54 protein-coding genes are annotated in these 54899 nt (G+C 67.7%); 23 read left to right on the plus strand and 31 right to left on the minus strand.

Annotation, left to right across the window (positions count from 1 at the left end; genetic code table 11):
* Positions 1-311: 311 nt before the first annotated feature.
* The 3 genes from I6N89_RS09650 to I6N89_RS09660 form a co-directional block, all read right to left on the minus strand.
* Entirely contained in the window at positions 312-1688 is a 1377-nt protein-coding gene (locus I6N89_RS09650; protein ID WP_207018213.1) for a TRAP transporter large permease, read from the minus strand.
* 4 nt (positions 1689-1692) lie between these two features.
* Positions 1693-2382, minus strand: coding sequence for a TRAP transporter small permease (locus I6N89_RS09655; protein ID WP_207018214.1), 690 nt, complete (start codon positions 2380-2382; stop codon positions 1693-1695).
* Between the two features lie 141 nt (positions 2383-2523).
* Positions 2524-3537 (minus strand): DctP family TRAP transporter solute-binding subunit, encoded by a 1014-nt coding sequence (locus I6N89_RS09660; protein ID WP_207018215.1) that lies wholly within the window; start codon positions 3535-3537, stop codon positions 2524-2526.
* A gap of 285 nt (positions 3538-3822) precedes the next feature.
* On the opposite strand from I6N89_RS09660, the gene I6N89_RS09665 reads away from it, so the two are divergent.
* Positions 3823-4383, plus strand: a complete 561-nt coding sequence (locus tag I6N89_RS09665; protein ID WP_207018216.1) for an HD domain-containing protein — start codon at positions 3823-3825, stop codon at positions 4381-4383.
* Between the two features lie 260 nt (positions 4384-4643).
* Here I6N89_RS09665 and I6N89_RS09670 read toward each other — a convergent pair whose 3' ends face one another.
* Together I6N89_RS09670 and I6N89_RS09675 are read right to left on the minus strand one after the other, a co-directional pair.
* Positions 4644-5870, minus strand: coding sequence for a sigma-54-dependent transcriptional regulator (locus tag I6N89_RS09670; protein ID WP_207018217.1), 1227 nt, complete (start codon positions 5868-5870; stop codon positions 4644-4646).
* The gene (locus I6N89_RS09675) at positions 5867-7618 is read right to left on the minus strand and encodes a sensor histidine kinase (RefSeq protein ID WP_207018218.1); all 1752 of its coding nucleotides are present in this window, start codon (positions 7616-7618) and stop codon (positions 5867-5869) included. Before I6N89_RS09675 ends, I6N89_RS09670 begins: the two co-directional genes overlap by 4 nt.
* Positions 7619-7678: 60 nt before the next feature.
* On the opposite strand from I6N89_RS09675, the gene I6N89_RS09680 reads away from it, so the two are divergent.
* Positions 7679-8851, plus strand: a complete 1173-nt coding sequence (locus I6N89_RS09680; protein WP_207018219.1) for a cytochrome P450 — start codon at positions 7679-7681, stop codon at positions 8849-8851.
* A gap of 6 nt (positions 8852-8857) precedes the next feature.
* Here the strand turns inward: I6N89_RS09680 and I6N89_RS09685 are convergent, their stop codons facing one another.
* The 5 genes from I6N89_RS09685 to I6N89_RS09705 all read right to left on the minus strand — a co-directional run bounded on the left by I6N89_RS09685 (position 8858) and on the right by I6N89_RS09705 (position 16631).
* On the minus strand, positions 8858-9145 hold the full coding sequence (locus I6N89_RS09685; protein WP_207018220.1) for a SelT/SelW/SelH family protein: 288 nt from the start codon (positions 9143-9145) through the stop codon (positions 8858-8860).
* A 48-nt stretch (positions 9146-9193) separates the two neighbouring features.
* Positions 9194-10876: a hydantoinase B/oxoprolinase family protein gene (locus tag I6N89_RS09690; RefSeq protein WP_207018222.1), complete on the minus strand. Its 1683-nt coding sequence runs from the start codon at positions 10874-10876 to the stop codon at positions 9194-9196.
* Positions 10877-11033: 157 nt separating this feature from the next.
* Positions 11034-13091 (minus strand): hydantoinase/oxoprolinase family protein, encoded by a 2058-nt coding sequence (locus I6N89_RS09695; RefSeq protein WP_207018225.1) that lies wholly within the window; start codon positions 13089-13091, stop codon positions 11034-11036.
* The gene (locus I6N89_RS09700; RefSeq protein WP_207018226.1) at positions 13088-15799 is read right to left on the minus strand and encodes a molybdopterin-dependent oxidoreductase; all 2712 of its coding nucleotides are present in this window, start codon (positions 15797-15799) and stop codon (positions 13088-13090) included. Before I6N89_RS09700 ends, I6N89_RS09695 begins: the two co-directional genes overlap by 4 nt.
* Complete coding sequence (locus I6N89_RS09705; protein WP_207018227.1) at positions 15789-16631, minus strand: FAD binding domain-containing protein; 843 nt, start codon at positions 16629-16631, stop codon at positions 15789-15791. The genes I6N89_RS09700 and I6N89_RS09705 overlap by 11 nt, the downstream gene beginning before the upstream one ends.
* A 338-nt stretch (positions 16632-16969) precedes the next feature.
* Here I6N89_RS09705 and I6N89_RS09710 point away from each other — a divergent pair, with 338 nt between their 5' ends.
* The 9 genes from I6N89_RS09710 to I6N89_RS09750 all read left to right on the plus strand — a co-directional run bounded on the left by I6N89_RS09710 (position 16970) and on the right by I6N89_RS09750 (position 25856).
* Positions 16970-18403: a 6-hydroxynicotinate reductase gene (locus tag I6N89_RS09710; RefSeq protein ID WP_236016552.1), complete on the plus strand. Its 1434-nt coding sequence runs from the start codon at positions 16970-16972 to the stop codon at positions 18401-18403.
* Positions 18400-19263 (plus strand): UPF0280 family protein, encoded by an 864-nt coding sequence (locus I6N89_RS09715; RefSeq protein WP_207018229.1) that lies wholly within the window; start codon positions 18400-18402, stop codon positions 19261-19263. Before I6N89_RS09710 ends, I6N89_RS09715 begins: the two co-directional genes overlap by 4 nt.
* Complete coding sequence (locus I6N89_RS09720) at positions 19256-19840, plus strand: amino acid synthesis family protein (RefSeq protein ID WP_207018230.1); 585 nt, start codon at positions 19256-19258, stop codon at positions 19838-19840. The genes I6N89_RS09715 and I6N89_RS09720 overlap by 8 nt, the downstream gene beginning before the upstream one ends.
* Positions 19837-20415, plus strand: a complete 579-nt coding sequence (locus I6N89_RS09725; RefSeq protein ID WP_207018231.1) for an amino acid synthesis family protein — start codon at positions 19837-19839, stop codon at positions 20413-20415. Before I6N89_RS09720 ends, I6N89_RS09725 begins: the two co-directional genes overlap by 4 nt.
* A 223-nt stretch (positions 20416-20638) precedes the next feature.
* On the plus strand, positions 20639-21847 hold the full coding sequence (locus I6N89_RS09730; protein ID WP_207018232.1) for an ABC transporter substrate-binding protein: 1209 nt from the start codon (positions 20639-20641) through the stop codon (positions 21845-21847).
* A gap of 156 nt (positions 21848-22003) precedes the next feature.
* Positions 22004-23860: an ABC transporter permease gene (locus I6N89_RS09735; protein WP_207018233.1), complete on the plus strand. Its 1857-nt coding sequence runs from the start codon at positions 22004-22006 to the stop codon at positions 23858-23860.
* Positions 23860-24630, plus strand: a complete 771-nt coding sequence (locus I6N89_RS09740; RefSeq protein WP_207018234.1) for an ABC transporter ATP-binding protein — start codon at positions 23860-23862, stop codon at positions 24628-24630. Before I6N89_RS09735 ends, I6N89_RS09740 begins: the two co-directional genes overlap by 1 nt.
* Positions 24623-25324 carry an ABC transporter ATP-binding protein gene (locus I6N89_RS09745; protein WP_207018235.1) on the plus strand — a complete coding sequence of 234 codons (702 nt, stop codon included), beginning with the start codon at positions 24623-24625 and terminating at the stop codon, positions 25322-25324. Before I6N89_RS09740 ends, I6N89_RS09745 begins: the two co-directional genes overlap by 8 nt.
* Before the next feature lie 85 nt (positions 25325-25409).
* The gene (locus tag I6N89_RS09750; RefSeq protein ID WP_207018236.1) at positions 25410-25856 is read left to right on the plus strand and encodes a MarR family winged helix-turn-helix transcriptional regulator; all 447 of its coding nucleotides are present in this window, start codon (positions 25410-25412) and stop codon (positions 25854-25856) included.
* Positions 25857-25970: 114 nt separating this feature from the next.
* Here I6N89_RS09750 and I6N89_RS09755 read toward each other — a convergent pair whose 3' ends face one another.
* Together I6N89_RS09755 and fabG are read right to left on the minus strand one after the other, a co-directional pair.
* Positions 25971-26639: a cysteine hydrolase family protein gene (locus I6N89_RS09755; RefSeq protein WP_207018238.1), complete on the minus strand. Its 669-nt coding sequence runs from the start codon at positions 26637-26639 to the stop codon at positions 25971-25973.
* Between the two features lie 77 nt (positions 26640-26716).
* On the minus strand, positions 26717-27496 hold the full coding sequence (gene fabG / locus I6N89_RS09760) for a 3-oxoacyl-ACP reductase FabG (protein WP_207018240.1): 780 nt from the start codon (positions 27494-27496) through the stop codon (positions 26717-26719).
* A 178-nt stretch (positions 27497-27674) separates the two neighbouring features.
* Here fabG and I6N89_RS09765 point away from each other — a divergent pair, with 178 nt between their 5' ends.
* Together I6N89_RS09765 and I6N89_RS09770 are read left to right on the plus strand one after the other, a co-directional pair.
* Positions 27675-28676: a phosphotransferase enzyme family protein gene (locus I6N89_RS09765; protein WP_207018242.1), complete on the plus strand. Its 1002-nt coding sequence runs from the start codon at positions 27675-27677 to the stop codon at positions 28674-28676.
* A complete protein-coding gene (locus tag I6N89_RS09770) occupies positions 28673-29983 on the plus strand; it encodes an aspartate aminotransferase family protein (RefSeq protein WP_207018243.1) in 1311 nt (436 codons plus the stop codon). Before I6N89_RS09765 ends, I6N89_RS09770 begins: the two co-directional genes overlap by 4 nt.
* A gap of 6 nt (positions 29984-29989) precedes the next feature.
* On the opposite strand, the gene I6N89_RS09775 is transcribed toward I6N89_RS09770, so the two are convergent.
* A complete protein-coding gene (locus I6N89_RS09775) occupies positions 29990-30757 on the minus strand; it encodes a DeoR/GlpR family DNA-binding transcription regulator (RefSeq protein ID WP_207018244.1) in 768 nt (255 codons plus the stop codon).
* A 104-nt stretch (positions 30758-30861) separates the two neighbouring features.
* Positions 30862-31014: a hypothetical protein gene (locus I6N89_RS09780; protein WP_207018245.1), complete on the minus strand. Its 153-nt coding sequence runs from the start codon at positions 31012-31014 to the stop codon at positions 30862-30864.
* 47 nt (positions 31015-31061) lie between these two features.
* On the opposite strand from I6N89_RS09780, the gene I6N89_RS09785 reads away from it, so the two are divergent.
* A complete protein-coding gene (locus tag I6N89_RS09785) occupies positions 31062-31931 on the plus strand; it encodes a GNAT family N-acetyltransferase (protein ID WP_207018246.1) in 870 nt (289 codons plus the stop codon).
* A gap of 155 nt (positions 31932-32086) precedes the next feature.
* Here the strand turns inward: I6N89_RS09785 and I6N89_RS09790 are convergent, their stop codons facing one another.
* Positions 32087-32638, minus strand: coding sequence for a peptidylprolyl isomerase (locus I6N89_RS09790; RefSeq protein WP_207018247.1), 552 nt, complete (start codon positions 32636-32638; stop codon positions 32087-32089).
* Entirely contained in the window at positions 32631-33137 is a 507-nt protein-coding gene (locus tag I6N89_RS09795) for a peptidylprolyl isomerase (RefSeq protein WP_207018248.1), read from the minus strand. The genes I6N89_RS09790 and I6N89_RS09795 overlap by 8 nt, the downstream gene beginning before the upstream one ends.
* Positions 33138-33272: 135 nt before the next feature.
* Here I6N89_RS09795 and I6N89_RS09800 point away from each other — a divergent pair, with 135 nt between their 5' ends.
* From I6N89_RS09800 to I6N89_RS09810, 3 genes are all read left to right on the plus strand, one after another.
* Positions 33273-34451, plus strand: a complete 1179-nt coding sequence (locus I6N89_RS09800; RefSeq protein ID WP_207018250.1) for a phosphoglycerate kinase — start codon at positions 33273-33275, stop codon at positions 34449-34451.
* A gap of 520 nt (positions 34452-34971) precedes the next feature.
* Positions 34972-35271 (plus strand): FtsB family cell division protein, encoded by a 300-nt coding sequence (locus tag I6N89_RS09805; protein WP_207018251.1) that lies wholly within the window; start codon positions 34972-34974, stop codon positions 35269-35271.
* A gap of 190 nt (positions 35272-35461) precedes the next feature.
* Positions 35462-35602, plus strand: coding sequence for a hypothetical protein (locus tag I6N89_RS09810; protein ID WP_207018252.1), 141 nt, complete (start codon positions 35462-35464; stop codon positions 35600-35602).
* A gap of 27 nt (positions 35603-35629) precedes the next feature.
* On the opposite strand, the gene I6N89_RS09815 is transcribed toward I6N89_RS09810, so the two are convergent.
* The 12 genes from I6N89_RS09815 to yajC all read right to left on the minus strand — a co-directional run bounded on the left by I6N89_RS09815 (position 35630) and on the right by yajC (position 45638).
* Positions 35630-36193 carry a DsbE family thiol:disulfide interchange protein gene (locus I6N89_RS09815; RefSeq protein WP_236016538.1) on the minus strand — a complete coding sequence of 188 codons (564 nt, stop codon included), beginning with the start codon at positions 36191-36193 and terminating at the stop codon, positions 35630-35632.
* Positions 36186-36344, minus strand: coding sequence for a heme exporter protein CcmD (gene ccmD, locus I6N89_RS09820; RefSeq protein WP_207018254.1), 159 nt, complete (start codon positions 36342-36344; stop codon positions 36186-36188). Before ccmD ends, I6N89_RS09815 begins: the two co-directional genes overlap by 8 nt.
* On the minus strand, positions 36341-37069 hold the full coding sequence (locus tag I6N89_RS09825; protein ID WP_207018255.1) for a heme ABC transporter permease: 729 nt from the start codon (positions 37067-37069) through the stop codon (positions 36341-36343). The genes ccmD and I6N89_RS09825 overlap by 4 nt, the downstream gene beginning before the upstream one ends.
* Positions 37070-37164: 95 nt before the next feature.
* Positions 37165-38679, minus strand: a complete 1515-nt coding sequence (locus tag I6N89_RS09830; protein WP_207018256.1) for a TrkH family potassium uptake protein — start codon at positions 38677-38679, stop codon at positions 37165-37167.
* Positions 38680-38682: 3 nt separating this feature from the next.
* On the minus strand, positions 38683-40059 hold the full coding sequence (gene trkA, locus I6N89_RS09835; RefSeq protein ID WP_076703535.1) for a Trk system potassium transporter TrkA: 1377 nt from the start codon (positions 40057-40059) through the stop codon (positions 38683-38685).
* A gap of 93 nt (positions 40060-40152) precedes the next feature.
* Positions 40153-40809 (minus strand): heme exporter protein CcmB, encoded by a 657-nt coding sequence (gene ccmB / locus I6N89_RS09840; RefSeq protein ID WP_207018257.1) that lies wholly within the window; start codon positions 40807-40809, stop codon positions 40153-40155.
* On the minus strand, positions 40806-41420 hold the full coding sequence (gene ccmA, locus I6N89_RS09845) for a heme ABC exporter ATP-binding protein CcmA (RefSeq protein WP_207018258.1): 615 nt from the start codon (positions 41418-41420) through the stop codon (positions 40806-40808). The genes ccmB and ccmA overlap by 4 nt, the downstream gene beginning before the upstream one ends.
* Before the next feature lie 159 nt (positions 41421-41579).
* Entirely contained in the window at positions 41580-41933 is a 354-nt protein-coding gene (locus I6N89_RS09850; protein WP_207018259.1) for an Mth938-like domain-containing protein, read from the minus strand.
* Between the two features lie 9 nt (positions 41934-41942).
* Positions 41943-42695, minus strand: a complete 753-nt coding sequence (locus tag I6N89_RS09855) for a sulfite exporter TauE/SafE family protein (RefSeq protein ID WP_328805868.1) — start codon at positions 42693-42695, stop codon at positions 41943-41945.
* Positions 42688-43659, minus strand: a complete 972-nt coding sequence (secF, locus tag I6N89_RS09860; RefSeq protein ID WP_207018260.1) for a protein translocase subunit SecF — start codon at positions 43657-43659, stop codon at positions 42688-42690. Before secF ends, I6N89_RS09855 begins: the two co-directional genes overlap by 8 nt.
* A 1-nt stretch (position 43660) precedes the next feature.
* Positions 43661-45322 carry a protein translocase subunit SecD gene (gene secD / locus I6N89_RS09865; protein ID WP_207018261.1) on the minus strand — a complete coding sequence of 554 codons (1662 nt, stop codon included), beginning with the start codon at positions 45320-45322 and terminating at the stop codon, positions 43661-43663.
* Between the two features lie 28 nt (positions 45323-45350).
* The gene (gene yajC, locus I6N89_RS09870; protein WP_076703520.1) at positions 45351-45638 is read right to left on the minus strand and encodes a preprotein translocase subunit YajC; all 288 of its coding nucleotides are present in this window, start codon (positions 45636-45638) and stop codon (positions 45351-45353) included.
* A gap of 297 nt (positions 45639-45935) precedes the next feature.
* Between yajC and I6N89_RS09875 the strand changes: the two genes are divergently transcribed.
* The 5 genes from I6N89_RS09875 (at position 45936) to I6N89_RS09895 (ending at position 50217) form a co-directional block, all read left to right on the plus strand.
* A complete protein-coding gene (locus I6N89_RS09875; RefSeq protein ID WP_207018263.1) occupies positions 45936-46385 on the plus strand; it encodes a hypothetical protein in 450 nt (149 codons plus the stop codon).
* 15 nt (positions 46386-46400) lie between these two features.
* The gene (locus I6N89_RS09880; protein ID WP_207018265.1) at positions 46401-47084 is read left to right on the plus strand and encodes a trypsin-like serine peptidase; all 684 of its coding nucleotides are present in this window, start codon (positions 46401-46403) and stop codon (positions 47082-47084) included.
* Positions 47085-47133: 49 nt separating this feature from the next.
* Complete coding sequence (gene serS, locus I6N89_RS09885; protein ID WP_207018267.1) at positions 47134-48426, plus strand: serine--tRNA ligase; 1293 nt, start codon at positions 47134-47136, stop codon at positions 48424-48426.
* Positions 48427-48428: 2 nt separating this feature from the next.
* The gene (locus I6N89_RS09890; RefSeq protein WP_207018270.1) at positions 48429-49130 is read left to right on the plus strand and encodes a hypothetical protein; all 702 of its coding nucleotides are present in this window, start codon (positions 48429-48431) and stop codon (positions 49128-49130) included.
* 130 nt (positions 49131-49260) lie between these two features.
* Complete coding sequence (locus I6N89_RS09895) at positions 49261-50217, plus strand: zinc-binding metallopeptidase family protein (RefSeq protein ID WP_207018272.1); 957 nt, start codon at positions 49261-49263, stop codon at positions 50215-50217.
* A 186-nt stretch (positions 50218-50403) separates the two neighbouring features.
* Here the strand turns inward: I6N89_RS09895 and trpB are convergent, their stop codons facing one another.
* Positions 50404-51630, minus strand: a complete 1227-nt coding sequence (gene trpB, locus I6N89_RS09900; protein WP_207018274.1) for a tryptophan synthase subunit beta — start codon at positions 51628-51630, stop codon at positions 50404-50406.
* Between the two features lie 182 nt (positions 51631-51812).
* On the opposite strand from trpB, the gene I6N89_RS09905 reads away from it, so the two are divergent.
* A complete protein-coding gene (locus tag I6N89_RS09905; RefSeq protein ID WP_207018277.1) occupies positions 51813-52901 on the plus strand; it encodes a transglutaminase-like domain-containing protein in 1089 nt (362 codons plus the stop codon).
* A gap of 26 nt (positions 52902-52927) precedes the next feature.
* Here I6N89_RS09905 and I6N89_RS09910 read toward each other — a convergent pair whose 3' ends face one another.
* Together I6N89_RS09910 and I6N89_RS09915 are read right to left on the minus strand one after the other, a co-directional pair.
* Positions 52928-53479 carry an NADPH-dependent FMN reductase gene (locus tag I6N89_RS09910; RefSeq protein ID WP_207018504.1) on the minus strand — a complete coding sequence of 184 codons (552 nt, stop codon included), beginning with the start codon at positions 53477-53479 and terminating at the stop codon, positions 52928-52930.
* 82 nt (positions 53480-53561) lie between these two features.
* Positions 53562-54899, minus strand: a complete 1338-nt coding sequence (locus tag I6N89_RS09915; RefSeq protein WP_207018278.1) for an MATE family efflux transporter — start codon at positions 54897-54899, stop codon at positions 53562-53564.

Consider the following 54899-nt stretch of genomic DNA (forward strand, 5'->3'; position numbering starts at 1 on the left):
GAAAATCGCGGCGGCTGATTTGTGGTTAAGGCCGGTCAGTGAGGCGGCGCGATCAGCGGTGATATCGGTTGCGAAGAGGCGCAGAAGATCCCGGAACTTTCTCTCCGAAATTCTCCCCCGAAATAGATACCGGTTTTTCTGAGACATGAGAGCACCTTAGCATACTCTCAGAACACCTCAGCTGGAATAGACCCTTCGCAAAATACTCCCACCGGAGGCATGCCTCCCAACACCGCAACGCGGCGCCCCGTCTCCGCAGCGCCGCCTCACCCACCGCGTAGGGTGGGCAATCTGCCCACCGCACGCACTGCTTAATTCGTGATGATCTCCGGCCCCATGAAGGTGGTCGGCAGCCAGGTCGAGATGACCGGGATATAGGTCACCATGATCAGGAACACGAAGAGCACCGCGAGGAAGGGCAGCGCCGCGCGCACCACGTTCATCATCGGCATCCCCGCCACCCCGGAGGTCACGAAGAGGTTCAGGCCCACCGGCGGGGTGATCATGCCGATCTCCATGTTCACCACCATGATGATGCCGAGATGGATCGGGTCGATGCCAAGCTCGATGGCGATGGGGAAGACCAGCGGCGCGACAATCACGATCAGGCCCGAGGGCTCCATGAACTGCCCGCCGATCAGCAGGATCACGTTGACGATCACCAGGAACATCACCGGCCCGAAGCCCGCGTTCAGCATCGCCGCGGCGATCTGCTGCGGGATCTGCTCGTCGGTCAGCACATGCTTGAGGATCAGCGCGTTGGCGATGATGAACATCAGCGTGATCGTCAGCTTGCCCGCATCGAAGAGCGTATCGCGGGTGTCGCGGTGGAAGAACGCGGTCACCAGCGCAATGGGCTTGCGGATGAGCGGCAGGTTCGGCTCCCCGTCCCGGCCCGCCAGCGGCCCCATGTCGCAATAGACGAAATTGGCGATCAGGAAGGCATAGACGGCGGCGACGGCGGCGGCTTCGGTCGGGGTGAAGATCCCGCCATAGATCCCGCCGAGGATGATCACGATCAGGAACAGCCCCCAGAGCGCCTCGCGCCCGGAACGGAACACCTCGCCCCAGCCCAGCCAGTCGCCTTTCGGCAGACCGCGGAAGCGCGCGATGAGATAGATGGTGATCATCAGCATGGTGCCCGCCATGAGCCCCGGGATAACCCCCGCGAGGAACATCCGGCCCACCGAGACATCGGTCGCCGAGGCATAGACCACCATCACGATCGACGGCGGGATGAGGATGCCCAGCGTGCCCGCATTGGCGATGACGCCGGCGGCGAAATCCTTGCTGTACCCCACCTGCCGCATGCCGGCGATGACGATGGAGCCGATGGCGACCACGGTGGCCGGCGACGACCCCGAGAGCGCCGCGAAAAGCATGCAGGCAAAGACCCCCGCGATGGCCAGACCGCCGTGGAAATGCCCCACCAGCGCGATGGAGAAGCGGATGATCCGCCGCGCCACGCCGCCCGTCGACATGAAGGACGAGGCCAGGATGAAGAACGGGATCGCCAGCAGCGTGTAATGCCCCGCCATCGCCTGGAAAAAGCTCTGCGCCACCGAGGCCAGCGAGGTATCCGACAGCACCAGCAGGAAAAAGATCGACGACAGGCCCAGCGACACCGCGATGGGCACGCCGATCAGCATCAGCCCCACGACCGAGGCAAAGAGAAGAACGACATCCATGGTCTCAGTCCTCGCGGTTCAGATGGGCCACGTCTTCGACGGCGTCTTCCGCCTCGTGGCTGACGATCAGGCCGGTTTTCTCACCGGTCCAGATCTGCCAGCCTGCCTGAATGAAGCGGAACAGCAGAAGCGCGGCGCCGATCGGCAGGATGGCATAGGGGATGAAGCGCGGCAGTTTCTCGTAATGCTCGCCTTCGTTGATCCAGGGCTCGATAAAGCGCAGCCAGTCGGGCATCGGAATATCCACGACCTCGTACCAGCTGCGGTAGGAAGTGCGTTTCATCTCCTCCAGCCCGGTCGGGAACCAGCGCCCGTTGGTCTGCGGCAGGTTGGCGAAATTCGCCCAGTAATCCCAGGCGCCCTTGAGCAGCAGCACCGCATAGAAGATGCAGGCCGCTGCCGCGATCAGCGCCAGCGCGCGGCGCACCACCGGCGGCACCAGGTTGATCACCGCATCCACCCCCAGATGCGAGGTGGTCTTGACCGCGTAGCTGATTCCGAACAGCACCAGCCAGGCAAAGAGGATCGTCACCGCCTCCAGCCCCCAGATCAGCCCGGTATTGAAGCCGTAGCGCAGCACGACATTGACGAAGGTGATAAGCGTCATCAGCCCGAGGATCACCGCGATGGCGGTTTCCTCGAACTCGTTGACGAAACGGCCGAGCGCGCTCTGGCCTTGGCTGTGACTGGACATGCGGTTCCCCCTCGAGCCCTCCGGTCCCGTCTCCGGCGGCCTGTCCTCTGTGATGTCTCGGTGCAAAAAGGGGACGGCGGGACCGTCCCCCAGACCCCGGCCGGCCCCTGTCCCCGGGGGCCGGACCGAAGACGCGGGCGCTTAGCCCTGCACCTCGGCGTTGATCGCCTGTGCCGCGTCGATGTTCTCCTGGCCCACATCGCCCTCGAACTTCTCCCAGACCGGCTTGAGCGCATCGACCCATTCCTGGCGCTGCTCAGGCGTCAGCTCGCGGATGGTGCCGCCGGCATCGAGGATCGCCTGACGGTTGGCGGCATCCACTTCGGCGATGGCCGCATTGCGCTCGGCGGTCACCTCGTGGATGATGGTTTCGAGCTGGGTCCGCACGTCCCCGTCGAGACTGTCCCACCAGTCGGCGGAGGTCACGACCATATAGTCGAGCAGCCCGTGATTGGTCTCGGTGATGCCGTCCTGCACCTCAAAGAACTTCTGGCCGTAGATGTTCGACCAGGTGTTGTCCTGACCGTCGACAACGCCGGTCTGGAGGGCGCCGTAAACCTCCGAGAAGGCCATGGGCTGCGGGCTGGCGCCGAGCTGCTCCATATTGGCCTTCAGCACTTCCGACGGCTGCACCCGGAACTTGAGGCCCTTGGCGTCCTCCGGCGAGATCAGCGGCTTGTTGGCCGAGAACTGGGTCAGGCCGTTATGCCAGAAATCGAGGCCCAGAAGGCCGCGGCGCAGCATCGATTCCTTCATCGCCTGGCCGGTTTCGCTGTTCTGGAACTTGTCCACCGCGTCCATGTTCACGAACATGAACGGCAGGTCGAAAATGCGGAACACCTTGGTGAACTGCTCGAATTTCGACAGCGAGGGCGCGGCCAGCTGCACGTCGCCGTTCAGCATCGCCTCAAGCACCTGATCGTCATTGTAGAGCGTCGAGTTGGGGTAGACCTCCATGCAGGCGGTGCCGTCCATCTCGTTGTTGACGCGCTCCTGGAGCAGCGTCGCGGCGATGCCCTTGGGGTGCTTGTCGGTATTGGTGACATGGCTGAACTTGATCACGATCTCGCCATCGTCGCAGGCTGCCATGGCACCCGTCGCGCCGGCGGTGAGCAAAGCGGCGGTGGCGCAGGCGGTCATCAGAAACGTCTTCATCGGTATCCTCCCGAATATGTACCTGTCAGGGCCCGCTCCCCTGCGAGCCCTTCGCCGCACACAAGACCGCCCTGCGCAAAACGCATCAAGTGTGCGTGATCGCCGCGCAAGCCCCCTAAGTTTTTTTATTATATGCCAAATGCTTACAAAGATATTATCGCATCTCCTCCGGCCACGCAGGTCAAATGCGTGCGAGATCCCGCACATGGAATTCCCCGTGATGTGCGGATTTCCGCACATCACCATGGCTGGCGAATCTCCCGGCCCGCGCGCAGGATGCACGCCATGGAACCCGACCGTCACGACCGCATCGTCGCCTTCATGGCCGAGGCCGAGCGCCTCAAGGCCACGTTCCGCTCGTCGCAGACCAGCGCCGGGCGACCCGAAAGCGTGGCCGAGCACAGCTGGAGCCTCTGCCTGCTCGCCCTGCTCACCGAACCCGAAAGCGGCGTCGATTTCGCCCATCTGCTGCGGCTCTGCATCGTGCACGATCTCGGTGAGGCGATCTCCGGCGACGTGCCGGCGATCCATCAGAGCCCCGATGACGACAAGACCGCCCGCGAACGCGCCGATCTCGCCACGCTGACAGAGGGGCTGCCCGAGGATCTGCGCGCCCGCATCCGCGCGCTCTGGGAGGAATACGAGGCGGGCGAAAGCGCCGAGGCACGCATGGCGAAGGGGCTCGACAAGCTGGAAACCATGATGCAGCACCTCACCGGCCCGCAGCACGCGGCGTTCGATTACGGCTGGAATCTCGGCTACGGCACGAAATGGACCGCCGGCACCGAGATGCTGCGCAGCCTGCGCGCCAAGGTCGATGCGCTCACGAAGGATGCCGCAGGCTAGCGTCCTGCGCCGCGACGCCTCCAACCGAAATAAGGCTGTCTGGCAATCCCCTCACCACTGGCCCGGACTCAAGGCGAAGCCACCGAGCCCAGCGGCGGGCCGTCCCTGCGGGCTGCCGCTTTGGTGACGCAAACGCATGGCCTTGAGGTCTCTCGGATGTGGCCAGGATAAAGTAAGGGATTCCAAGATCAGTGCGGCCCCCCACGATCCGCCGCCGGGCCCGGCTACCGTTGCGCCTCTTACACATTTCGATCCGACCGCTAACGGAACGCCTCCGGCTTCAGCCCGTATTTCGCCAGCTTGTCGTAAAAGGTCTTGCGCGGCAGCTTCAGCGTCTCCGCCGCCGCACTCGCCTGCCCGCCGGTGCGCTTCAGCGCATCCGCCAGCAGCGAGCGCTCGACCTGCGCCAGCCGTTCCGCCAGCCCCAGCCCCTCGCCGCCGGCCTCGCCCTCGCCGAGCCCCAGCACAAAGCGCATCGCTGCCGACATCAGCGAGCGCGCATTGCCCGGCCAGTCGCGCGCCATCAGCCCGGCGATCACCTCCTCGCCGATCTCCGGCTCGGGCAGACCCGCCTGCTCCGCCGCCTGCGCCACATAATGGCGGAACAGCACCGGAATGTCCTGCGGCCGCTCCGCCAGCGCCGGGATGCGCAGCTGCATCACCTCCAGCCGATAGAACAGCTCCGCCGAGAACCGTCCCTGCGCCACCGCGTGCGACAGATCCTCCACCGTGCCCGCGATGAGCCGCGCGCCGCCTGCCTCCAGCGCGTCCAGAAGCGCGAGCTGCGTGTCCACCGGCAATTGCCCGATCTCGTCGAGAAACAGCGTGCCGCCCGCACAGCTCTGCCAGTGCCGCGCCAGATCCTCGCGCCCCAGCCCCGCCGCCGAGCGCTTCTCGAACGGCCCCTTGGCGCGGGACGAACACAGATGCACCACCTCCGCCACTTTCGACACGCCCGAGCCCGGCGCGCCGCGCACCAGCACATCCGTCCCCGCCCGCGCCGCGGCGCGTACCTTCCGCCGCATCGCCTCGGACAGCTCGGACGTGCCGAAGATCATCCGCGCCGCCGGATCTCCGGTCTCCAGCTGCGCCTTGAGGCGGCGGTTTTCCAGCACCAGCCCGCGGGTGCGCAGCGCCCGCTCGATCACCGAGATCAGATCCGCCGGCGCGCAGGGCTTTTCCAGAAAATCGAACGCCCCCGCCGACATCGCCCGCACCGCCATGGGAATGTCGCCCTCGCCGGTCAACAGGATCACCGGCAGTTCGGCGTCCTGCTCATGCGCATAATCCAGCAGGTAGAACCCGTCGCGCCCCGGCATGCGGATATCCGAAACGATCACCCCCTCGAAATGCCGCCCGATCAGATCCTTGGCCTCGACGAAACTGCCCGCCGTCACCGCGTCGAACTCCGCCAGCTCCAGTGTCTGGCCAAGCGCCTCGCGCACCGCCGCGTCGTCATCGACCAGAAGCACCCTGCGCACGCTCATGCGATTTCCCTCGCCTGTTGCAGCTCGATGGTGAAGAGCGCGCCGCCCTCGACATTCTCGCCGCGCAGCTTTCCGCCAAATCCCTCGACGATGCCATAGGAGATCGACAGGCCCAGCCCCATGCCCTCCTCGGCGCCCACCTCCTTGGTGGAGTAGAACGGATCGAAGATGCGCGACAGATCGGCGATGCCCGGCCCGGTGTCGCGCACGGTGAGCCGCACGAGACCCGCCGCATCGTCGGGCACGATCCGAATGGTGATGCGGCGCGTCTCGCACCCGGCCATCGCCTCCATCGCGTTCGAAAGCAGGTTCACCACCACCTGCCCCAGCCGCACCTCGCCGCCCATCACCACCGTGGCGCGCTCAGGGCGCTGCCAGTCGATCGCCGTGCCGGTCTCTTCGATGCGCCGCGCCAGCACTTCCAGCGCGCTTTCCACCACGGCAGCGAGCCCGATGCGGCGCGCGGGCTCGGGCTCGGCCTTGGCGAAGGCGCGCAGGTTCTTGATGATCCGCCCCATGCGGTTCGCCATGTCCGAGATCCGCCCGAGATTCTCCGCCGCGCGCTCCGCCCGCCCGCGTTCGAGAAACGCCGCGCCGTTCTCGGCAAAGCTGCGGATCGCCATCAACGGCTGGTTCAGCTCATGGCTGATGCCGGCGCTCATCTTGCCCAGAGCCGAGAGCTTGGAGGCCTGCACCAGCTCCGCCTGCGCCCGTTTCAACGCCGCCTCCGCCTCCTGCCGCTCGGCGATCTCGCGGCGCAGCGCCACGTTGCTCTGTTCTAGCGCCCTCGTGCGCGCCGAGACCCGCGCCTCCAGCACCTGATTGGCCTCCGCCAGCGCTCGGCGCCGCTCCAGCGCCAGCCAGAGCAGCATGCCGAAAAACAGAAGCCCCGCCGCAACCACCGCCGCCTGAAGCGCCGCCAGCCGCGCCGCTGGCGCCACATCCACCAGCAGCACACCGGTCATGCCGATCACCGGCAGATCCGCCTCGAGCCGCAGCGCCCGCGCCGGGATATAGGGGGAAAACCGTTGCGCCCAGACAGTGTAGCCGCCCGGGCGGCGCACCTGCACCGCGCGTGGCTCGCCCTCCGCCGAGACCAGCGCCGCCGCCGCCTCGCGGCGCCAGCCCAGCAGTTCGGAGCGGTTGGTGGCAAAGACCTCGCCGCCACGATCCACGAACAGCACCGCCGGCAGCGAGCCGCGCCAGTCGCGTTCGAGCCGCGCCACATCGACCACCACCACCAGCGCGCCGCGCACCTGCCCGTCATCGGAAAAGCTGGGGGCTGCGAAATAGAACGCCCGCGCCACCCCGGCAGGCCCCGGCCCGTGGGCCACCCCAAGCGCCCCGTCGAAGGCACGGCGCAGCGGCTCGCCGGCGCGCACCCAGTCGGGCAGCCCGGCCTCGGAGGCCGCCAGCACCTGGCCGTCGCGGTCGAGATAGGCCGCCAGCACCGCGCCGGAACGGTCGGCGGCGCGCAGCAGCATCGTCCCCGCCTCGGCCCGCGAACCGCCGTCATGCAGCGCCACCAGCGCCGGGTGATCCGCCGAGAGCACCGCGAATTCGCGAAACCGCTGCAACTGGGTGACCAGCCGGTCCGAGGCAAGCTCCAGATCGCTCTGCCCGCGCGCCGCCACCGGCCCCAGTGCCTGAACATAGGCCGAGCGCCCCACGACGCCGGCCAAAGCGGCGGTGGCAGCGAGCGCCAGTATCACGAGCGCCGCGCGGCTCTGGAGAAATCCCCGTCTCATGGCAAAGACATAGCAACCCCGCTCTTGTCAGGAAAGCGTCCCGGGGGCAGGGTCGCACGCATGCGGCGCTTTTCCCAATCCCCCACCGATCCGGGCTTTGTGCAAGATCCCTACCCGTTCTACCACCGGATGCGCGCCGGCGGCGATCTGGGCTATTGGGACGAGTATGGCATGGTCTGCGCGGTCTCGCACCGGGCGGTGCAGGCGCTGCTGCGCGACCGCCGCTTCGGGCGCGAGATCCCCGCCGAGCAGGCCCGACCCATCCCCGAGCATCTCGCCCCCTTCTACGCCATCGAGGCGCATTCCATGCTGGAGCTGGAGGCGCCGCGCCACACGCGGCTGCGCGGTCTGGTGCTGCGCGCCTTCACCAGCCGCCGCATCGCCGCGCTGGGGCCGGAAATCGCAGCGCTGGCGCATGGGCTCATCGACGCCTTTCCGGACGGCCTCGTCGATCTGCTGCCGGCCTTCTGCCAGCCAATCCCGGTGATCGTGATCGCGCGCCTGCTGGGCGTGCCCGACACCATGGCGCCGCAGCTCCTTTCATGGTCCAACGCCATGGTGGCGATGTATCAGGCCCGCCGCAGCCGCGCCATCGAGGACGCCGCCGCCGAGGCCGCCGCCGATTTCGCGACCTTCCTCAGCGACTATATCGCAGAGCGCCGCAGATCCCCGCGCGACGACCTGCTCTCGCAACTGATCGCGGCGGAAGAGCAAGGCGACCGGCTCTCGACCGAGGAGCTGATCGCCACCTGCGTGCTGCTCCTGAATGCCGGGCACGAGGCCACTGTCCACACCATGGGCAACGGCATCAAGACGCTGCTGGAAGCCGGACATCCGATCACGACCGAGAGCGCCGCGCCGGTCTGCGAAGAGATCCTGCGCCACGATTCCCCGCTGCATCTCTTCACCCGCTATGCCTATGAGACGGCAGAGCTTTTCGGCCACAGGTTCACGCGCGGCGACCAGGTGGCGCTGCTGTTGGGGGCCGCCAACCGCGATCCGGCGGTCTATGCCGAGCCCGACCGCTTCGACCTCAAGCGCGAGGCCCAGCCCCATCACGGCTTTGGCGGCGGGCCGCATTTCTGCGTCGGTGCGCCGCTGGCGCGTCTGGAATTGCAGACCGCGCTGCCGATCCTCTTCGCGCGCCTGCCCGGGCTGCGCCTGAGCGAACCGCCGCGCTATGCCGATCTCTACCATTTCCACGGGCTGGAACGGCTCCTCGCCGAGAGCTGAGCCGCCTCAGCGGTCGGAATGGCCGAGATCTTTCTCCGGCGCGATGGCGTCGCGCAGCCGGCGCTTGATCTCCTTGGGCTCGGGAAAGCCGCCGTCGCGCTTGCGCTCCCAGAGCAGCGTGCCGTCGACCGAGATCTCATAGACCCCGCCATAACCCGGCACCAGCGTCACCCCGCCCAGCTCCTCGCCAAAGGTCTGGAGCAGCTCCTGCGCCATCCAGCCGGCGCGCAACAGCCAGTTGCAGCCGGTACAATAGGTGATGCTCACGCGGGGTTTTTCTGTAGTCTCCGTCATGCCGCCACCCTGCGCCGGCTGGCGGGGCGGTGCAAGCGCCCCGCGCGCCTAGCCGTTCCCGAAGAGCCGCGTCGCCTCTTCCGCCGTGTAGCGGCCCAGACGCACGTCCTCCTCCACCAGCGCCCGGTCCCGCGCCGCCGGATCGCCGTATCCGCCCCCGCCCGGCGTCTTGACCCGCACCCGGTCGCCGGCGGAAAGCGCGATGTCCTGCGCTTTCGAAAGATGCTCCGGTGTGAAGGTCTCGCCGCTCCGCGTCACCGCGACCTCGTTCACCGCGCCATCGCCGCCGCCCAGCACCCCCTGCGGGCCAAAGCGCCCGTGATCCATCACGAAACTCGCCCGCGCCGTGCCCCTGAGGATCTCCACCTCGTAATCCAGCCCGAACCCGCCGCGATGCGCCCCCGCGCCGCCCGAGCCCTCGCGCAGCGCGTAGCGGTGATAGAGCACCGGGAATTGCTGCTCCATGATCTCCACCGGCGGCGCCTTGGAAATGCCGATGGTCGAGCATCCGTTGGAGATCCCGTCGCCCCCCGCATAGCCGCCATAGCCGCCGCCCGAGATCTGGTACATCACATAGCTCTGCCCGGTCTCGGCCACCTCGCCCCCCAGTGCGAAATTGCCCGATGAGCCCGCCGGCGCCGCGCTCACCCGGTCGGGCAGCGCCGTAACCAGCGCGGCAAACACCGCCTCGGCGATGCGCTGGCTGACCTCTGCCGCGCAGCCCGAGACCGGGCGCGGGTATTGCGCATCGAGGAATGTGCCCTCGGGGCGGAGGATCTCCAGCGGCTCGAAGGCCCCGGCGCTGATCGGCACATCGGGAAAGATGTGGCGCATGGCGAGATAGACAGAGCTGTGCGTGGTCGCCAGAACCGAATTCATCGGCCCGGCGCAGGGCGCGCTGGAGCCGGCGAAATCGAAGGTCAGCTTTTCGCCATCGGCGGTGATCGCCAGCTTGATCTCCAGCGGCTCGTTCACCACCCCGTCGCTGTCGATATAGGCAATCGAGCGATAGACACCGGGCGCAATCGCCGCGATCTGCGCCCGCATCTGCTCGGCGGCGCGGCGGCGCAGCTCGGCAATCGCCTCGCGCACGATGTCGTCGCCATAGCGGTCGAGCAGCCGCGTCAGCCGCGCCTGCCCCACATAGAGCGCCGCCGCCTGCGCCTTCACATCGCCGATGCGCTGATCGGCGACGCGGATATTGGAGCAGATGATGGCATAGATCTCGGGATCGAGCTCGCCCCGCTTGAAAAGCCGCACCGGCGGCAGCCGCAGCCCCTCCTGTTCCACCGCCGTGGCGCTGGCCGAGAACCCGCCGGGCACCGCGCCGCCGGTATCGGGCCAGTGGCCGGTATTGCTGAGCCAGCAGAAAATCTCGCCCCCGCGCCAGACCGGCATGGCAAAGCGCACATCCATCAGATGCGTGCCGCCGAGATAGGGGTCGTTGACGATATAGATGTCCCCCGGCCGCGGCGCCGCCACGCGCCCCTCGGCGATCATCTCGATGATCTTGCGGGTGGAATGCTGCATGACCCCGACAAAGACCGGCAAGCCTTGCGAGCCCTGCGCGATCAGGCTTCCATCCTCGGCGGCATAGATCCCGTCCGAGCGGTCATTGGCCTCGGCGATCACCGGAGAGAACGCCGCGCGGGAAAAGCTCAGATCCATCTCGTCGCAGACCTGTTGCAGCCCGGACTGAATGACGGTGAGGGTGATGGGATCGAGACTCATGGCCGTCCTCCAAAGGATCGCCCGGCCACAAGGGCGCGCCGTGCGTATTTGGAAAGAGAAGAAGACAGGGGCGCCTCCCTGCCCCTTCTTCTCTTTGGCAAATACGCATGCGGCATCGGCCATAGCAGGGCAAAGTGTCCGGTCGTGGGCACGCCGCTCATGACCCGGCCCCCAGCGTGACAATCAGATTGCCGTCGCCATCCTGGGCGGCGCGGTCGCCCGGTTCCAGCACCAGCGTGCAATCCATCTGCTCGACAATCGCCGGGCCGGTGAGCGTGGCCTCGGGCGGCAGGTGATCGCGCCAATAGACCGGCGTGTCGGTCCAGCTCTCGAAATAGACCTTGCGCGTGCCGCTCCGGGCCTCTTCCAGCGTGGCTTTGCGACCCGACGCGTCGATCAGCGCCGAGAGGTCGATCTCCGGGCGGCGGCCGATCACCGAGGTGTTGAGATTGACCAGCGCCGGGCGGATCTCGGGCAGGCGCACCTGGAAGCGGCGGAAATAGGCCTCCTCGAAGAGCGCTTGCAGGTCTTCGCGCGACGGCGTGGCGGAGGCGAGCGGCACGCGCAGCAGATGCGTCTGGCCGATGAAGCGCATCTCGACCGAATGGGTCACCCGCAGCTCGGCGATTTCCACCCGTTCGCGGGCGATGGCGGCGCGGCCCTCCTCGGTCTGGCGGGCGAAGATCGCATGCACCTCTCCCATGTCGCAGGCATCGAGCGGCCTGTTCACCGTGGCGACGTAATCGTGGCGCAGATCGGCGACGATGCAGCCCAGAGCGTTGGTGATGCCCGGACGCGCGGGCACCAGCACGCGCGGCACGCCCAGCTCGCGGGCAATGGCGCAGGCATGCAGCGGGCCGGCGCCGCCGAAGGCGAAGAGCGCGAAATCGCGCGGGTCTTCGCCGAGTGAAACAGAGACCATGCGCACCGCATCGGCCATCTTCGCCGTGGCAATGCGCAGCACCGCCGCCGCCGCCTCTGTCGCATCGAGCCCCAGCCGCGCGCCCAGCTTTTCGGCAAAGGCGGCGCGGATCGTCTCCAGCGACACGCCGCCGGCGCCGGTGTTCAGCCGCTCCGGGTTCATCCGTCCCAGCAACATATTGGCATCGGAAATCGTCGGCTCCGTGCCGCCCTTGCCGTAGCAGATCGGCCCCGGCACCGAGCCGGCGCTCTCCGGCCCGACCTGCAACAGCCCCGCCGCATCGACCCGCGCTATGGAGCCGCCGCCGGCACCCACGGTGCGCACATCGACCATGGGCACATGGATCGGCATGGCGTATTCGATCTCGATCTCATGGCTCACCGCCGGGTCGGCGCCCCGGATCATCGCCACATCGGTGGAGGTGCCGCCCATATCGTAGGTCAGCAGGTCCGGGATGCCCGCGCGGCGCCCGGTATAGGCCGCCGCCATCACACCCGAGGCCGGGCCGGACATCACCGTCTTGGCGGCCTCCTCGGCCACCACCCGGGCCGAGACCATGCCGCCATTGCCGTTCATCACCAGAAGGTCGCGCCCGTAACCGCGCTCCGACAGCCGGTCGGCCAGCCGCTCCACATAGCGGCGCAGCAGCGGCTGCACCGAGGCGTTGACCGCCGCCGTCACCCCGCGCTCGTATTCGCGACTCTCGGATATCAGCGCGTGCCCGAGGGTGATATTGCCGTTGGGCCAGATCTCGCGGGCGATCTCGCCGGCGCGGATCTCATGCGCGGGGTTGGCATAGGCGTGCAGGAAATGGATCACCAGCGCCTCGCAGCCCTTTTTCACCAGTGCGGACAGCGCGACGCGCAGGGCGTCTTCGTCGAGCGGCAGATAGACGCTGCCATCGGCCAGCAGCCGCTCGGGGATCTCCAGCCGCAGGTCGCGCGGGATGATCGGACGGAACTGGCCGGTCATGCCATAGGCATGCGGCCGCGTGCGGCGACCGAGCTCCAGCACGTCGCGGAAGCCTCGCGTGGTGATCAGCCCGGTCTTGCAGAGCCGCCGCTCCAGCACCGCGTTGGTGGTGGTGGTGGTGCCGTGCACGATGAGATCCAGCGCGGCGGCATCGACCGAGGCCGCATCCAGCGCCGCCAGCACCCCCGTCGCCTGATTGTCCAGCGTGGTCGGCACCTTGGCGAGTTTCACCGCCGCGGCGCGGCTGTCATAGAACACCAGATCGGTGAAGGTGCCGCCCACGTCGATCCCGGCGAAGGCGCCGGTCAGCTCGTCTGTCATGTTGTCCCCGAGAGGATGGCCGCGCGGATCTTGTCCGGGGTCGCGGGCAGATGGTGGATGCGCGCGCCCGTGGCATGGGCGATGGCGTTCAGCACGGCGGGCGCGGTGGGGATCAGGCAATGCTCGCCCAGCCCCTTGGCGCCGTAAGGCCCGTGCGCGTCGCCGCTCTCGACGAGCAGCGTGTCGATGGGGGGCACGTCGCCGATGGTGGGTATGAGGTAATCGTGCAGGTTCTCGGTGCGGCCCGGCAGGAATTCCTCCATCAGCGCCATGCCGATGCCCTGCGCCACGCCGCCCTCGATCTGGCCCTCGACCAGCAGCGGGTTGATCGCCTTGCCCACGTCATGCGCCGCCACGATGCGCCGCAGCTTGACCGTGCCGAGCGCCAGATCGACCTCCAGTTCGCAGATCTGTGCGGCGGTGCCGAAGACGGCGTAGGGGTCGCCCTGCCCGTTCGGGTCGAGCGGCGTGGTCGGCGGGTCGTAGCTCTCGATAGCCTCCAGCGCATAAGGCGCGCCCGGCGGCAGCTCGACCCGCACGGTGGTGCCTCCGTCGGTGAGCAGGATGCCCTCTTCGGTGAACGCAATCTCGGCGGCGTCCGAGACATTGCCCAGCCGCAGGATCTGTGCCCGGAGCGCCGCGCCGCAAAGCCGGGCGGCGTTGCCGGAGATATAGGTCTGGCGGCTGGCAGAGGTCTTGCCCGCATCGGGCGTGATGTCGGTATCCGGCCCCACCCGCGTCACGGCGGAGACCGGCACGCCCAGGGCCTCGGCAAAGATCTGCGTGATCACGGTGTTGGAGCCCTGCCCGATATCCACCGCGCCCTGATGCAGCATCAGCGTGCCCTTGGGGGTGACGCCCGCGCGGATCGTCGAGGGGTTCGACATCGAGGTGTTGCCGCAGCCGTACCAGCCCGCCGCCACGCCGATGCCGCGCTTGCGGTCCTCGTGGCTGGCGTTGAACGCCGCCACCTCGGCTTGCGCCCTGTCCCAATGCGGTTTCAGCGCGTCGAGACAGGCGTCGATGCCCATGCCGGTCTCGAACACCTGCCCGGTCACGGTCGGATCGCCGTTCGTCAGGCAATTGCGGCGACGGAACTCCAGCCGGTCGAGGCCCAGCCTTTCGGCCAGCATGTCGTAGAGCTGTTCCTGCGCCACCGCCGATTGCGGCACGCCGAAGCCGCGAAAGGCCCCGGCGGGGGAGGTATTGGTATGAATCCCCGCGCTTTTCGCCTGATAGTTCGGCGTCCGGTACGGCCCGCTGGCGTGGATCGGCACGCGGTTCGCCACGGTCGGCCCCCAGCTCGCATAGGCGCCGGTGTTGAACACGCCGTCAAAGCGCGCGCCCACGATACGGCCATCGGCATCCGCGCCGATCTCCATCACCATGTCCGAAGGGTGGCGCTTGGTCGAGGTCGAGATCGACTCGGTGCGGGTGTAGGTGATGCGCGCCGGGCGGTTCAGATGCCAGGCGGCCAGCGCCACATAGGGCTGCGCGGTAAGGTCCAGCTTGGAGCCGAAGCCGCCGCCGACCGCCGTGGGCAGGATGCGCACCGCCTCTGGCGCCAGCCCCATGATCGTCGCGAGGCCGTCGCGGTTCATATAGGGCGCCTGGGTGCAGCAGGAGATCTCGATCCGGTCGCCGACCCGGTGGGCCGAGGCCGCCTCGGGCTCGATATAGCCATGCTCGATAAAGCCGGTGGAGAAGCGGCCCGAGACCACATGCGCGGCGCCCTTCAGCGCGGCATCGGCATCGCCGCGCGCCACATAGCCCCGGCACATGACGTTTTCGGCGCGGCTCTGGTGCAGTTGCGCGGCACTCTCGGCCCCCTCCGGGGTGAGGATCGCGGGCCGTTCCTCCCACACAACCGGAAACGCGGCCATGGCGTCGAGCGCCTCCTGTGTGCCGACCACCGCCGCCACCGCCTCGCCCTTGAATCGCGTCTCGCCCTCGGCAAAGACCGGCTGGTCTTCGAAACCGGGGATGACGCCGAAACGGTTCTCACCGGGGATGTCGGCGGCAGTGAGGATCAGGTCGAGCCCGTTGGCCTCGCGAAACGCCTCCAGTTCACCGAAGCGGAACCCCGCCCGGTGATAGGGCGAGCGGATCACCCGGACCGTCAACGCATCAGCGGGCGCCACATCGTCGCCGAAGCGTTCCTCGCCCGAGAGTTTCGGCCCGCCGTCGAGCCGGGCGATGGGCGCACCGACCCCGCCCTCGGTCAGCGGTTCGGTGCCGGACGCATCCAGCACCGCGGCAACGATCTTGCGATACCCCGTGCAGCGGCAGAGCACGCCGCCAAGCGCATCCGCGACGCTCTCCTCGCTTAGCGCCGTGCCCGAGCGCAGCAGCGCCACCGCCGAAACCATCATGCCCGGCGTGCAGATGCCGCATTGCGCCGCCTGATGACGCTGAAAGCTGCGCACGAGACGGCGCGCATGCGGATCCTCCGCCGCGAGCCCGGATTGCGTTTCCACGATATGGCCCTGCACCTGCCCGGCGGCCATCAGGCAGGCACAGACCGGCGCGCCGTCAACCAGAACCGTGCAGGCGCCGCAATCACCGGCGTTGCAACCGATCTTGACATCCTTCGCCCCGGCCACCTCGCGCAGCACTTCCGAGAGCCGGGCCGTGCTGTCTGCGGGCACGGTGATCTCGGCGCCGTTGAGGGTGAAGCCGATATGACCCTGCGGCGCATCAAGCGACATGAGCGGCCTCCTGTTCCATGGCGGTGGTAATGGCGCGCGCGACGAGCGTGCGCACGGCGTCGTCACGATACGCCGCAGGCGCCCGGACATCGCCGATGGGAGCCAGCTCCGGGAATGGGTAGTCACGCAGGATCTCAGAGAGTTCCGCCACGCTCTTGCCACGAAGGCCCGCCTCCAGATCGGGCAGTCGTCGCGCCACCGGCGCGCAGGCACCCACGGCAATGCGGGCGCGGGCGATGCGGCCCGCCTCAACCTCGATCACCGCCGCGACCATGGCGATGGAGATCACCAGATATTTCCGCGCCCCGAGCTTGAGAAATGCACCGCAACCTTTTGCGCCTGGTATATAAATCTCCGTCAGGATTTCCCCCGGCACGAGCAGAGTTGCGCGCGGGCCGGTGATGAATTCGGCAAGCGGCAGGCGCCGTGTGCCCGCCGCAGAGGCCAGCCCGACCTCGGCATCGAGCGCCAGCAGCGCCGGCACCCCATCCGCCGCCGGAGAGGCGTTGCAGAGATTGCCCGCCACCGTGCCCGCGTTCTGGATCTGCACCGATCCGACCTCGCGCGCGGCGGCTTTCAGCCCGTCGAAAAGCGGCGGCAGATCGGCGCGCAGCAACGCGCTCCACGTGGTCGCCCCGCCGATGCGCCAGCCCTCCGCCTCGCGCGTCATCCCGCGCAGCTCCGCCACCCCGGTCAGGTCGACCAGCTCGGCCGGCGGCACCCCGTCGCGCAGCGCCGGATAGAGATCCGTCCCCCCGCCCAGCGCCTGCGCGCCGCCCCTGCCCATCAGCGCCAGAGCGGCGTCGAGCGTGTCGGGTCGGTGCAGGGGCATGGCGTCTCTCCTGAGGTCGCTGGCTCTGATGATTTCATTCGCACACAAACGAAGATGCAGGCAGCCTAGGGCGGCTTTGCGATTTCTGTCAATCCGCATCCGGGGGCTGCCAGACCACACGTAACGGATTGCTGAAAAACTCATCACAGGTCTCGATACACCCCATCTGCCATATCGCGCCGCTTGACAGAAGAGCGGATGACATGCGTTCGTATACAAACGAACTTGCCGCAGATCAGCCAGCAGCCGGAGCCCGCGACTTGAGCACACCGACGTCCCCCGCGAAACGCAGCCCCTCGGACCGCCCCGACAAGATCCGCTGCGATGCCTGCCCGGTGATGTGCTATATCGCCGAGGGCCGCGCCGGCGCCTGCGACCGCTACGCCAACGAGGGCGGCGAACTGGTGCGGCTCGACCCGCTGACCATTCTGGAAAACCGCGAGGACGTGGCGCTGGTGCCCTTTCTCGACCGCGAATGGGACGGCGATATCGTTTCGGGCGACGAGGCCTTCATCACTGCCGTGGGCTCCGGCACGACCTATCCCGATTACAAGCCCGCGCCGTTCATCGTCGCCTCCAAAGCGGCGGATGCCGACATGATCACCGTGGTGACCGAGGGGATCTTTTCCTATTGCGGCGCCAAGGTGAAGATCGACACCGACCGGCATCTGGGCAGCGAATGCGCCTGGGTGCGCGCCGGGGACGAGGTGATCGGCCATGTCACCACCTCGGAATATGGCTCGCAAATGCTCAGCCTCGGCGGGGTCAACCACCTGACCGGCGGCTCCAAGAAGGAGGGCCGCGCGACCTGCTCGGCCCTGCTGGCGCTGTGCAATGGCGAGAGTGTCGCGCTCAGCATCGACAATGGCGCCGAGCTGGAGATCGCCGCCGGACAGGCGCCGGTAGTCAATGGCCAGCGCGAGGAGCGTATGCGCGTCGGCTGCGGCTCGGCCACGGTGGGCATGTTCGCGGCGCAGTGGCAGGGGCTGGTGGACGAGGTTGTCGTGGTCGACGACCATATCACCGGCGTGATGTCCGAGCATCAGGCGGGCAAGGTCATCGGCTGGCCCGCCACGGGGATCAAGATCAACGGGCGGCGCTCGACGCCGGGGCGCTATTTCCAGGTGGCCGAGCCCGGCACCGGCTGGGGCGGCACCGATCTCTCCGATCCGCTGGAGATTCTCGGCGCGTGGAAACCCGGCATCGCCTGGCCCGGACTGTCGCTGCTCATGGTCTCGACCACCGGCGAACACGCCGCCTATTTCGAGCTGAACGAGGATCTCGTGCCGGTCGAGAAAGAGATGCCCGAGCGGCTGCTGCCCTCGGTCCGGCGGATCGAGGAGAATTGCGAGCCTTCGCTCGCCTCGGTGCTGTTCATGGCCGGCGCTGGCGGCTCGCTGCGCTCGGGCGTGACCGAGAACCCGGTGAGCCTGACGCGCTCTGTGCAGTCGCGGCTGACCCGGGTGACCTGCGGCGGCGCGCCGGTGATGATGTGGCCGGGCGGCGGCATCACCTTCATGTCGGACGTGACGCAGATGCCGAAGAACGCCTTTGGCTACGTACCGACCCCGGCGCTTGTGGCGCCCATCGAGTTCACCATGCGGCGCGAGGATTATCAGGCGCTTGGCGGGCATATGGATTATGTGATGCCGCTGGAGGAGGCGCTGAAAGGCGTCACCGGGCGGCAGAGCGATCACCGGCTCTCGGGCCGCCGCGCCGAGACTCGCAAATCCGGCAGCCCCTGGCCTGTCAGCCGGGAGCCCGCGAAATGAGCTTTCGCGAGGCGCCCATCGTGCAGATGGCCCGCGACGGGCGGATGCGGCTGACCCACGGCCCCATCGACCTGATCGTGACGGCGGAGGGCCCGGAAAGCGCGGCCAAAGCCGCCCTGCGGCGCGCGCATGAGGTCTTTGAGCCGGTGCTCCACGATCTCTGCGCCGAGCTGCCCCGGCTGCGCGCGGCACATGGTCCCGCGCCGCGCGGTGCCGTGGCGCTACGGATGCAGAGCGCGACCGATCTCTTTGCGCCCGCCTTCGTGACACCGATGGCGGCCGTGGCGGGATCGGTGGCCGATCATATCCTGGCGGCGATGCTGGTGCCCGGCCACGGGCTCGCCCGCGCGCATGTGAACAATGGTGGCGATATCGCGCTCTGGACGAGCGCCGCGCCGCTGCGGCTGGCGATCTGCGAAGACCCGCAGAGCCGCGCGCCCGGCGCCCGCGCCAGTATCGCCGCCGGCGATGGCATCGGCGGCGTGGCGACCAGCGGCTGGCGCGGGCGCTCGCACTCGCTGGGCATCGCCGATGCGGTCACCGTGCTGGCGCGCGACGCGGCGCGGGCCGATGCCGCCGCCACGCTGATCGCCAACGCGGTGGACCTGCCCGGCCATCCCGCCATCGCCCGCCAGCCCGCAAGCGCCCTCGCCCCCGACAGCGATCTGGGCGACCGGCCTGTGACCACCGGCGTGGGCGCGCTCACCGCCCGCGAGGCGCGGCGCGCGCTGGACGCGGGCCGCGTGCTGGCCGAAGACTATATCCGCCGGGGCCTGATCCGCGCCGCCTGCCTTGCGCTGGCGGGCGAGCGGACGGCCCTCGGCACCGCCATTGCCAAGGAGGAGCCCGCCCATGCCTGAGGTCAAGATCCGCAAGACGCTGGTCCAGGTCGAAACCGTCTTTCACGAGGGCGGCCCTGCCCCCGAAACGCCGCAAAAACGCGCCGCCGCGCTGGCGGTGATCGAGAACCCTTATGCCGGGCGCTATGTGGACGACATCGCCCCCTTCATGAAAGATCTCGAACCGCTGGGGGCGCAGATGGCGCAACAGCTCATCGACGCGCTCGGCGGCGATGCGGCGGCGGTCGAGGGCTATGGCAAGGGCGCCATTGTCGGCGTGAACGGCGAGGTCGAACATGGCGCGCTCTGGCATGTGCCGGGCGGCTACGCGATGCGCGACGCCATCGAGAAGAGCAAGGCCATCGTGCCCTCGGCCAAGAAGGTCGGCGCGGCGGGCACGCGGCTCGACGTGCCGGTGACCCATACCAACGCCTCTTACGTGCGCTCGCATTACGATGCGGTGGAGGTCGGCATTCCCGACGCGCCGCGCCCGGACGAGATCGTGCTGGTGCTGGTGATGACCACCGGCGGGCGCATCCACGCCCGCATGGGTGGTCTGACGAAAGAAGACGTCAAGGGCGAGGACGGGTTGCGGTGAAGCTGCGCAAGATCATCACGCAGGTCGAGGAGACCCGCTCGGAGATGGGCCGGGCGGTCACGCCGCCCGCCCGCCGGGCGCTCGCGGCGGCGGTGATCGAGAACCCGTTCGCCGGGCGCTACGAGGACGACCTGTCGGAGCTGATCGAGACCGGCGCCGCGCTGGGAGATCTGCTGGGCCGCGAGGCGCTGGCGGCGCTCGGCTGCGGCGCGCAGGCGGTCGAGGGCTATGGCAAGGCCGCGCTGGTGGGCGAGCTGGGCGAACTGGAACACGCCGCCGCCCTGCTGCACCCCAGGCTCGGCGCGCCGCTGCGCGCGGTGATCGGCGGCGGCAAGGCGCTGGTGCCCTCCTCCAAGGCCATCGGGCGCGCGGGCGAGTTCCTGGACATTCCGCTGGGCCACAAGGATGCCGCCTATGTGCGCAGCCATTTCGACGGCATGCGCCTGCGCATCGCCGACGCCCCGCGCCCGCGCGAGATCGTCGTGGCGGTGACGTTGCAGCAGACCGGTCGACCACTGTCCCGCGTCGGCGGCTTGCAACATGACGAGGTGACGGGCGAGGATGGGCTGCGATGACCCGGACCGCGCCCCATAGCGCTCCGCGACAGGCCGGAGGGGCGCCTTCGGGTCCGGCCCGTCTTGCCTGTCCGGTAACAATCCCCCAATCTCGGGCCGTGAGACCGTTCCCGGCCCGCATCGCCGCCCGCCCGGCGGCGATTGCAGATCCAGACACCCGGCACAAAGACCGGATCACATCGGGGGCCGGAAAGACCCCCAGCCAACAGGAGATTGAACCGCGATGAACCTGATGAGACGCACCGTGCTGGCCACGGCCGCCGCCCTTGCCCTGACCCCTGCCACAGCTTTTGCGCAGGAGACGATCAAGGTCGGCGAGATCAACCATTACAAGCGCCTCGCCGCCTTTGCCGAGCCCTACAGGAAGGGCATCGAACTGGCGCTGAGCGAGATCAACGCCGATGGCGGCGTGCTGGGCAAGGATCTGGAATTCATCTTCCGCGACGATCAGGGCGACCCGGCCGAGGCGGTGAAGATCGCCGAAGAGCTGATGACCCGCGACGGCGCGGTGATGTTCACCGGCTCGATCCTGTCGAATGTCGGGCTGGCGCTGTCGAGCTTCGCCAACGAGAAGAAATATCTCTACCTCGCCTCCGAGCCGCTGGCCGACACGTTGGTGTGGAAATCCGGCAACCCCTACACCTTCCGCCTGCGGGTCTCGACCTGGGTGCAGGCCGCCATGCTGGCCGAGGAGGCCGCCAAGACCGACGCAATCAAATACGCCACCATCGCGCCGAACTACGCCTATGGCACCGATGCGGTCGAGGCCTTCAAGACCAACCTCAAGATGCTGAAGCCCGAGGTGGAATTCGTCGCAGAGCAATGGCCGGCGCTGTTCAAGATCGACGCCGGCGCCGAGGTGCAGGCCATCGAACGCGCCAAGCCCGATGCGATCTATAACGTCACCTTCGGCACCGACCTCGCCAAATTCGTGCGTCAGGGCACCGACCGGGGCCTCTTTGACGGGCGCCCCGTCTATGGGCTGCTGACCGGCGAGCCGGAATATCTCGAACCGCTGGAGGACGAGGCGCCCGAAGGCTGGTTCGTCACCGGCTTCCCCTGGTACGGGTTCGAGGACGGCACGCCGGGCAAGACCTTTGTCGATGCCTATGAGGCGTTTACCGGCGAGACGCCCAAGATCGGCTCGCTGGTGGGCTACATGACGGCGCAGAGCATCGCCGCCGCCATCACCAAGGCTGGCGCCACTGATACCGAGGCGCTGCGGATGGCCTTCGAAGGGCTTGAGGTCGAGAACACGCCCATCGGCACGCTGCATTACCGCGAGATCGACAACCAGTCGACACTGGGCGCCTGGACCGGCACCACGGCGGTGGAGGACGGCAAGGGCGTGATGGTCGACTGGACCTATAACGACCCCGCGCCCTACATGCCCTCCGACGAGGAGATCCTGGAGATGCGCCCGGCGGACTAAGCCCGGCACAGCCATGAGGCCCCGGACCACGTCCGGGGCGGGTTGGGACGGCTCTAGCCGATGCCCCCCGCCCCGGGCCTGACCCGGGGCCTCCACCGGAGCCGCCCGCGCGGCGGCCCCGCAAGCCTCTCTCCCGATACCAGCCAGAGGACCGTCATGGCCTTCTTCTTCGCCCAGTTCCTCACCGGGCTCGCCAATGCCGCCGCGCTGTTCCTCGTGGCCTCCGGCCTGTCGCTGATCTTCGGCGTCACCCGGATCGTGAATTTTGCGCATGGCTCTTTCTACATGCTCGGCGCCTTCATCGGCGTCGTCCTGATGGATCTGCTGCCCGGCCATGTCGGGTTCTGGGGCGCCATCCTGCTCACCGGGCTTGCGGTGGGGCTCATCGGCGCCCTGGTCGAGATGGTGGTGCTGCGCCCGATCTACCGCGCGCCGGAGCTGTTCCAGCTTGTCGCCACCTTCGGGGTGATCCTCGTCATCCAGGATCTGGCGCTGATGATCTGGGGCGCCGAAGACCGGCTCGGCCCGCGCGCCCCCGGCCTGCGCGGCGTCTGGCGGATCTTTGGCGAGCCGGTGCCGAAATACGATATCGTGCTGATCGCCATCACCCCGGTCATCCTCTTCGCGCTCTGGTATCTCATCGCCCGCACAAGGCTCGGCGTGCTGGTGCGCGCCGCCACGCAGGACCGCGAGATGGTCGGCGCGCTCGGCGTCAACCAAGCCTGGCTCTTCACCGGGGTCTTTGCGCTCGGCTCGGCGCTGGCCGGGCTTGGCGGCGCGCTGCAACTGCCCAAGGGCGGCGCCGATCTGCTGATGGATTTCAATATCATCGGCGCGGTCTTTGTCGTGGTCGTCATCGGCGGCATGGGCTCCCTGCCCGGCGCCTTCATCGCCTCGGTGCTGATCTCGGTGCTGAACGTCTTTGGTGTCACCTACCTGCCGCAATCGACGCTGGTGCTGATGTATGTGGTCATGGCGGTGGTGCTGATCGTGCGCCCCTACGGCCTTCTGGGCCGCGAGGAGGTGGCCGGAGAACATGGTCAGGTCGGCGCGCCGGAAACCCCGATCCGCCCCTATGGCCCCAAGGGCATGGCACTGGTCGCCGTCCTGCTCGCCCTGCTGGCGCTGCTGCCGGTCTTTGCCGAGCCCTTCGTGCTGACGCTGGTGGTCGATATGGTGGTCTTTGCGCTTTTCGCCGCCAGCCTGCATTTCATCCTCGGCTCCGGCGGGCTGGTCAGCTTTGGCCATGCGGCGTTTTTCGGCGGCGGCGCCTATGCGGCGGCGCTGCTGGTCTATCACACCGGCACGCCGATGGAGCTCGCCTTTCTCTTCGCGCCGCTCGCCGCCGGGCTGCTGGCGCTGGGGATCGGCTGGTTCTGCATCCGCCTCACCGGCGTCTATTTCGCCATGCTGACGCTGGCCTTTTCGCAGCTTGTCTGGAGCCTCGCCTTCCAGTGGCGCTCGGTCACCCGTGGCGATGACGGGCTGGTCAATATCTGGCCCGCCGAGTGGCTCTCGGGCGACATAACCTACTACTATTTCGCGCTGGCCTTCGGCATCGGCGGCATCCTCGTCCTGCGCCATGTCATCCACGCGCCCTTCGGCTATGCGCTGCGCGCCGGGCGCGACAGCCCGCGCCAGGCCGAAGCCACCGGCATCGACGTCAAGCGCGTGCAATTCGCGGCCTTCGCGCTGGCCGGCGCCATGGCGGGACTTGCGGGCGGGATCTTCGTCTTTTCCAAGGGCTCGGTCTTTCCGACGGAGCTGGAGATCGCCAAGAGCTTCGATGCGCTGATCGTGGTGTTTCTCGGCGGGGTGAAGACGCTGGCGGGGGGCGTCGTGGGCGCCGGCTTCATGACCGTGGTCGAGGACTGGCTGGTGCGGCTGGAATACTGGCGGCTGCTGCTGGGGCTGGTGATCATCGCGGTGGTGATCCTGATGCCCGAGGGCATCGTCGGCACCCTGCGCACGCTCTGGCGGCGCATCCGCCACAGCGATGAGGAGGCGGTCTGATGTCCGAGATCCTGCGTGTCGAAAACCTCAGGAAGAGCTATGACGGCTTTCTCGCTGTCAATGGCGTCTCCTTCGCGGTGGCCAAGGGCGAGCTGAAGGCGCTGATCGGCCCCAACGGGGCGGGCAAGTCCACCTGCTTCAACATGCTCATGGGGCAGCTCAAACCCAGTGCCGGAGAGGTTTATCTCGATGGCCAGCGCATCACCGGCAAGCGCCCGCGCGAGATCTGGCGGCGCGGCGTCGGGCGTACCTTCCAGATCACCGGCACCTATCAGTCGATGAGCGTGATCGAGAATGTGCAGATGGCGCTGATGAGCCACCACAAACGGATCTTTTCCATCGCGCCGCGCGCCTGGAAGCTCTACCGCGATGAGGCCATGGGCTTTCTCGACACCGTGTCGATGGCGGATCAGGCCGACCGGCCCTGTTCGGTGCTGGCCTATGGCGATCTCAAGCGGCTGGAGCTGGCGATTGCGCTCTGCCACCGCCCGCGCCTCTTGCTGATGGACGAGCCCACGGCGGGCATGGCGCCCTCGGCGCGGATCGAACTCATGCAGCTGGTGGCCGATATCGTGCGGGATCAGGGCGTTTCGGTGCTCTTTACCGAGCATGACATGGACGTGGTCTTTGCCCATGCCCATCACATCATGGTGCTGAACCGGGGCGAGCTGATCGCGGACGGCTCTGCGACCGAGGTGCGCAACAACCCGCAGGTGCAAGAGGTCTATCTGGGCGGCGGCACGCTCTTCAAGGAGGACGCAAATGCTTAGCGTCGAGCGCATCCACAGCTATTACGGCAAGGCGCATATCCTCAACGATCTCAGCTTCGAGGTGCGGCGCGGCGAGGTGGTGGCGCTTTTGGGCCGCAACGGCGCGGGCAAATCCACCACGATGAAATCGGTGATGCAGCTTTTGCGCCCGCGTCAGGGACAGGTGACGTTTCAGGGCCGCGATCTGGTGGGCGAGCCCGCCTTCCGCGTCGCCAAATGCGGCATCGGTTACGTGCCCGAGGACCGGCGCATCTTCACCGATCTCACGGTGCTGGAAAACCTGGAGGTCGGCCGCCAGCCCCGCCGCGAGGACGCGCCGTTCTGGACCCAGGAACAGCTTTTCGAGATCTTCCCCAACCTCTACGAGCGACGCGCCAACCGGGGCAAGCACATGTCGGGCGGCGAGCAGCAGATGCTGACCATCGCGCGCACGCTGATGGGCAACCCGGCGCTGCTGCTGCTCGACGAGCCTTCGGAGGGCATCGCGCCGGTGATCGTCGAGCAGATGGCCGAGACCATCAAGACGCTGAAGGAAGAGGGGCTGACGGTGATGATCTCCGAACAGAACCTGCATTTCGCCCGCGCCGTGGCGGATCGCGCGATCATCATCGAGGGCGGGGAGAAGAAGTTCGACGGCAGCTTCGCCGAGCTTGAGGCGCATCCGGAGATCCGCGATGCCTATCTGTCGGTCTGAGGCTTTGCCGCTAACAGCGTCATGCGGGATTGCCCTTGCGTCACTTCCCCGCTAGGGCAGTGCGCCAGAGAGGAGACACGCGCCCTTGGACGATTTTCGCAAAGCCCGCACCAGCGCCGAACACGGCTATCTGCTGGACGAACAGATCGGATTTCTCTTGCGCAAGGCCTATCAGCGCAACTCCACCATCTTTGCCGAGACGGTGCCGGGCAAGCTGACGCCAACGCAGTTCTCGGTGATGCACCGGCTGGCCGAGGACGGGCCGATGTCGCAGAACCGGCTGGGCCGCTCGGTCGCGATGGACGGGGCGACGACGAAAGGCGTGGTCGACCGGCTGATCGCGCGTGGGCTGCTCAGCACCGCCCCCGACCCCGACGACCGGCGGCGGCATCTGGTGTCGCTGACGGCAGAAGGCGTGGCGCTGATCGACGAGGCGGTGGAGGCGGCCATCGAGGTCAGCGCCGAGACGTTGGCGCCACTGCGCGAACGTGAGCGGGAGACGCTGCTGCGGCTGTTGAAGAAGCTCGGGTAACGGCGTCCGCTTGCGCGTGACGAGGCCGGTGCGGTGGGCAGATTGCCCACCCTGCAACTCCGCCCGTAGGGTGGGCAATCTGCCCACCGCACCGCAACGATCGTGCGGTCCCTCTCACCCCAGAAACCCCATCACCTCCGCGCTGCTCACCACATGGCAGTAGATCATGTTGATGATCCGCAGCTCCGCCTCGTGCAGCTCGCGCGTGGCCGCCGCGCAGCAATCCTCCACGACCACCACGCCGAAACTCTCATCGGCCAGCGACCGCACCGAAGACGAAATACACTGATCGGTGAAGATCCCCGCCACGATCACGTCGCGAATGCCCATATTGTGCAGGATCATCCGCAGGTTGGTGCCGGTCAGCGCCGAATCCGTGGTCTTGGTCACCACGATCTCGTCCCCCGCCGGGCCGACCGCGTCGACGATCTGGCTGTCGGGGCGATCCTTGGGCAGCAGCAGATAGTTGAATCCGGGCTTTTTCTGCGACAGCGAGCGGTCGCGCCCGTCCTCCTTGAGACAGGCGATGCGGGCATGGATGACCTCGATCCCGTTCGCCCGCGCCCAGGATTGAAGCGCGCTCGTGTTGGGGATCACCACCTCGCGCATGCGGGTGAAAAACGGCGCCCAGCGCGCGGCCTCCGCCGGGTCGTCGGGCAGCTCCAGATAGGTGTTCTGGATGTCGATCACCAGAAGCGCCGTCTTCGCCGCCTCCAACACGATATCCTCGGGCTCGGCGGCGGTCTCGTAATAGAACGAGCGCCAGGCGGTTTTCCAGCTCATGGGAATCCTTTCACAACCCGCCCCGGACGCCGATCCGGGGCCTCGGCAATCCCCCGGGCAGGAGGCACGGGGCACGCTCAGATTTCCTCAATCGCCTCTAGGCTCTCCGGCAGGATCTGCCCGCCATCCACGACGATCTGCTGGCCGGTGATGTAACCCGCCTCGTCGCTGGCAAAGAACAGCGCCGCGTTGCCGATATCCTCCACCGCGCCCAGCCGTTTCAGCGGAATCGAGGCGGCCATGGTCCTGAGATAATCCTCGCCCAGATCCTGGAGCCCCTCGGTATAGATATTGCCCGGCATCACCGCGTTGATCGTGGTGCCATAGCGCGCCAGCTCCATCGCGGCGGTCTTGAGAAAGCCGAGCTGGCCGGATTTCGACGCGCCGTAATGCGCCCAGCCCGGAAAGCCCGTCACCGGCCCGGTGATCGACGAGGTCAGCACCACCCGGCCCTTGCCGGCCTTTTCGAAATACGGGATGCAGGCCTTCACGCAGAGAAAGCTGCTCTTGAGATTGGTGGACAGGACGTTGTCCCACTCCTCCGGGTCCATATCCACCAGCTTCACCTGCGGAAAGATCCCGGCATTGGCGCAGAGGATATCGACCCCGCCGAACGCCTCCGCCGTGGCCGCCACCATCGCCTGCACGCTGTTCCAGTCCGCCACGTCGCAGGGCGTGTAGGCCGCCGTGCCGCCCGCCGCCGCGATCTCGGCCACCGTGGCCTCGGCCGCAGCCTGCCCGCGCGCCGCGATCATCACCTTGGCGCCCTGCCGGGCAAAGACCGTGGCGATGCCCTTGCCGATCCCCTTTGACCCGCCGGTCACGATCACCGATTTTCCCTCAATGGATGTCAGCATATCCGTGCTCCCTGTTCGAGGTTCCCGCGCCTGCCGCGCATCCGCCAGCGGCGCGGGCGTTTTTTGCGCATCTAAAGCGGATGATTTGCACGAATGTGGAGGTGAGCAAGCAAAATGTTGCAAGACACAAATTCTCTAGTTACCCCGATGGGAGGATGCGGAAGAAAAGGGCAGGCAGATGTCGGGACTGTATGAGGACGGCTTTGTCGAGCGCCTGCGGCGCGGCGCCGAAGCGCTCGCGCCGGAATGGGGGCTTGGCCCTGACACGACGATCCGGCTGCTGACGCTGTCGGAGAACGCCACCTTCCTTGCCGAGGATCCCGCCCGCGACGCGCCGCTGATCCTGCGCGTGCACCGCCCCGAGTATCACAGCCGCGCCGAGATCGAGTCCGAGCTGGCCTGGATCTCGGCCCTGCGCGAGAGCGGCACGGTGCTGACGCCCGAGCCGCTGCGCCTGCGCGACAGCGGCCATATCGCCAGTTTCGAGGAGAGCGGCCAGACCCGCCATGTGGTGGGCTTCACCTTCATGCCCGGGCGCGAGCCCGATGCGGATGCCAGTCTCGTGCCCGGGTTCGAGACGCTGGGCGCGATCTCCGCCCGGCTGCACGGGCACAGCCGCGACTGGACACCGCCCGGGCATTTCCTGCGCAAGACCTGGAATTTCGAGACCGCCTTTGGCACCGCCCCGCTCTGGGGCGACTGGCGCGCGGCGTTGGGGCTGACGGTGGCGCAGCGCGCGCTGCTGGAGCGACTCTGCGACGTGCTGGAGCAGAAACTCGCCGCCTACGGTGCCGGGCCGGAGCGCTTCGGGCTGGTGCATGCGGATCTGCGGCTCGCCAACCTGCTCGCCGATGGCGACAATCTTGCGGTGATCGACTTCGACGATTGCGGGTTTTCCTGGTTCATCTACGATTTCGCCGCGGCGATATCCTTTCTCGAAACCGACCCGATCGTGCCGGCGCTGCAAGAGGCCTGGGTGCGCGGCTACCGCTCGGTCGCGCCGCTCTCCGACGAGGATGTGGCGATGATCCCAACCTTCATCATGTTCCGCCGCCTGCTGCTCACCGCCTGGATCGCCAGCCATGCAGAGACCGAAACCGCCGCCATGGCCGGGCACGCCGCCTATACCAAGGGCACGGTGGCGCTGGCCGAGGCTTATCTGGCGGAGCAGGAGAGATGAGCGAACCGCGCCGGATTCTCGAGATGAACGCCTTCGACAACCGTCAGGGCGGTGCCGGACCGGTGGCGCGGCGGCTCGGCAATCTCGGCGCGGCCTCGGTGCTTTTCTATCGCGCCCCCATCGAGATGGTGTCGGCACAGGGCGCCTGGATGGTGGCGGCGGACGGCACCCGCTATCTGGATTTCTACAACAACGTGCCCTCGGTCGGTCACTCCCACCCGGAGGTGGTCGATGCGGTGTCGCGGCAGATCGCGACGCTCAACACCAATACCCGCTATCTGGTGGCCGGGGTCGACACCTATCTCGAAGCGCTGAAGGCGCGGCTGCCTTCGGCGCTGTCGAACGTGGTGCTGACCTGCTCGGGCAGCGAGGCCAACGATCTCGCGATGCGGGTGGCGCGGCGGGCGAGTGGCGCCGGCGGGTTCATCGTCACCGAGACCGCCTATCACGGCAACACCGCGCTGGTGACCGAAGCCTCGCCCTCGGCGCTGAAACGCACCGCCCCGCCGGCGCATGTGGTCACCGTCCCGGCGCCGGGCGCGGCCGCCTATGGCGACGACATCGCCGGCGGCTTCGCCCGCGCCGTGCGCGCCGCCATGGCCGAGCTCGACGCGCACGGCATCGGCACGGCGGCGCTTCTGGCGGATTCGATCTTTTCCTCCGACGGCATCTTTGCCGACCCTCCAGGCTTTCTGCGCCCCGCCGTCGAGGCGGTGCAGGCGGCGGGCGCGCTCTATATCGCCGACGAGGTGCAGCCCGGTTTCGCCCGCACCGGCAGCGCCTTCTGGGGGTACGCGCGCCACGGCGTGACCCCCGACATCGTCACCATGGGCAAACCCATGGGCAACGGCTTTCCCATGGCCGGCATGGCGGCGCGGCCCGAACGTCTCGCCGCCTTTTGCGACGACACCGGCTATTTCAACACTTTCGGCGGCAATCCCGTGGCCTGCGCCGCCGGGCTGGCGGTGTTGCGGGTGATCGAGGAGGAAGGGCTTCAGGAAAACGCGCAGCGTGTCGGCGCGCGGCTGAAATCCGATCTCGAAGAGATCGCGGCGCGCGCTCCGAGAGTGGCAGCGGTGCGCGGCGCGGGGCTGTTTCTCGGCGTCGATCTCTGCGCGCCCGACGCGCCCGGCACGCCCGATGCGGATTTCACCGTGCAGGTCATCGACGCGATGCGCGATGCGGGCGTGCTGATCGGCGCCGCCGGGCGCCATGGCGCGACGCTGAAGCTGCGCCCGCCGCTCTGTCTCAGCCAGCCGGAGGCCGACCGCTTCGCCGAGGCTTTCGCCGGCGCGGTCCTGCCCTGAGCCCGCTCAGCCCCGCGCCAGCCGCAGATCCACGCCGCCCGTCTTCAGCGCGCGCTGCAACGGCCCCTGCGGACGTGCATCGCTGACCAGAACGTCAATCTCGCCCCAGTCGGCGTAACGCGCCGTGGCCATGCGGTCGAATTTCGAATGATCCGCCAGCACCATGTGCCGCGCGCTCTGCCGCAGCATCGTGGCATAGACATCGCCCGCCTCCATCAGCGCATCCGACGGGCCCAGCGGCGAGATCGCGCTGGCGCCGGTCACCGACCAGTCGGCGGAGTAATCCGAGAGGAAGCGCACGGTCTGCGCGCCGTGCAGCGCCCCCTCGCCCGGGTGATAAACCCCCGGCGCCATCACCACCTGGATCGTGGGGTTCATCGCCAGCGCCGCCGCCACGCTGACCGAATGCGCAATCACCGTGAGATCGCCCATCTCGAAGGCGATGCGCTTGGCGAGCTGCGTCGTGGTGGCGCCCGAGCCCAACATGAGCACCCGCGCGCCGCTCAGCAGCGGCGCCGCCGCCCGCCCAATCGCGGCGCGCTCCTCCACCAGCTCGGTATGGCGCTGCGAGAGCGTCGGCTCCGCCGGCTGACGCAGCATGGCACCGCCATAAGTCCGGCTGATGAGCCCCTGCGCCGCCAGTTCCTCGAGATCCCGGCGGATGGTTTCGGTGGTCACCTCCAAAAGGTCCGACAGCCGCCCGACACGCAGGGTCGGGTTGATCGACAGCTGATCGAGGATCGCCTTCTGGCGTTTGTCCTTCTTGCGCGACATGCCCTGCCCTGTTCCGGAGACAGCGCGCCGCCGCGCGCCTCTGCCGCAGGACTCAAGCAGAGCCCGGCGGTGCGTTCAAGCCCCGGGCGCGCCCCACGCAAAGCTCAGAACAGCGCCTGCACCAGCGCCAGCGCGACAAAGGGCAGCGACAGGCCCGCAGCCAGCAACAGCGCTGCGGCGGCGGTGGGTTTCGGACGGGGTGCCACGGCGGCGATCGAACGGGGCGCCGCACGGCGCTTGGAGGGAATCTGTGCCATGGCTGGAATTAACCACGGATTTACTTTCCAGTTCCTTAATCCAGATCATGGAATCGCTTCGCCTGCCGCTGCCGCAATCGCCCGAATACGCCCGCACCCTGGGCTCGCTCGGCATCGCCCTGCGCAGCGGCTCGGAAACCGGGCTGGCCTGGCAGATCCAGTCGCGCCGCCTGCCGGTGCTGGGCCCGGTCGATCTGCTGTCGCGCGGCCCGGTGGCGCGCGATCCCGCCGATCTTTACCCGGCTCTTGCGCGCTGCCGCCGCCCCGGCGTGCCGCTGTTGCTCAATGCCGACGGCATCGGCGCGGAGGCGCTGCGCGCAGGCGGATTCTGGCCGCTGATGACCCCGGCGACGCTGGCGCTGCTGCCGCTCGGGCCCGAGGACACGATGCGCGCGGCGATGCATCAGAAATGGCGCAACACCCTCAACCGCTCCGCGCGACAGGGGCTGACGCTCTCCCGCCAGTCCCTTTCGGGCACCCATTGGCTGCTGGAAGCCGAAGCGCGCCAGGCAAGCGCCCGCCGCTACCGCGCCCTGCCCCCCGGGCTCATTGCCGCCTTCGCCCGCGCCAATCCCGGCAAGGCGCTGATCTGGGAGGCGCGCCATCGAGGCAGCCCGGTCGCCGCCATCGCGGTGCTGCGCCATGGCCGCATGGCGAGCTGGCAGATCGGCGTCACGCTGGACGAAGGCCGCCGGCGCGGCGCCATGAATGCCCTGCTCTGGGAGGCGATGCGCTGGCTTGCCGGCCATGGCCACGACCAGCTCGATCTCGGCATGCTGAATTCCGACGACGCCCCCGGCCTCACCCGGTTCAAGCTGCGCAGCGGCGCCTCTGCGCACCGGCTGGGCGGCACCTGGCTGCATATGGGCGCGCTGGCGCCCCTCGCCCGCCATCTGCCCGCAGGCCTCGCCGCCTGAGCGCGCCAGGCCCTTCCATTGGCCCAAAATATCCCGGGTGGTGAATTGGCCCCCTCGGGGGCCAAGAGGAGGGCAGCGCCCTCCTCCAACGGCGCCCGGCCGCCACAGGCGGCGGGGCGCAATCCCTGCGCGCGCCCGGCACGGGCGCGCCCCGCTCAGTCGGTCGCCTTGACCGAGACCATCACGTCGGGCGCTCCGACCACGGCGCCATTGCGGCCGGTGCCGCGCTTGATCGCGTCGATCACATCCATGCCCGAGGTCACCTCGCCGACGACGGTATATTGCCCGTTCAGATGCGGCGCCGGGGCGAACATGATAAAGAACTGCGAATTCGCCGAATTCGGGTTCTGCGAGCGCGCCATGCCCACCGCGCCCCGGGTGAAGGGGCGGTCGGAGAACTCCGCCGGGAGGTCCGGCATGTCCGAGCCACCGGTGCCCGCCAGCCGCATGTCGCCGCCGCGCTTGCCGTATTGCACGTCGCCGGTCTGCGCCATGAAGCCCTCGATCACGCGGTGGAACACCACCCCGTCATAAGCGCCCTGCTCGGCCAGCGTCGTGATCCGCTCTGCATGCTGCGGCGCCACATCGTCGAAAAGCTCGATATGGAAGCTGCCATTCGCCCCCTCGCCCTCGACGGTCACGTCCAGCCCCGCCGCCGAAAGCGGCGCGGCCAGAACGCAGAAGAGGCCGGTGACGAGACTACGCATCGGAGGCCACTTTCACGCTGACCATGCGGTCGGGCTCCGCCGGCGGCTCGCCGCGGGTGATCGCATCCACATGCGCCATGCCGTCGACCACCCGTCCATAAACGGTGTACTGACCGTTCAGGAAGTGGTTGTCCTTGAAATTGATGAAGAACTGCGAATTCGCCGAGTTCGGGTTCATCGAGCGCGCCGCGCCCAGCGTGCCCCGGTCATGCGGCAGTTTCGAGAACTCCGCCGGCAGGTCGGGCAGATCCGAACCGCCGGTGCCGGCGCGGCTCAGGTTGAAATCCTTTTCCATATTGCCGTGGGCCACGTCGCCGGTCTGCGCCATGAACCCGTCGATCACCCGGTGAAAGGCGACATTGTCATAGGCACCGGCGCGCGCAAGCTCCTTCATCCGCTCCGCATGTTTCGGCGCCACGTCGGGCAGCAGCTCGATCGTCACGGTGCCGCCCTTCAGCTCCATGAGGATCGTGTTCTCGGGGTCCTTGATCTCGGCCATGTCGCGTCTCTCCTATGCGCCTAAAGCTTGTCTCCGACTTAATCCGCCACCGCGCGATTGCCAAGGGACGCGCGTGCATTGACGCCGCCGGCCCTTCGGGGCAGACCTTTGGCAATGAATGTGCAGGAGGACAGTATGGCCTGGAAGACCCTCGACGACATGGACCTGGACGGCAAACGCGTGCTGACCCGTGTCGATATCAACGTTCCGGTGGAAAACGGCGAAGTGACGGATGCCACCCGCATCGAGCGCGTCGGCCCCACCGTGCAGGACATCCTGTCGCGCGGCGGCAAGCCGGTGCTGCTGGCGCATTTCGGCCGGCCCAAGGGTAAGGTCGTGCCCGAGATGTCGCTGAAGATGCTGGTGCCCGCGATCGAGGCGGCGTTCGGCACCAAGGTGCATTTCGCCACGCTGGACGAGGCCGAGGTGGTGATCGACGCTTGCGATGCCGGCCAGGTGGTGCTGCTGGAGAACACCCGTTTCGAGCCGGGCGAGGAAAAGAACGACGCGGAGCTGGCGAAACGCTATGCCGCGCTCGGCGATATCTATTGTAACGACGCCTTCTCGGCGGCGCACCGCGCCCATGCCTCCACCGAGGCGCTGGCGCATCTGCTGCCGGCCTGCGCCGGCCGGCTGATGCAGGCCGAGCTGGAAGCGCTCGACGCGGCGCTCGGCACGCCGAAGCGTCCGGTGCTGGCGGTCGTGGGCGGCGCCAAGGTCTCCACCAAGCTGGAACTGCTGGGAAATCTGGTGGAAAAGGTCGATCTTCTGGTGATCGGCGGCGGCATGGCCAACACCTTCCTCGCCGCCAAGGGAATCGATGTCGGCAAATCGCTTTGCGAGCATGAGATGGCCGGCACCGCCAAGGAGATCATCGCCAAGGCGGCAACCGCCGGCTGCGAGATCCTGCTGCCGAGCGATGTGGTCGTGGCGCGCGAATTCCGCGAGAACGCCCCCTCCGAGACCGTGCCCGCCGATGCCTGCCCCGCCGATGCAATGATCCTCGATGCCGGCCCCGACAGCGTCGAGGCGGTCAAGGCTGCCATCGACAAGGCCGAGACGCTGATCTGGAACGGCCCGCTCGGCGCCTTCGAGATCGCGCCCTTCGATGCGGCCACCAATGCCGCAGCCGCCCACGCGGCGGCTGCCACGGCGCATGGTCAGCTGGTCTCGGTCGCCGGTGGCGGCGACACGGTCGCGGCGCTCAACAAGGCCGGTGCGGCGGAGGATTTCACCTATATCTCCACCGCCGGCGGCGCCTTCCTGGAATGGATGGAAGGCAAGGTCCTGCCCGGCGTCGCCGCCCTGGGCTGAGCCAAAACACACGGTCGCCAGCGATTCCTAAAACCGGTAAACGGTGGGCAGATCTGCCCACCGTCGCTTCCCTCGGGAAACACCGGTCCTGTTTCCGCAACTTTTTGAGCGTTGCCCCGGCGCGGAACAAGGCGAAGCCGCCGCGCCATCGACGGGCCGCCCCCCCGGGCCGGCGATTTGCCGACGTCCGCGTATCGTTGCGAGGTCCTTCGGATTTGGCCGGGATAAATCGAGAGGATCTATCTGTCGGGCCGCCAGCCCGCGGCCCGTCGATGACGCGGCTTGTGTCTCACGTTTTCCAAAGTGAACCTCCGGGGCGATGTCGCGCTAGCGGGCACCCAATCCCTGCCCATCCCCTCCTGGCCAGTCCCACGCCCGCGGTTTTTCCACCGCCACGGTCACGAAGTTTTTCACCGCAAGCGCTGCCAGGAGGGATTCCCTTTGCGAATCACCTGTGGCATAGTCGCTGTCACGCATCCGCCAGAGATGCGGCTGACAAGGCAGAGCAAGAGCGCACCCCATGAGCGCAAGGCGCAAACCCGCATTCGGAGTCGTGATCTACGCGGCCATCACCCTGAGTCTTTCGGGGTATTTCGTCTTTGCCGCCGTGCAGGGCGATTTCGGGCTGTTCCGCCGCGCCGAGATCGAGGTCGAGGGCGACCGGCTCGCCGCCGAGCTCGACACGCTCGAAACCGAGGTGGCGCGCATGGAGAATCTGACGCGGCGCCTGTCGGACGATTATCTCGATCTCGATCTGCTCGATCAGCAGGCCCGCGATGTGCTGGGCCTGATGCGCGCCGACGAGATCGTGGTGCGCTGAGCCCCCTTTTTCGCAATTCGCCGCTCCGACGCGCGGAAATCCGCCCCGCCGCCGCTTTGCTGCGCAACTCTCCGCCAGACGCGGCGCCACCGCGCGCCCGCCACATTTCTCAGGCTTGAAAAAGCCCGGGCGCGGCGCACATTTCTGTCACGAGACGACCAAAAACAACAAAAATTCCCGAGGCAGCAGAATGAAAACCCTCACCATCCTCCAGGCCGCCGCACTTGCCGTTCTGGCCGTGTTCGGTGCCTATGCCGCGCATGGCCAGCCACCGAGCTGCGACACCGGCAACGCCAGCAACACCGAGATCAGCACGCCCTGCGATCTCTGAGGAGATTTCTGCGGCACCCCGACCGGTTCAGCGCCCGAGCGCCTCATGCAGCTTGGGCAGGAACACATCCGTATAGAGCGTGCCGGCCAGCGGGCCGGTATGCTTGTGCAGGATCGTGCCGTCGCCCGCGACGATGAAGGTCTCGGGCGGGCCGGTCACCCCCCATTCGATCGCCGTGCGCCCCTGCGGATCGTAGGGCACGCCCATAAAGGGCGACTCCGCCTCCGCCAGATAGCCCGATGCGGCGCCGGCCTTGTCCTTGAAGTTCACGCCGACGACGCGCACGCCCTCGTCCTGAAGCTCCAGCAGCCGGGGATGCTCGGCGCGGCAGGGCGGGCACCAGGAGGCCCAGAAATTCACCACCGTCACCTCACCGCTGCGCAGATCGGCATCGGCGACAGAGGGGAAGCCTTCGAGCGTCTCCTCCGGCAGCGCCGGGGCCTGACGGCCGATGAAGGTCGAGGGCAGAATGCTGGTGTCGCCGCGCTGCATGCCGAGATAGGCCATCACCGCGAAAGCGGCGAAGATCAGCGGCGGCAGGATCATCAGCAGCGAGATCTTCTTCCTGGGTCCGGTCTGCGTGTCAGCCATTGGATTTGATCCGTTTCTCGATTTTCGCAAGCTCGGCCCGCACCTTGCGGGCGCGCGCGATGCTCAGCCCGACCAGCACGACGAGCAGCCCCAGGCTGACCCCGTAGGAGGCCAGCACCGCAAAGGCGTATTTCCCCAGATCCGGCATCATGCCCGGCGCTCCCGTGCCAGCAGCGCGCGCGAGCGGCGGGCGCGGATTTCGGTTTGCGTGCGCAGAAAGACCAGCGCGACGAACAGCAGCACAAAGCCCGCGATGCAGACCAGCGCCGGATACCAGTAGACGTCCGAGACGTTCTCCTCGGCGTCCAGCGACAGCGAGGCGCCCTGATGCAGCCCCTGGTTCCAGAACAGCACCGCATAGCGCGACAGGATCGCAAAGACCGAGCCCACGAGGCAGAGGATCGAGGTCAGGTCGGCGGCGGTGTCGTCATTCTCGATCGCCGACCACAGCGCCATATAGCCGAGATAGAACAGGAACAGCACCAGGAACGAGGTCAGGCGCGGATCCCAGGCCCACCAGGTGCCCCACATGGGCTGTCCCCAGAGCGCGCCGGTGGCCAGCGCGATCACCGTGAAGGTGGCGCCCACCGGGGCGGCGGCGCGGGCCGCCAGCGCCGAGACATGGTGGCGCCGGATGATCCAGACCAGCGAGGCCACCAGCATCATCGCCCAGGCGTTGATCGCCATCATCGCGGCGGGCACATGGATGTAGAAGATCTTGACCGTCGAGCCCTGACGGTAATCGTCGGGGGTGAAGAAGAACCCCCAGACCAGCCCGGTCACGAGGCACAGCACCGCCGCCGCCGAGATCCACGGCAGCACGATATCCGTGGTCCGGATGAATTTGACGGGGTTGGCATATTCCCAGATCGACATGGCCCTGCCTCTATCGCAAACATCGCCCGGTTTCACCTGAAATTTCCGTCATGTGCAATGGCGCCTCCTGCCGCAGGGGGCGCGATGCGCCGGGTTCAGTCGCGCCAGATATCCGGCGTCAGCAGCACCACGATGGCCAGCAGCTCCAGCCGACCCAGCACCATCGCCGCGCAAACCGTAAGCTTGGCGCCGGCGCTGAGCCCCGCCAGATCCACCGGCAGTTCGGCTGCCGCCGGGATCAGCGGGCCGCAATTGGTCAGCGCCGCGATGGTCAGCACCATGGCGTTCTCGAAGTCGATGCCGAAGAGGCCGAAGATCAGCGAGAACACCGCGATGGACATGGCGAACATCATGAAGAAGACCCAGGCGATGAACGCCCCCTGCCGCCGGATCCGCCGCGCCATCACGCCCGAGCGGCCGATGGAGCTGGGATGCACCAGCCGCTCCAGCTCGCGCTTGCCGGCGAGATAGAGCGCGTAGATCCTCAGCAGCTTCACCCCGCCCGCCGTGGTCGCCACGCCGCCGCCGACAATCGCCAGCCCCAGCAGGATCAGCCCAGGCGTCGACAGGCCCGACCAGCCCTGCGCCTCGGCCCAGTCGGCGCTGACGAAACCGGTGGTCGACAGGAAGGAGAGCGCGGTGAACACTCCGCCCCAGAGCGCCCGCAGCGCCAGTTGGAGATTCTGCTCGCCGCCCACGTCGAAGGCCGCGATCCAGTGCCGCAGGAACAGCACCGCCGGCACCAGCGCGGCAATGGACAGCCCCATGCGGAACTCGGGGTCTTCGCGCAGCCCGGGGCGGTAGGAGGCGCCGGTGTCGCCGGAAAAGGTCAGCCGCGACAGCGCGAAGAACAGGAAACAGAAGATGATCATCTCGCCCGCAAGCCCGCTCGGCGCGTTGATCGGTCCGCCCACCGGCGAGATGCCCGAGGTCGCCATGGTCGACATCGCATGGCTGAGCGCCACCAGCGGCGGGTCGCCCGCCAGCAGCAGCATCATCCAAAGCGCCAGCGTCAGCCCGGCATAGACCGGCACCAGCATGCGCGAGGATGCCCCCAGCCGCTGCGCCGGATCCGACATGTCGCGCCGCCCGGCCAGCGCATCGACGCTCTGCCCAGGCTCGCCGCGCGCGGTGATCTCGAACCCGCCCAGCGTCAGCGGCGCCAGGATCGCCGCCGCCGCCACCCACATCAACAGCCCGCCGAGCCAGCCGACCTGCGCGCGCCAGAGATGCTCTGCCGAGGACAGGCGCGACGGCTCAAAGAGCGTGGCGCCGGTGGTGGTCAGGCTCGAAACCATCTCGAAGAAAGCGTTCAGAAAGGAGGTCGTGCGCAGCGCCTCGTGAAACGGCACCGCCAGCACCGCCGGCAGCAGCACAAAGGCTCCCATCAGCGCGAAGAGCTGCCGCGAGGCAGAGCGGTTGTGCCGCCGCGTCGCCTGCGCGATGGCGACGAGCGTGGTCAGCACCATGCCCACCAGCGCCGAATAGAAAAAGCTGCGCGCGTCGTGAAACTCCTCCTCCGCCAGCGCGACCGCCGCCGGCAGGATCATAGACGCGCTCGCGAGCCCGGTGAGCAGCAGAAAGAGCGGCAGGCGGTAAAGGGCTCCCATGGCTCAGAAAAAGTCGATCGAGACCTGGAGCAGCCGCTCCACCTGCGCGACATCCTTGGCCATGGCAAAGATCACGATGCGGTCGCCGTCGTCGATGCGCAGCCCGCCGGTGATCTTGACCACCTTGTCGCCCTTGCGCACCGCGCCGACCAGCACACCCTCGGGAAAGTCGATCTCACGGATGGTCTTGCCGGCCATGGAGGAGGTCGAGAGCACCTCGGCCTCGATCACCTCCGCCTCGGCATCGCCGATGGAATAGACCGAGCGCACCCGTCCGTGGCGGATATGGCGCAGGATCGAGCTGACCGTGGTGGCGCGCGGGTTGATATAGGCGTCGACCCCGAGCGGCTCCATCAGCGGCACCATGGTCGGGTCGTTGACCAGCGCGATGGCAAAGGGACAGCCCGCCGCCTTGGCGCGCACCGCCGCCAGCATATTGGTCTTGTCGTCGTCGGTAACACACAGCACCGCATCGGCGCGGTCGATCCCGGCCTCGGCCAGAAGCCCCGCATCCAGCCCGTCGCCATGCAGCACGATGGTGCGCTCCAGAGCATCCGCCGCCCGCTCGGCGCGCTTGCGGTCGCGCTCGATCACCTTGGCGCGGATGCGCTCGGTGCGGGCCTCCAAGGCGCTTGCCACCGCGAGCCCGACATTGCCGCCACCGATCACCACCACGCGCTCCTGCTTGCGCTGCGACTTGCCAAAGATCTCCAGTGTGCGGCGGATATCGTCCTTGTGCACGATCACATAACAGGAATCGCCGGGGAAAAGCTGGTCGCCCGGCTCCGGCGCAAACAATGTCCCCTCGCGCCGCACCCCCACCACGACCGAGCGCAGGGTCGAGAACAGATCCGAGAGCTGCCGCAGCGGCGTGTTCACGATGGGGCAGCCATCCTCGATGGTGAGGCCGAGGAGCTGCGCGCCGCCGTTCAGGAACCGCTCTGTGTCAAAGGCGGCGGGGGCCGAGAGCCGCTGCTGCGCCGCCTCGGCCACCTCTTTCTCGGGGCTGATCACCACGTCGATGGGCATGTGATCGCGGCGGTAGAGGTCGGAATAGATCGCCGTCAGATAGGATTGCGAGCGCAGCCGCGCGACCTTGCGCGGAATGGCAAAGATCGAATGCGCCACCTGACAGGTCACCATATTGACCTCGTCGGAATAGGTGGCGGCGATGATCATGTCGGCGTCGCGCGCGCCCGCCTTGTCGAGCACATCCGGGTAGGAGGCAAAGCCCGCGATCCCCTGCACGTCGAGCGTGTCGGTGGCGCGGCGCACCAGATCGGGGTTGTTGTCGACGACGGTGACGTCGTTGCGCTCGCCCGAGAGGTGCCGGGCGATCTGCCAGCCGACCTGCCCCGCACCGCAAATGATGACCTTCATGCGCTTCTCATCCCTGGACCGCTATTCCCGTGGCATGACACGCGGACACCGGGCGGTCAACGCCCCGCCGCGCACCGCGCGGGCCGCCCCGGCTCAGCGCAGGTTGATGCGCAACACGGCGGCACTGGCAAAGGGCAGAAGCGCGATCGCCCCGGCGCTGATGCCCGCCAGCATCAAAAGCGGTGTCTGCACCGCCAGCCCCTCGGCCCCGCGCCGCGCCGCCTCGGCGCCAAAGATCAGCGTCGGCACGTAGAGCGGCAGCACCAGCAGCGACAGCAGCAGCCCGCCGCGCTTCAGCCCCACCGTGAGCGCCGCGCCGAAGGTGCCGATCACCGAGAGCGCCGGCGTGCCGAGCGCCAGCGAGACCAGCAGCCAGAGATAGCCCTCCTGCGGCAGGCTCAGCAGCACCCCCAGCAGCGGCGCCGCCAGCACCAGCGGCAGCCCGGTGGTGAGCCAGTGCGCCAGCGCCTTGACCGAGACGATACCCTCCATCGGCAGCGGCGCAGTGGCCAGCAGATCGAGCGAGCCGTCCTCCCAGTCGAGCGCAAGGATCCGGTCCAGCGACAGCAGGCAGGCGAGCAGCGCGCCGATCCACAGCACGCCGGGCGCGATCCGCGCCAGCAGGCCGGTCTCCGGGCCGACCCCGAAGGGCACCAGCACGGTGACGATCAGGAAAAACGCCAGCCCCAGGCCAAAGCCCCCGCCGGCGCGCACCGCCAGCCGCAGATCCCGTGTCAAAAGCGCGATCACAGAAAGGCCTCGTCCTGTTTCGCCGCGCGCGGCGCCGCCTTGAAGGGGGTGACGTCGAAGATCTCGGCCTCTTCCAGCCCCAGCTCGATATGGGTCGCCATCAGCGCCGAGCCGCCCGTCTCCAGATGCCGCCGCACGGCAGCGGCGAAAAGCGCCACCGAGGCCGCGTCGAGCGATACGGTCGGCTCGTCCAGCACCCAGACCGGGCGCCCGGTGACCATCAGCCGCGCCAGCCCCAGCCGGCGTTTCTGCCCGGCCGAGAGCGTGCCCGCCGGACGGTCGCTCAGCGCCTCCAGGTCGAAATCGCGCAGCGCGTCGGAAATCTCTTTGGTGCCAAAGACCTGCGCCCAGAACCTCAGATTCTCGGTGACGCTCAGCATGGCCTTGAGCCCGTCGGAATGGCCGGCATAGGCGATGCGCTCGCCGGCGCCCTCGATGCGGCCCTCATGCGCCGGTTGCAGCCCGGCCACGGTGCGCAAGAGCGTGGTCTTGCCCGAACCGTTGGGCCCGCGCAGCACCAGCGCCCGGCCGGCGGCGAGATCGAAGCTCACCCCTTCCAGCACCGGCACCCCGCCCCGGGAGACCGCAAGATCGCGCACGCTCAGCATCATGGCCGAGCCATTACCGCAGCAAAGCCCGTGGGGAAAGCGCCAAAACCGCGCATCCCCCGCGCCCGCCCGCGGCTTTCATCTTTCTGCAAATACTCAAAAACCGCAGCCGGGAGAGATGCGCCAAATCGGCCTGCCAGAGCAGCCCCCGCCACGCGCCTCTCAGACCGGCACCACCGCAAGCGCCACCCGGCGCCCCTCGCCCAGCAGCACGTTATAGGTCCGGCAGGCCGAGGGCGTGTTCATCACCTCGACCCCGAGCCCGGCGTCCTCGAGCCGCTCGCGGAGCGCGGTCGGCAGCGGCGCGATCTCGGCGCCGGTGCCGACGAAGAGCACGTCGACATCACCCGCCAGCGCCAGCAGCGCCTCGGCATCGTCCAGCCCGCCCCAGGAGCGGCAGCCGTCGCTCGACAGGCACAGCGCGCCGCCCAGAGGACGTCCGCCGACCCGGAAGAATCCCGGGCCGTAACCGTCGACCGGCTGAGCGCCGCCAAAGCTGATTTCATTCATCTGCATGGTTGTCCCCTAGTCCCACACAGGCAATCCCAGCACGATTGCCGTCGCGATGATCAGGTAGGCCACGACACGGTATTCCCCCTCCCGTGCCGGGTTAAACAGCGCCTGGCCCACTTTCGTGCCCAGACCATAAGGCAAAAGCATGAGAAGACCAAGGGGGATGGCCGAAAGCGTTAACACGCCCTGCATCGCCATGAGGGGCAAAAGCAACACCGAAGTGACGGTGAGAAAGACCAGGATCGTCGCACGCGAACGCGCCACGCTGTCCTGCCCCGCAAGTTGAAAAAGGATCAGCACCGGCCCCAGCAGCCCGGTGGCACCGCCGACGAAGCCGGTGGCGCCGGCCACCGCCGCGCGCATCCCCGGCCCCGGCACGCCGCGATAGCGCCAGCCGGTCACCAGCGCCGCCAGCGTCACTGCCGCGACGCCCACCACCGCCCAGCGAAGCACCGTCACATCCGCGAGCTTCAGCACCCGGATCCCCAGCGCCACCATCGGCAGCGCCGCCAGCACCATGAGCCCGGTCGCTTTGCGGTTCACCTCGCCCAATGCGCGCGGCAGCACCGTGACGACCGAGACCATGGCCGCGATATTGAAGGACGCAATGGCCGCCTCGACGGGCAGAAAGATCGCCCCCACCGGCATAAAGACCAGCGCCGCGCCAAAGCCGGCAAAGCCATAGACCAGCCCCGCGACAAAGCAGGTGCCAAGCATCGCCCAGAGCCCCGGCGCCGCCAGAGCCTGGGCGAAGGCCTCAGACACTCGTGCCCGCCGCCTTGGCCTCGGCCTCCGCCTCGGGCTTCGACCAGTCGCGCTTGACGCCCAGCCAGAGCAGGATCGCCGAAGCCACGAAGATCGAGGAATAGGTGCCCACGAACACGCCCCAGATCATCGCAAAGACAAAGCCCCGGATCACGTCGCCACCGAGCGCAAACAGCGCGAACAGCGCCAGAAGCGTGGTCAGCGAGGTCATGATCGTGCGGCTCAGCGTCTCGTTGATCGACAGGTTCAGCACCTCTTTCAGCGGGCGTTTCTTGTACTTGACCAGGTTCTCGCGCACCCGGTCGAACACCACCACCGTGTCGTTGAGCGAATAGCCCACGATGGTCAGCAGCGCCGCGATGATCGCCAGATCGAACTTGATCCCCACTTCCGAGAACACGCCGATGGTCAGCAGCACGTCATGCACCAGCGCCAGCACCGCGCCGAGCGCGAACTGCCATTCGAAGCGCAGCCAGATATAGATAAGCACCGCCGCGATCGCGAGGCCCACGGCCAGAAAGGCGGTCTGGATCAGCTCGCCCGAGACTTTCGGCCCGACGCTTTCCACCGAGACGAACTGGATGTCCGGCGCGATCTCCTGAAGCGCGCCCTCGACCGCGGCGATGGTCTCCTGGGTGACCGCCTCCTGGTCGTCCTGCGCCTGGATGCGCACCATGGCGACGTTGCGGTCGGGGCCGAAGCTCGGGTCGAACACCTCGGAGATGGTGCTGTCGCCCAGCCCCAGCGCCGAGATCGCGTCGCGATAGGCGCCCACATCCACCGGTTGCGCGCTCTCCGTCCGGATCGTCGTGCCGCCGCGGAAGTCGATGCCGTAATTCAGCCCGCGCAGGCCAAAGCTGACCATGGCCAGCACGATCATGAAAGCCGAGATGCCGAGCCACATCTTCCAGTGCCTGAAGAAATCGAACGCGGTCCCGTCCTTGACCAGTCTCAGATGGTGCATATCAGATCTCCAGAGTCCGGGGGCGACGGCGTTCGAACCACATCACCAGCAGCAGCCGCGTCACCCAGATCGCGGTGAAGACCGAGGTCACGATGCCGAGCCCCAGCGTGATGGCAAAGCCGCGCACCGGGCCGGAGCCCATGACGTAGAGGATCACGGCGGTGATGAAGGTGGTGATATTGGCGTCGACGATGGCCGACAACGCCCGTTCGTAACCGAGCTCGATGGCCCGGGCCGGGCCGCGCGCCGATTTCAGCTCTTCGCGGATGCGTTCGAAGATCAGCACATTGGCGTCCACCGCCATGCCGACCGTCAGCACGATGCCGGCGATGCCGGGCAGCGTCAGCGTCGCCCCGATCAGCGACAGGATGCCCATGATCAGCGCGATATTGAGGATCAGCGCCACATTGGCGAAGAGCCCGAAGAGCCCGTAGCTCAGGAACATGAAGACCAGCACGGCGGCAAAGGCCACGCCGGTGGCGAGCTTGCCCGCCTCGATGCTGTCCTGCCCGAGTTCAGGGCCGATGGTGCGCTCCTCGAGGAACTCCATCCCCGCCGGCAGCGCGCCGGCGCGCAGCAGCACGGCGAGATTGGTACTTTCCTCGACCGAGAAATTGCCGGTGATGATGCCCGAGCCGCCGGGAATGTGGCTCTGAATCACCGGCGCCGAGATCACCTCGTCATCGAGCACGATGGCGAAGGGCGAGCCGATATTCTCGGCGGTGTAATCGCCGAACTTGCGCGCCCCCGAGGGGTTGAAGCGGAAATTCACCGCCGGGCGGCCGTTCTGGTCATAGGAAGGCTGCGCGTCGACCAGCTCCTCGCCGGTCACCACGGGGGCCTGTTCGAGGATGTAATAGACGCCGTCCTCGTTTTGCGACGGCAGGATCTCGTTGCCGACACCGGGGCTTTCATTGGCATTGGTGGAGCGGCTGATCACCGGCTGAAAGGTGAGCTGCGCGGTGGTGCCGATGATGTCCTTCAGCTCGGCGGCCGAGCCGATGCCCGGCACCTGGATGAGGATCCGGTCGGCGCCCTGGCGCTGGATCGTCGGTTCGCGCGTGCCGACCTCGTCGATGCGGCGGCGGATGATCTCCAGCGACTGGCGCAGGGTGCGCTCGTCGGTGGCCTGTTTCTCGGCCTCCGAGAAACTCACGACAATGTCGCTGCCCTCGCCCGCCACTTGCAGGTCGGTGGCGCCGGCACCGGTGAGCGAGACCACCGGCTGCGCCAGACCGCGCACCAGCTCCAGCGCGCGCGCCATGCCCTCGGGGTTGGAGATGCGCACCCGCAGCGTGCCGGGCTCGGAGGGTTGCAACCGCACCGTGCCGACCTCGTCGCGGGCATCGCGCAGGATGTCGCGGACATCGGGCCAGAGCGCCTCCATCCGCGCGGCATAGACATCGGCGACCTTGACCTCGGCCAGCAGATGCGCGCCGCCGCGCAGGTCGAGCCCGAGATTCACCAGATCCGAGGGCAGCCAGTTCGGCCACCCAGCCGCCTGCGCCTCGCGTTCGGGCGTGGCGCCGCTCGTCTCGATGGCTTTCACGGCGTCGTTGTGAGTCTCGACGCGGTTATAGAAGAGGTTGGGCGCCGCCAGCACCAGCCCCGCGACCACCAGCGCCCAGATCAGGACGCGCTTCCAGGTATCGATTTGCAGCATGCTTACGCGCGCCCTCTTCGGTCAGGGATCAGCTTTCGGCCGGTTCGGTCTTGGAGAGCACCTGGCTGATGGTGTTCTGCACGACGCGGACCTTGACGCCCTCGGCGATCTCGATCTCGACCTCGTTGTTTTCCTTGACCTTCGCGACCTTGCCGATGATCCCGCCCTGGGTCACCACCTGATCGCCCCGGCGCAGCGCCGACACCATTTTCTGGTGTTCCTTGACCTTCTTCTGCTGCGGACGGATGAGCAGGAAATACATGATCCCGAAGATCAGGATCAGCGGGACGAACTGGGCAATGGCGCTGCCTTCCATGGGCGGGCTCCTCGTTGGATGGTGGCGGGGGAGGCCCCCCTTGCAAGTCGCGCGGAACCTATGTGCGAACGGTAGCGGATGCAAGGCGGCTGAGGCGCCGCTCACGCAAGCCTGCCTGACACCCCTCGCCTGTCCCGCCCCGGACGCGATCCGCCCCCTCCCCCTGACACCCGCCCCAGACTTGATCCGGGGCCTCAGCGACAGCCATGAGGCCCCGGGTCGAGCCCGGGGCGGGAGGCTCTTTTCCAACCGGCGCAAATCGGGATAGGCTCGCGTCAAAGGCGACGGGGGCCGGTGATGCCAACAGAGGTCAGTATCGAACTCATCACAGGCGCCTTTGTGCTTGCGGGCGTCGTTTTTGGCGCGCTCATACAGTTTTTCCTGACCAATATCCGGACTCGCCGCGAAGCCTTCGAACAGCGTCAGAGCGAAGCCTATGTCGCCTTTCTGAAGGCCACCGCCGAGCTCGCGATCGCTCAGACACGGGATCAGGGGTCAGCCTCCCTGCCCGCCGCGATGGCCGCCGCTGCCGAGGCCAAGGCGCGCATCGCCATTTACGGCAATGCGGATGTGGCGAAACGTCTGGCGCATTTCATGCGCAAACACGAGGCACTTACCTCTCCCGAAGCGATGGCGGACTTCGTGGCGGTCGCGACTGCGATGCGAAAAAGCTCGCGCCGCGCAAAAAACGCGATCCCCGCATCGGATCTCGGTCAGCTCCTGTTCAGCGCCGATGTGCCCGACTGACACCAAGAACCCGCAATGATCCGCACCGCGCTGCTCGCCCTCCTCCTCGCCACCCCAGCCACCGCGCAGGATCTGCCCGCCCTGCCCCTCGCAGACCACCCCCAATGGCAGGCTGTGGGCAGGCTCAACACCAGGGGCTACAACCGGCGCGGCATGTGTTCCGGGGCGCTGATCGCGCCCGATACGGTGCTGACCGCCGCGCATTGTCTCGCCGGCCCCGGCGGCACGCCGGAGCGGGCCGAGAACCTGCATTTCGTCGCGGGCTGGCTTGGCGGCGACTATGCCGGGGAGAGCGCCGTGGCGGGGTATGAGCTGCACCCCGAGGCCTATGACAACCTGCATCTCGATATCGAGCACGATCTGGCGCTGGTCACGCTGGCCCAGCCGCTCGACATCGCGCCTCTGCATATCGGCAGCGGCTTCGCCCCGCCTTTCGCGCTGATCGGCTATCACGATCACCGGCCGCACCGGCTTTCGGCCCGGTTCGACTGCAAGGGCCGGAAGGATCACGCGCTCCTGCGCATCGCCTGCCCGGTGCGGCCCGGCAATTCCGGCGGGCCGGTGCTGAGCGGCGGGCCGGGCGCGTGGGAGGTGACAGCGGTGGTCACTGCCTATGCGCAAGGCGATACGCTGGCGGTGCCGGTGGATGAATGGGTTCGGGCGCGGCTGCTGCGGGGCGCCCCCTACACCTCGGATTAAAAAGAGGGCATAACCGCCGCGACTCGCACCCAAAGAAGGACAAGGGACGATGCACGACATCCGCGCCATCCGAGAAACCCCCGCCGCATGGGATGCGGCGCTGTCTCGCCGTGGGCTGGATGCGCAATCGTCCTCGGTCCTGGCCATCGACGAGGAACGCCGCGCCGCGATCCACGCCGCCGAAACCGCGCAGGCCGAGCAGAACAGGGCCTCCAAGGAGGTCGGCAAGGCCAAGGCCTCCGGCGACGAGGCGGAGTTCGAACGGCTGCGCGCGCTGGTCTCGGCGAAAAAATCCGAGGTGGCGGAGATGCAGGCCAAGGCCAAGGAGCTCGACACCCAGCTCACCGATCTGCTGATGGGCATGCCGAACCTGCCCTATGACGATGTGCCCGAGGGCGCGGACGAGGACGACAATGTTGAGATCCGCCGCTGGGGCACGCCGGCGACCTATGATTTCGCCCCCAAGGAGCATTACCAGCTCGAGGGCGTACAGAATGGCATGGATTTCGAGACCGCCGCCAAGCTCTCCGGCGCGCGTTTCGTGGTGCTCTCGGGCGCCGTGGCGCGCATCCACCGGGCTCTGGCGCAGTTCATGCTCGACACCCACACCGAGGAGAACGGGCTCACCGAGACCTGGACCCCGGTGCTGGTGCGCGAAGAGATGATGTATGGCACCGGCCAGCTGCCGAAATTCGGCGAGGACAGCTATCAGACCCGCGAGGGCTGGTGGCTGGTGCCCACCGCCGAGGTGACGCTGACCAATATCGTCAACGGGCTGACCGTGGACGAAGACTACCTGCCGCGCCGCTATGTGGCGCATACGCAGTGCTTCCGCTCGGAGGCGGGCTCTGCGGGGCGCGACACCGCCGGCATGCTGCGTCAGCACCAGTTCGAGAAGGTCGAGATGGTCTCGGTCACGCACCCGGAGAAATCGCGCGAAGAGCTCGACCGGATGACCGGCTGCGCGCAGGGCATTCTGGAAAAGCTGGGCCTGCCCTATCGCACCGTGGTGCTCTGCACCGGCGATATGGGCTTCGGCGCGCGGCGGACGCATGATATCGAGGTCTGGCTGCCCGGGCAGAACACCTATCGCGAGATCTCCTCGGTCTCGGTCTGCGGCGATTTCCAGGCGCGGCGGATGAACGCGCGGTTCAAGCCGGGCGCCGGTGGCAAGCCGGACTATGTGCATACGCTGAACGGCTCGGGTCTCGCCGTCGGGCGCTGCCTGATCGCGGTGCTGGAAAACGGCCAGCAGGCGGATGGCTCGGTCAAGCTGCCCGAGGCGCTGCATCCGTGGCTGCGCGGCAAGACCACGCTCACGGCGGATGGGGATCTGGTCTGATCATGAACAAGCTCTGGGCGGCAGCGGTATTCCTGGCAGCGGTGGCCTTTGCCGCCGGGCCGGTGCTGTGGCCCGGCTTCGGCGGCTTCGCACCCGACGCCTTTCCCGTACCGCAGAACGAACCGCCGGTGCAGCCGGCGGGCTACGCCTTTGCAATCTGGGGGCTGATCTATCTCTGGCTCGTCGCGGGCACCGGTTTCGGCCTGCTGCGCCGCGCCGAAGACCCCGACTGGCAGAGCCACCGCCCGGCGCTGCTGCTGAGCCTCGGCATAGGTGTGGTCTGGCTGCCGGTGGCGCAGGTCTCGCCGCTGGCCGCCACGGCGATGATCTGGGTGATGCTGACCGCCGCGCTGCTGGCGCTGTTCCGCACCGGCGACATGGACCGCTGGTTGCAGATCTCGCCGCTGGCTGTCTATTCGGGCTGGCTGACGGCGGCGGCGCCGGTCTCGGTCGGGCTGCTGCTGGCGGGCTATGGCTGGCTGCCCGAGACCACCGCCGCGCTGGTGGCGCTGGTCATCGCGCTCACCCTCGCGCTGGTGATGCAATACCGGCTGCACCGGGCGCCGCTTTACGGGATCACGGTGATCTGGGCGCTGATCGCGGTGATCGTGGCCAATTCCTCGCCGCTCAATATCGCCGTGGCGGGGCTGGCGCTGATCGGGATCTTCGCCATTCTGGCGCTGCGCGGCACCGACACCGAATAAGCGCCCGGGCGGTTTCCGGGCTTGCAGCGCCGGCGCTTTCGGTCATCCTTGCCCGGTGAGGCCACCGCCCGGAACCCGGGCGGCACCCTGCCGGTTGTCTTCGCGACGCCCCCAGCCAGGACCGCTTACCATGCAGATCTTTCAGTGCCCCAATTGCGGGGCACCGCTCTACTTTCACAATACCGGCTGCACCTGCGGTCAGCAGGTCAGTTTCGATCCGGAGCGCCAGCTCATGCAGCCCGCGGCAGAGGTCTGCGCGAATCGCGAGATCATCGGCTGCAACTGGCAGGCCGAGGCTGGCGGGCTCTGCCGCTCCTGCGCGATGACCGAGACGCTGCCGGATCTGCGCGAGGCGGAAAACCGACCGCTCTGGGAGGTTTCCGAACGCGCCAAGCGCTGGATGCTGGCCAATCTCGCCCGATGGGGCTGGTTCACCGAGGCCGATCCCGGCGGGCGGCCGGTGTTCCGGCTGCTCTCGGAAAGCACGGCGGCGGGGCCCGAAGAGATCGTGATGGGGCACGCGGATGGCATCATCACCATCAATGTGACCGAGGCGAGCGACGCAGTGCTGGCGCTGCGGCAGGAGCAGTTCGGCGAGCTCTACCGCACGATGCTGGGCCATATGCGTCACGAGATCGCGCATTATCTGTTCCTGCGGCTGAGCGCCGAACCGGGCTTTCTCGAGGCGTTCCGCCCGCTCTTCGGCGACGAGCGGCAGGATTACGGCGCCGCGCTCGAGGCGCATTACGCCGAGCCGCAGCCGGCGGGCTATGACCATGTCACCAGCTATGCCACCGCGCATCCGCATGAGGACTGGGCCGAGAGCATCGCGCATCTGCTGCATCTGGTGGATCTGGTCGACAGTGCCGCGGCGGCGGGTCTGGCAGTTCCGGGCGGCCCGACACCGGGATATGATGCCTATGCCGAGAGCGACACCGAAGCCGAGATCACGCTCGCGGTGGACCTGTCGATCGCAATGAACCATGTGAACCGCGCTCTGGATCTGCCGGATCTCTACCCGTTCGTTCTGGCGCAGGGAGTGCGTGACAAGCTGAGCTTCGCGCATGGCTGGCTGCGGCGCAGCTGAGGTTTGCGGCACTGTGCCCCATGGCAGCGAGCAGAATTGCCTATCCTCCTCGCTCCGGGCGTGATCCGTACGCGCAGTTCAACAAGCCTGCACCAGAGGCCAAGCTTCGATCTTTGAAGGAGCCTGAGAAAGCCGATGACTTCGCGCCATCGGCTCATTCTTCGCCGGGAACAAACCGTCCCGGTCTCACCCCATATCGAAGCCCAGATGCTTCGCCACGGTGAAGATGTCCTTGTCGCCGCGCCCGCACATGTTCATCACGAGGATGTGGTCGCGGGGCAGCGTCGGCGCCAGCTTCATCACATGGCCAAGCGCGTGGCAGGGCTCCAGCGCCGGGATGATGCCCTCGGTGCGGCAGGAGAACTGGAACGCCTCCAGCGCCTCCTTGTCGGTGATCGAGACATATTCCGCGCGGCCCGTGTCATGCAGCCAGGCATGTTCCGGCCCGATGCCGGGATAATCCAGCCCCGCCGAGATCGAGAAGCCTTCGAGGATCTGGCCGTCATCGTCCTGAAGCAGATAGGTGCGGTTGCCATGCAGCACGCCCGGGCGCCCGCCGGTGAGCGAGGCGCAATGCTCCATCTTTTCGTTGACGCCCTTGCCCCCCGCTTCGACGCCGATGATCTTCACCGACGGGTCGTCGAGGAACGGATAGAACAGCCCCATGGCGTTGGAGCCGCCGCCGATCGCGGCGATGATCGTGTCGGGCAGACGGCCCTCGCCCTCCTGCTCGGGGAGCTGCCAGCGCACTTCCTTGCCGATGATCGACTGGAAATCGCGCACCATCGCAGGGTAAGGCGCGGGGCCGGCCACCGTGCCGATGCAGTAAAACGTGTCGCGCACATTGGTCACCCAGTCGCGCAGCGCGTCGTTCATCGCGTCCTTCAGCGTGCCGCGCCCGGAGGTCACCGGCACCACCTCGGCGCCCAGAAGGCGCATGCGGAAGACGTTGGGCTGCTGACGCTCGACATCATGCGCGCCCATATAGACCACGCATTTCAGCCCGAACTTGGCACAGACAGTGGCGGTGGCCACGCCGTGCTGACCGGCGCCGGTCTCGGCGATGATGCGGGTCTTGCCCATGCGCTTGGCGAGGATGATCTGCCCCAGCACATTGTTGATCTTGTGCGCGCCGGTGTGGTTCAGCTCGTCGCGCTTGAGATAGATCTTGGCCCCACCCAGCTCTTCGGTCATGCGCGCGGCATAATAGAGCGGCGAGGGGCGGCCCACGTAATGGGTCCAGAGATCGTTCATCTCGTCCCAGAAGCTCTGGTCGGTCTTGGCCTTTTCGTATTCCTCTTCCAGCGAGAGGATCAGCGGCATCAGGGTTTCCGATACGAAACGCCCGCCATAGATGCCGAAACGCCCGTTTTCGTCGGGGCCGTTCATGAAGGAATTGACCAGATCGTCCATCGCGCTTCTCCGTGTCGCAGCGGCCTCTGTCTAAGGCATCATACGGGCGCTTGACCAGCCCGCGCGGCCACCTTTCGCGCGGAAAAGCGGCGTGGGACGACACGCCGGGCTTGTCTTGCGGCGCGGCCTGCCGTTTCCTATACGCGTCGCACCGCATTCCGACAGTCAGGACACCCAACGCCATGCACAGACGCCGTCTCTTGCAAGCCGGGGCCGCCGCCGCCCTCTTCGCCACCGCGCCGCGCCTCGCAACCGCCGCCTATGCGCCCCGCCCCGAGGGCTGGCGCCGCTTCGAGCTGACCACGCGGGTCGAGCTGCCGCGCGCCGGCAAGGCGGCGCAGGCCTGGGTGCCGGTGCCCTCGCTGAGCCAGAGCCTCTGGACCCAGCCGGGCGAGACCGGCTTCGACGGCAGCGCCGCGCAGGCCGAACTGATCGACGATCCGGCGCAGGGCATCGCCTTTGTGCATGCGGTCTGGCCCGCGGGCGAGGCGCCGGCGGTGCTGGAGGTGGTCTCGCAGGTCGCCACGCAGAGCCGCAAGATCGACCTCTCCGCCGCGCCCGGCGACGCCACGCTCTCGCCCAGGGAGCGCGCGAAACACACCGCCGCCACCGATCTCATTCCCACCGACGGCATCGTGCGCGACACGGCCGAGGCGATCACCCGCGGCGCCTCCAGCGATCTCGATCGCGCCCGCCGGATCTATGACTGGGTGGTCGAGCGCTCGCAGCGCAACCCCGAGACGCGCGGCTGCGGCCTCGGCGATGTGGCGACCATGCTGCATTCCGGCGATCTCTCGGGCAAATGCGCCGATCTCAACGCGCTCTTCGTGGGCCTCGCCCGCGCCGCCGGCCTGCCCGCGCGCGACCTTTACGGGCTGCGCGTGGCGCCCTCGGCCTTCGGCTACAAGAGCCTCGGCGCCGGGTCGTCCGATGTGACCAAGGCACAGCATTGCCGCGCCGAGGTCTTCCTGGAGGGCTATGGCTGGGTGCCGGCCGACCCGGCAGATGTGCGCAAGGTCGTGCTGGAAGAGCCGCCGAAAACCCTCACGCTGGACGACCGGGAGGTCGAGGACGTGCGCGCCGCGCTGTTCGGCGCCTCCGAAGGCAACTGGCTCTGCTATAACGACGCCCATGACGTCACCCTGTCCGGCGCCTCCTTCGGCACCCTGCCCTTCCTGATGTATCCGCAGGCGGAAATCGGCGGCGTCGAGCAGGATTCGCTCAGCCCCGCCGATTTCGTCTACAGCATCACCGCGCGCGAGATCGTCTGAACCGTCTGAACAGACAGCGCGCCGGCTCAGACCGTGCCGGCGCGCACCGCCTCTGCGAACCCTGCCACAAAACCCGCGAGCCGCTCGCGGGTTTTCTCGTCGGTGAGGTTGCCCGCCTCGTCGAATTTCCCCGGCGCCTTCGACACCATCAGCCGCTGCCCGTTCCAGGGACGCGTTCCCAGCGCCCGCAGCACCGGAAGCCAAGCGTTCTGCGACAGGATCGTGCCAAAGCCCATCGGCGAGGCACCGAGCAGCGTCACCGGCTTGCCGGCGAAGAGATCCGCGCCCGGGCCGGACGACATCCAGTCGATGGCGTTCTTGAAGACGCCCGGAAGGCTGTTGTTGTATTCAGGCGTGAAGAGGATCAACCCATCGCAGGCCCTGAGCGCAGCGCGCAGCGCGGTCACCGCCTCCGGATCGCCCTCCGCCTCCAGATCGGCGTCGTAGAGCGGCACCCCGTGCACCGTGTGCGCGTCGATCTCGACCCAGTCAGGCGCCTCTTCCAGCGCCGCACGCATCAGTCCGGTGTTGAAGGAACCCCGCCGCAGGCTGCCCGAAAGGCCCATAAGTTGCGTCATCATGCTCTCCGCCTTTGTCGCTGTCTGAGAGCAAAGCTAGACGGCGGCGCATAAATCGCAACCGCTCGCGCGTGGCGTCCGCTCAGGCGGCGCGGCCCGTCGGCCCCGCCGCCGCTCGTTCCAGCGCCGGATAGCGCAACGCCAGGGTCAGACCGCGCGCCACGAAAGAGACCTGCATCGCCAGCCACAGCCCGTGATTGCCCAGCGGCCCGATCAGCAGCGTCAGCGCCGCGTAATAGAGCGCCGCCGCGAGGATCATCATGTTGCGCATATCGCGCGAGCGGGTGGCGCCGATGAAGATGCCGTCGAACATCACCAGCGCCAGCTGGGTGAGCGGCGTCAGCACCATCCAGGGCAGATAGACCCGCGCCTCGGCCCGCACGCCCTCATCGGTCGCCATGAGATCGACGATTGCGGGCCCGCCCAGCCAGAAGGCCAGCGCCATCACCGCCGCCACCAGCCCTGCCCAGAGGCTGGTGAGCAGCGCACCGCGCCGCAGCTCCGCAAGCTTGCCGGCCCCGAAGGCCCGCCCCACCAGCGCCTCGGCGGCGAAGGCAAAGCCGTCCAGCGCGTAGCCGGTGATCATCAGGAACTGGAACAGCACCTGATTGGCCGCCAGCGTCACATCGCCGAAGCGACCGCCGATCAGCATGAAGGAGACGAAGATCGACTCGAGCAGCAGCGAGCGGATCAGGATATCGCCATTGACCACCGCCATGCGCCGCAGCCGCGCCCGGTCGAAGACCCGCGCCCAGGCGCGCGCCGCCGGATCGCGCAGCGCCGCGCGGCAGAGCCAGAGCCCCATGGCAAACCCCGACCATTCGGCGAGGAAGGTGGCCAGCGCCACGCCCTCGACGCCCCAGCCGAGCCCCAGCACGAAAAGCAGGTCGAGCGCCACGTTGATCGCATTCATCCAGAGCTGGAGCACAAAGACCCCACGGGTGCGCTCCTGCGCGATGAGCCAGCCGGTGACGCCATAGATCGCGATGGCCGCCGGCGCCGACCAGATGCGGATCTGCATATAGCTGCGCGCCAGCGCCTCGACCTCTGCCGAGGCCGGCGAGACCGCAAAGGCCGCCGCGAAGATCACCCATTGCAGCGCGATGAGCGTCAGCCCGCCCGCAAGCCCGATCGCCAGCGCCCGGGTGAGCAGCGCCGAGACCTCTGCACGGTCGCCCACCCCGGCGGCCTGCGCCGCGAGCCCCACAGTGCCCATGCGCAGGAAGCCGAAGACCCAGTAGATCGCCGTCAGCACGATGGCGCCGATCCCCACGGCGGCAATGGGCTCGGGCTGCGGGATCTGGCCCACCACACCGGTATCCACCGCGCCGAGAATCGGAATGGTGACATTGGAGAGCAGGATCGGCAGCGCGATCTTCAGCACGCGGCCATGCGAAATCTGCGAGGTGGTCTGGGACAT

The organism is Salipiger abyssi (genome assembly GCF_017311415.1).
Classification (GTDB): domain Bacteria; phylum Pseudomonadota; class Alphaproteobacteria; order Rhodobacterales; family Rhodobacteraceae; genus Salipiger; species Salipiger abyssi_A.

What these genes read in the sequence shown, in the direction of transcription:
- I6N89_RS09745 (WP_207018235.1), top strand. Translation starts at nt 24,623, where the DNA reads ATGCTTAGCGTCGAGCGCATCCACAGCTATTACGGCAAGGCGCATATC.
- I6N89_RS09815 (WP_236016538.1), bottom strand. Translation starts at nt 36,193, where the DNA reads ATGGCTGACACGCAGACCGGACCCAGGAAGAAGATCTCGCTGCTGATG.
- I6N89_RS09880 (WP_207018265.1), top strand. Translation starts at nt 46,401, where the DNA reads ATGATCCGCACCGCGCTGCTCGCCCTCCTCCTCGCCACCCCAGCCACC.
- I6N89_RS09680 (WP_207018219.1), top strand. Translation starts at nt 7,679, where the DNA reads ATGCGGCGCTTTTCCCAATCCCCCACCGATCCGGGCTTTGTGCAAGAT.
- I6N89_RS09830 (WP_207018256.1), bottom strand. Translation starts at nt 38,679, where the DNA reads ATGGGAGCCCTTTACCGCCTGCCGCTCTTTCTGCTGCTCACCGGGCTC.
- I6N89_RS09905 (WP_207018277.1), top strand. Translation starts at nt 51,813, where the DNA reads ATGCACAGACGCCGTCTCTTGCAAGCCGGGGCCGCCGCCGCCCTCTTC.
- secD (WP_207018261.1), bottom strand. Translation starts at nt 45,322, where the DNA reads ATGCTGCAAATCGATACCTGGAAGCGCGTCCTGATCTGGGCGCTGGTG.
- I6N89_RS09795 (WP_207018248.1), bottom strand. Translation starts at nt 33,137, where the DNA reads ATGGCCGAGATCAAGGACCCCGAGAACACGATCCTCATGGAGCTGAAG.
- I6N89_RS09710 (WP_236016552.1), top strand. Translation starts at nt 16,970, where the DNA reads ATGTGCTATATCGCCGAGGGCCGCGCCGGCGCCTGCGACCGCTACGCC.
- I6N89_RS09890 (WP_207018270.1), top strand. Translation starts at nt 48,429, where the DNA reads ATGAACAAGCTCTGGGCGGCAGCGGTATTCCTGGCAGCGGTGGCCTTT.
- I6N89_RS09720 (WP_207018230.1), top strand. Translation starts at nt 19,256, where the DNA reads ATGCCTGAGGTCAAGATCCGCAAGACGCTGGTCCAGGTCGAAACCGTC.
- I6N89_RS09665 (WP_207018216.1), top strand. Translation starts at nt 3,823, where the DNA reads ATGGAACCCGACCGTCACGACCGCATCGTCGCCTTCATGGCCGAGGCC.
- I6N89_RS09775 (WP_207018244.1), bottom strand. Translation starts at nt 30,757, where the DNA reads ATGTCGCGCAAGAAGGACAAACGCCAGAAGGCGATCCTCGATCAGCTG.
- I6N89_RS09755 (WP_207018238.1), bottom strand. Translation starts at nt 26,639, where the DNA reads ATGAGCTGGAAAACCGCCTGGCGCTCGTTCTATTACGAGACCGCCGCC.
- I6N89_RS09655 (WP_207018214.1), bottom strand. Translation starts at nt 2,382, where the DNA reads ATGTCCAGTCACAGCCAAGGCCAGAGCGCGCTCGGCCGTTTCGTCAAC.
- I6N89_RS09810 (WP_207018252.1), top strand. Translation starts at nt 35,462, where the DNA reads ATGAAAACCCTCACCATCCTCCAGGCCGCCGCACTTGCCGTTCTGGCC.
- ccmA (WP_207018258.1), bottom strand. Translation starts at nt 41,420, where the DNA reads ATGATGCTGAGCGTGCGCGATCTTGCGGTCTCCCGGGGCGGGGTGCCG.
- I6N89_RS09670 (WP_207018217.1), bottom strand. Translation starts at nt 5,870, where the DNA reads ATGAGCGTGCGCAGGGTGCTTCTGGTCGATGACGACGCGGCGGTGCGC.
- I6N89_RS09790 (WP_207018247.1), bottom strand. Translation starts at nt 32,638, where the DNA reads ATGCGTAGTCTCGTCACCGGCCTCTTCTGCGTTCTGGCCGCGCCGCTT.
- I6N89_RS09875 (WP_207018263.1), top strand. Translation starts at nt 45,936, where the DNA reads ATGCCAACAGAGGTCAGTATCGAACTCATCACAGGCGCCTTTGTGCTT.
- I6N89_RS09735 (WP_207018233.1), top strand. Translation starts at nt 22,004, where the DNA reads ATGGCCTTCTTCTTCGCCCAGTTCCTCACCGGGCTCGCCAATGCCGCC.
- I6N89_RS09740 (WP_207018234.1), top strand. Translation starts at nt 23,860, where the DNA reads ATGTCCGAGATCCTGCGTGTCGAAAACCTCAGGAAGAGCTATGACGGC.
- I6N89_RS09780 (WP_207018245.1), bottom strand. Translation starts at nt 31,014, where the DNA reads ATGGCACAGATTCCCTCCAAGCGCCGTGCGGCGCCCCGTTCGATCGCC.
- I6N89_RS09910 (WP_207018504.1), bottom strand. Translation starts at nt 53,479, where the DNA reads ATGACGCAACTTATGGGCCTTTCGGGCAGCCTGCGGCGGGGTTCCTTC.
- I6N89_RS09770 (WP_207018243.1), top strand. Translation starts at nt 28,673, where the DNA reads ATGAGCGAACCGCGCCGGATTCTCGAGATGAACGCCTTCGACAACCGT.
- I6N89_RS09805 (WP_207018251.1), top strand. Translation starts at nt 34,972, where the DNA reads ATGAGCGCAAGGCGCAAACCCGCATTCGGAGTCGTGATCTACGCGGCC.
- I6N89_RS09650 (WP_207018213.1), bottom strand. Translation starts at nt 1,688, where the DNA reads ATGGATGTCGTTCTTCTCTTTGCCTCGGTCGTGGGGCTGATGCTGATC.
- I6N89_RS09895 (WP_207018272.1), top strand. Translation starts at nt 49,261, where the DNA reads ATGCAGATCTTTCAGTGCCCCAATTGCGGGGCACCGCTCTACTTTCAC.
- I6N89_RS09675 (WP_207018218.1), bottom strand. Translation starts at nt 7,618, where the DNA reads ATGAGACGGGGATTTCTCCAGAGCCGCGCGGCGCTCGTGATACTGGCG.
- I6N89_RS09825 (WP_207018255.1), bottom strand. Translation starts at nt 37,069, where the DNA reads ATGTCGATCTGGGAATATGCCAACCCCGTCAAATTCATCCGGACCACG.
- I6N89_RS09915 (WP_207018278.1), bottom strand. Translation starts at nt 54,899, where the DNA reads ATGTCCCAGACCACCTCGCAGATTTCGCATGGCCGCGTGCTGAAGATC.
- I6N89_RS09690 (WP_207018222.1), bottom strand. Translation starts at nt 10,876, where the DNA reads ATGAGTCTCGATCCCATCACCCTCACCGTCATTCAGTCCGGGCTGCAA.
- I6N89_RS09660 (WP_207018215.1), bottom strand. Translation starts at nt 3,537, where the DNA reads ATGAAGACGTTTCTGATGACCGCCTGCGCCACCGCCGCTTTGCTCACC.
- serS (WP_207018267.1), top strand. Translation starts at nt 47,134, where the DNA reads ATGCACGACATCCGCGCCATCCGAGAAACCCCCGCCGCATGGGATGCG.
- trkA (WP_076703535.1), bottom strand. Translation starts at nt 40,059, where the DNA reads ATGAAGGTCATCATTTGCGGTGCGGGGCAGGTCGGCTGGCAGATCGCC.
- secF (WP_207018260.1), bottom strand. Translation starts at nt 43,659, where the DNA reads ATGCACCATCTGAGACTGGTCAAGGACGGGACCGCGTTCGATTTCTTC.
- ccmD (WP_207018254.1), bottom strand. Translation starts at nt 36,344, where the DNA reads ATGATGCCGGATCTGGGGAAATACGCCTTTGCGGTGCTGGCCTCCTAC.
- I6N89_RS09785 (WP_207018246.1), top strand. Translation starts at nt 31,062, where the DNA reads ATGGAATCGCTTCGCCTGCCGCTGCCGCAATCGCCCGAATACGCCCGC.
- I6N89_RS09765 (WP_207018242.1), top strand. Translation starts at nt 27,675, where the DNA reads ATGTCGGGACTGTATGAGGACGGCTTTGTCGAGCGCCTGCGGCGCGGC.
- I6N89_RS09695 (WP_207018225.1), bottom strand. Translation starts at nt 13,091, where the DNA reads ATGACAGACGAGCTGACCGGCGCCTTCGCCGGGATCGACGTGGGCGGC.
- I6N89_RS09705 (WP_207018227.1), bottom strand. Translation starts at nt 16,631, where the DNA reads ATGCCCCTGCACCGACCCGACACGCTCGACGCCGCTCTGGCGCTGATG.
- I6N89_RS09800 (WP_207018250.1), top strand. Translation starts at nt 33,273, where the DNA reads ATGGCCTGGAAGACCCTCGACGACATGGACCTGGACGGCAAACGCGTG.
- yajC (WP_076703520.1), bottom strand. Translation starts at nt 45,638, where the DNA reads ATGGAAGGCAGCGCCATTGCCCAGTTCGTCCCGCTGATCCTGATCTTC.
- I6N89_RS09700 (WP_207018226.1), bottom strand. Translation starts at nt 15,799, where the DNA reads ATGTCGCTTGATGCGCCGCAGGGTCATATCGGCTTCACCCTCAACGGC.
- I6N89_RS09850 (WP_207018259.1), bottom strand. Translation starts at nt 41,933, where the DNA reads ATGCAGATGAATGAAATCAGCTTTGGCGGCGCTCAGCCGGTCGACGGT.
- I6N89_RS09685 (WP_207018220.1), bottom strand. Translation starts at nt 9,145, where the DNA reads ATGACGGAGACTACAGAAAAACCCCGCGTGAGCATCACCTATTGTACC.
- I6N89_RS09715 (WP_207018229.1), top strand. Translation starts at nt 18,400, where the DNA reads ATGAGCTTTCGCGAGGCGCCCATCGTGCAGATGGCCCGCGACGGGCGG.
- I6N89_RS09730 (WP_207018232.1), top strand. Translation starts at nt 20,639, where the DNA reads ATGAACCTGATGAGACGCACCGTGCTGGCCACGGCCGCCGCCCTTGCC.
- fabG (WP_207018240.1), bottom strand. Translation starts at nt 27,496, where the DNA reads ATGCTGACATCCATTGAGGGAAAATCGGTGATCGTGACCGGCGGGTCA.
- trpB (WP_207018274.1), bottom strand. Translation starts at nt 51,630, where the DNA reads ATGGACGATCTGGTCAATTCCTTCATGAACGGCCCCGACGAAAACGGG.